Raw genomic sequence first — 57,671 nt, 5'->3', positions numbered from 1 at the left:
TCTTCTGCAATATGATGCAAACTTCTCTACTACATCAGGATTTTCCCATCCTCCTTGTGAAATCAACCATTTTGGAGATGTAAAATGATGCATAGTTACAATAGGTGTAATTCCATTTCTTTTGCAGCAAGCTATAACATCCTTATAATGATTTACTTCCTCTTCAATCCAACTATCAGCTTCTGGCTGTATTCTAGCCCATTCTATAGAAAAACGGTATGTATTCAACCCTGCTTCCGCCATATATTTTATATCTTCTTCATAACGATTATAATGATCTACAGCATCTAATGATGGTTCATTAAAATTTGAATGTTTAATATTTTCTTGCACCCAATAATCACTATATATATTATTTCCTTCTACTTGATGAGCTGCAGTTGCTGCCCCTATCATAAATTTACTTTTAAAATTTTTCATATAAATTCTCCTCCTATTAAACTCTTAATCTAAAACTTTACAATTTTTCTTATTTATTCAGTGTAACTGTTTTACGTAACTTTAATTCTTTTTCCATACTTGGAATTTGTTTTTCTAAGTTAGAAAATTTTGATGCAAAGAACACAATGCCTATCATGCATACCATTGGAATTAAAGAAAATATTCCTCGTACCATCAATAAAGCACTATCTGGCTGAACAACATTTTCTGCACTTATATAACCGGATATACCCAACAAAACACCCATTAATCCTGTTCCAATTCCATTAAAAATTGATGCAACAAAAGCAATACTAACATTTGTACTACCTTCCATACGTGGTAACTCTTGATACTCGTTATATGTCGCTAGATTCATAATAATAACATTTCCTAGATAAGATAACGGCAACATAGCTAAGCTTGATAGAATACTTCCGATAATTAGTATCGTAATATTGGCTTTTGCAAAAAAATTAATTAAATATCCTATAGCAGATATAGCTGCACTAAATGCAATTAATTGTGAAACTGTCATCCTTTTCATTAGTTTAGGAAAAATAAACATAACTGGTAGCATAACCATAGAAAGCATCCCTAAAATTCCTTGGAGAGATATATTACCAACAATATATTTAAAATATTGTACAGTGATATTCATACCTTGAATAATATTAAATAATCCAATAATAATAGCATATACCCAAATATATTTATTCTTTTTAAACATTGTAACAATTTCTTTTACACGAACTTTTTCACCTGATTTACCTGCATCAATGGAAGTATCCTCTTTAACAAAAATCATTCTAAAAATGCCGATAACACATAATGGAACTGCATAAATTAGAATTAAACTTTTCCAACCAGAACTTGACACTGCTAATTTTGCCATAGCAATTGGGAAACTAACTGAAACTATCATTGCCCCAAGCATTGTAACAATTCCACCATATGAAGATACTTTTATCACTTGAGATCGTGATGTAAATGCTCTAACCATATATGGAGTCTGAGCAGCTAACAATAATGCATTAAAAATAGAAAAAATGAAAAAGTACATTACAACAACCCACACTGCTTTAAACGTCATACTCCATTCAGGAGAAGCACTAAATAGTAGTACAGTACAAATCCAAACACCTATAATACAAATATCATATGGTCTAGCTTTTCCCCATTTAGTATTTGTGTTGTCCACAATATATCCTGCAAATAAATTTGTGATGGCGTTTACAATCTTACTTACCATCAATAATCCCCCAACAAAAGCTGGAGATAAGTTCAATGTATCTGTACAAAATAATAGCAAATATCCTGTAATAATAACCTGTACAGCCGAAACAGAAATATCTTTTCCTTTCCAAGCAAAAAATTTTCCCATTGAGAGTTTATCCTCACCAAGCTCCTTTAAATTATCAGTTTCATGTTTTTTTGAGAACTTTCTCATCTCAATCTCCTCCTAAATTCATTTGATCAACATTAGAATATCAATATTTGAAATCGAATACTTGCAAAATTCAAAAGAAAATTATAAAATTCAAAGTATAAATTTCAAGGAGGTATAAAATATGACTCTCGAACTTTTGATTCATTTTTGCAAACTTCTGTCACATACATCTCATATTTCTTACACGCTCTATAATAATGGTAAAAAAATTTATATTTCTGACTATTCATTTAACGTGGTTGATTTTTCTTCTAATATTTTATCTATTTTTCAAAATTCAAAAGATTTAATAAATTATTTTATTATAGAAAAGACATTAATTTTCGGTTATATAAAATCAATTGATGGTAAAAGTATTCTATTTATCGGACCAGGAAGAATTGGCATGTTTACAGATAAACATTTTGAAAAAGTGATTCAAATGTATGGTATTTTCATGCAACAAACTGAAAATGAGAACCTAAGTAATCATCTACAACAACTCAATGTGATGTCTATTGAAACTTTTTTAAACTATCTTTGTATCTGTCATTGCTCTCTTAATCAACAAATAATAACAGTACAAGAGCTAATAGCTAAAGAAACAGAACAAAATATATTATTAAATTCCAAACTGCAGTTGACAAAAATAAAACAAGAAAAACTGTATTCTACTTCATCACAACCTTCTTCTCAGATTCACTATGAAGAGCAAATTTCATTTTGTATTCAACATGGACTAATTGATAATTTAACAAACGTTCTGAATAGTACTAATCATGAAGAAATTGGTAACTTAGGCCCTAGTGCTTTACGCCATGCAAAAAATGCAACTATTATTTTAAACTCACTTTCTCTTAGATCTGCTATTGCTGGAGGAGTATCATATGATACGTGTTATAATTTAGGTGGTTACTATATTCAAAAAATTGAAGACTGCAATGATATAGAGCAACTAGAAATGCTATCCTCCATAATGCTTATTGATTATTGTGGTAGAGTGAAGAATGAAAATTCCTTAAAAACAACAGATAAAACCATAAATCGTTGCATTGATTACATTGAGCATAATTATCAACAAAAACTTACCGTTCCTCTACTTGCAAAAGAGTTAGGTATAACATCCGAATATCTTTCTTCAAAGTTTAAAAAAGTTACTGGTATAAATCTACCCATATATATAAATCAAGTAAAGGTTAGAGAAGCTCGAAACTTACTAGCAATGTCAAATATGTCTATCATAGATATTTCTGAATATTTAGGATTTACAAACCAAAGCTATTTCCAAACTATTTTTAAAAATATTTCTGGCATTACCCCTTTACGTTATAGAAAAGAAAATCACCTATAAAATCCTGCAATAGCAATATTTTTTTCTATCTAATACCTCATTTTGCTTTACAATTGGTTTTCTTAATCTCAAACTCTAAAAGTTTGAGATTAATAATTACCCTTCTAAAGTATTAAAAAATCACTAAACATTCATGTTTTAACTAAGATTTTACTAGCAGTAGACCTCTATACTATGTAAACGTTTTGATATCAGTAAATAGAATGTGTTAACTGTTCTTGTGCCCAATAAGCACTGTATTTATTATTTCCTTCTATCTGATGGGCAGCTGTTGCTGCCCATATCATAAAATTACTTTCAAACTATTTCATGTAAATTTTTCCTTCTTCCAATTACATTTTTAATTATCTATATCTAATTCTATCTATACATTAATTTCTGTATCTAATTCTCTAATTTCTTCCCATTTCGAAATCTTTCTCTCCAACGGCGCAAATGCCTTTGATGCAAATAAAATAATCAATAAAAATGCTGCTGGAAGTAACGCATAAAGTACACGAATCATCACTATTGCACTATCTGGCTGTGCTGATATATTATCTCCTGATACATAGCCAGCAAACCCTAAAAGAATGCCCGTTAATGCAGAACCAATGGCAGAACCAAATTTTGTGGCGAAATTAGATAAAATACCTGTAGAACCATCCATCCTTGGCATACCCTTCATTTCATTATAAGTACAACATTTCATTGTAAACAGCACACCATAATATGCCAGTGGAAGTGTTGCAAATGCCCCGATAGCCCCACCAATTAAAACTCCAGGCAAGTAGGAACCAGAGAAGAATACAATTATATATCCTACAATACCAATTACACAAAAAGATGCTATCATATCTCCCATAGTTCCAATTTTACGCATAATTACAGGAAATGCAAACATCAACGGTAGCAAAACAATTGAAAACATGGATGTTACGGAAATTAAAGAAGTATTTCCTATAATCCATTTGAAATAGTAAGTTGCCATACCAAGGGATGTTGTCACATTATAGCAAAGCATAATACATGCATATAGCCAGATATATTTGTTTATCTTTAACATTTCAATGACTTCTTTTATTGAAATCTTTTTATGTTGTTCTCCTGCATCTACAGCTGGATCTTCTTTTAAGAAAATAAAACGCATTACTCCTATGATCGTTAAGGGAATTATAAAAATAGCCACAGTTTTAGTCCATCCTTCTGCACTAGTTGCCAGTTTACTCATGAGAATCGGAAATGCTACACTAATTCCAACAGAAGCTGACATAGTAATAATTCCTCCGTAAGAAGCAACCTTTGCAATAACCTTCTGGTTATTACTGAAAGCACGAATTGTATATGGTATATTGGCAGCCGATCTTAATGTTGTAAATACAGAAAATACTAGTGTGTACATAAAGAAAATCCATGCACACTTTATAAATTCACTCCATTCAGGACTTGCTGAAAAAAGTCCAAGTGTGCAAATCGTAACTCCTATAATACAAAGTTCATATGGTCTTCCCTTGCCCAATTTTGTATGGGTATTATCTACCAGCCATCCAGCAAAAATATCTGTAAAAGCATCAAATACTTTACTTACCATAAGAAGTGAACCTAGTACTGCCGGCTTAATTCCTAATGTATCTGTACAATATAAAGTCAGATAACTAAGTACAATCGCAGATATTCCTGCTGCTGTAACATCTGAGCTTTTATATACTAGCAATTTTCCAAATCCCAATTTATCTTGATCTTCTGTTTTCTTCTTTTTGTTAAACATAATAAAACCTCCTAAAAATTTAGAACACTCTATATAAACTTTTCAAAGCCATGTCCTCTTTACATACCGAATATTTCCTTATTCCTCCATTGGATTACATTTTTAGCTCCTGCTGATAGTCCCCCATCTACCGGAATCACTGCTCCATTAATATATCGAGCCATATCAGATGCAAGGAATAGTGCTAGGTATGCACATTCCTCAGCCTTCCCCATCCTTCCGCTTGGACAATCATTTATAAAATACTGCTTTGCCTGTTCTGGTGCTCCGTCAAAAATAGATGTATCAGTATACCCCGGACAAATTGCATTTACTGTTACATTATATGGTGCATAATCAAGAGCTGCAGATTGGGTAAGTCCTACAACCCCAAACTTTGTAGCCGTATATAATGCTTGTCCACGTTGGGGCATAATTCCCGCAATGGATGCAACATTAATAATAAATCCATTTTCTACCTTACTTTTAAAGATTGCTTCTGCAGCATATTTTACACCTGCAAATACACCCTTTAAATTTAGGTCAATTATTTTGTCAGACTCTTCTAAAGAATACTCATGCAACGGACTTCCACCCATTCCTATTCCAGCATCATTTACAATACCATCTAAACGTCCATAATTCTCCACAGCAAAATATACTAATTTTTTGATATCTTCCGGTTTACTACAATCAGTACGGAAAAATATAGCTTCACCTCCTGAATTTCTTATAGAATCGGTTACTTCCTTTCCACGTATTGGATCTCTATTTGCACAAATTACCTTCATACCATGTTCGGCATAGCATCTTGCAATTGCTTCACCAATACCTTTACTTGCTCCTGTTACAATTGCTACTTTTCCATTCACACTACTAAAATCTAACATTTCACTACCTCCTCAATAATTTTTATCTAATATCAATTACTTCTTAAATTGCTACAATTTTTTAGACATCAAAATCCTCTATATTTTTTATTTTAATATTACTTTAAAATATCATATTTCCTATGTATTTAATAATATATTAAAACGTTTTCTAATTCTCGTAATATATTGTGTTCATTCGTAAAAAGTATATAATAAATATAGAACATATTAACTGATTTATTTTTGTAAAGGAGAAAACTACTAAAATGATAAATGGAATTGAACAACTTTGTAAATTCGCTTTTAACTTTTTAAATATGGATACAATTTTTATAGATGAAATGTCAAATATAAAAATTGACTACGGTTTTACTAGAGTTCCAGACCCATTAAAACCTTATTTCTCTGGTTTAACTGATAAGCTACAACTCAATAATTTTACTTCCGAATATATTGTGCTATTTCATTCTAATTCCTATCGATTAAACTTTATTTCTGCAAAGGTATATTCTGATAATGATTATTTAGGAAGTATTATTGTAGGTCCATACCTTCTTGAGGAGCCTACAACTTTAATGATTGAATCTGTAATCTCAAACAACAAAATGGCAAGCTCCCTCAAAAGTATAGTTAAGCAGTACTATTTGACTCTTCCAATCCTTGGCGCCTACAAAGCCAACACTACAGGAGAATTCCTCGCCTATATGGTATCAACCTTTAATCCTCAGAACTTTGAAAATTTTAAAATTGGAAATCTGACCTATGACTTTAAAACTGAGTATTCAATTTCTGCTGAAACAATAAAAGAAAACACAGAGAATGCCATAGAAGATTTAGAAAAAAGATATAGTGTTGAAAATTCGTGGATGCATGCAGTTGAACTAGGCAATATAGAATTATATGAAAATATTATGAGAAAAAATAATTCTTTAATGACTAGTATTGCTGACCGTATTCCTAATGATCCTTTACGGTCTACTAAAAATTATGTTATAGTACTGAATACATTATTTAGAAAAGCTGCTGAAAAGGGAGGACTTCACCCAATATACCTTGACAGTATTTCTTCTAAATATGCAGTTCAAATTGAACAGTGTACTTATTTACACCAAATAGCAAATTTAATAAATTCAATGCAAGTGGAATATTGTGACTCTGTAAAAAAATTTTCGTTAAAAAATTATAGTTCTACGATTAGGAAAGCCATAGAATTTATAAGAATAAACCTCAACCATTATCTCAGCTTAAATTCCATATCTGAAGCCTTATACGTTAGTTCTTATGAATTATCTAGGCAATTTAAGAAAGAAACTGGTGAAACTATTACAGAATATATAAATAAAAGAAGAATTAACGAGGCTGTATTCATTCTTGAAAATAAAAGTATATCCATTACTGACATTTCTTATATGGTAGGCTTTAACGATGTAAATTATTTTACTAAAGTGTTTAAGAAAATTAAGGGTATGACTCCTTCAGAATATAGAAAAAATAAAATCTAGATACATGTATCTATCTAAAATTATAGAAAAAAGCTGTATTGATTTTACAGCTTTTCTATAAATTTAACTCTTTTTTATTTTAGTCAATTCTTTATTAAACATATACATTAAATTATCTGTGTAAAACTCTTTTGCCATTGATGATACTGCATCTACTGTCATTCCTAAAGTCATTGCAAACATTGGATTTTCATCAATATTTCCAAAAAATTTATGAAATATAGCTTTTGTTTCTTCATTTTTCAAAATCTCCTCAAAGGTGCATCGTGTTGAATAAACATCATCAGTTATTTCTAGCTCTTCTACTACTACATCACTGAAATCAGGTACTTGGAACCAATTCTCTACTGCCTCTCCTTTGTCTTCTATAGGTGCTTCATAGCTTTGGTTAGGCACTATTACCTTATTAAATCTTGCAACATCTTTAAATATCTCTCCATCTTCGTGACTCAACGCCTTAACTGTATTTATTCCCTCCTGAAGTTTAACCTCTTCAAAAACAAAGATTCTATCCTTACTTACTTTTGTTTCTAATTCAATCTCATTTACATAAAGAGTCACCTCATTGCAATTGGAATAGACTTTTATGTTTATCTTATCTTCAGCTCTGTCTATGAATCTTTTGCTAGTTATATGAACAATTTTTTTATCGCTCCATTGAGCTTTATACATATAGAAGGCATCCTTTTTAATCTTTCTATCATAGGTTACTAACCCTTTGTTATTTCTTCCCTTTACTCCGCCTTCATCTCGTATATTTGCACCAAAATCAAACATATTCCACACATAAGTAGCCCACAAAAAAGGTCTCTCTTTAAAAATTTTCCAAACTTTTTCATGGTATAGTGCATGATACTCTTCAGTGTAATCCTTTATTTGAGGCGTATTACTATGATATTCTACAATGCCCTCTGCACCATATTCTGATATACATAAACCTACCCCTGAATTAGTTTTGTGGAAACTATCTATCCATTCAGAAAAATCTTCAGCTTTGCCAGTGTACCAACCGTAATATCTATTGCTCCCTACTACGTCAGTTATATAATTGTATTCATCCGTATCTCCAACAAACATAACATTTGCCATGGTAGAAAGTCTTGTTGTATCCTCCTTTTTAGTTAATTCGTTAAGTTCCTTAACAAGTTTTCTTACTTCAGGTCTCTCTCCTCCAATTTGTATTTCATTTTGAATTCCCCAAAAAATTATTGAAGGATGATTATAGTTCTGTCTAATCAATTCAATCATCTGCTGTTTTGCATTAATACCATCCAGGTCTGATTGTGACATAATAGAAATAAATGGTATTTCAGCCCATACTACCATTCCTTCTCTATCACATAAATCATAAAAATTTTGGTTATGCTGATAGTGAGCAAGCCTTATAGAAGTTGCCCCAATCTCCTTAATTAACTCCATATCCTCAAGCTCTTCTTTTGCAGTGATTCCCCATCCCATATCTTTTCTGTCCTGATGCCTTGAAACTCCCTTTAATGAGAAATGCTCATCATTCAAGAAGAAACCTCTTTGTGCATCAACTTTAAAATATCTAGCACCAAATGGTATTGAAACCTCATCTATAGTGTCATTATAGCTCTGCAATGAAACTTTTGCTTTATACATATATGGATTCTTAATTCCATTCCAAAGTATTGGTTTTTCTATTACAGCTGGCATTTCTAACTCTATGATTTCTCCAGCAGGTATTACAACTTCTTCTGCTGCATAGGTTACACAATTGTTCCCTGCATCAAATATATCTGCCCAAACTCTTACTTTCTTATCTTCAGTATTTTCATTAACTACTCGAGTTTTAACTTTTAAAGAAGCTCTCTCCTTGCTTATTTCTTCCTGAACAATATATATTCCTTTTGAACCATAATCCATTAGGTCAAAGTGAATATTATTAGCAATAATAATATTTACATCTCTATAAATTCCTCCATAGAAAGTAAAGTCGGCCTTTTGGGGATATACATCATCTACAACAGTATTATTAACTTTTACAGATAGTAAGTTTCTGCCGCCATACTCTATAACCTCAGTAATATCAAACCTAAAAATTGAATAACCACCTTTATGCTGCCCAATATACTTACTATTTACGTATACATCAGTAATACTGTTACTACCATTAAATTCAATAAATACTTTCCTCCCCTTATCAAAACTATCTACAACGAATTCCTTCCTATACCAGCAAACTCCCTTATAAAAATCTGCTCCATTTGCACCATCAATAGCATTCCAAGTATGAGGTATATTTATAATCTCCCAACTTTCATCATTAAAAGACTTATCCATTACACCTTCTTCATTTTGTTGAATAAATTTCCATTCACTATTAATATTTATAGTTTTTGCCACTGTACCTACCTCCTGACTTAAATAGATATAAGTATAGAATATTACTTTTTGAGTGTATAATCCCGCAATATCTTGTACTCACTCGTACTATTTTGTAATTAATAGTGTACTTCTATCAGACCCATCATAAATAGGTACATAGTTATGCATTATTTAATTAATATTATTATCTATCTATACCTTTCTTTTCCCCCATGAACTCCATAAGCTGATCATAATATGGATAGCCTTCTGTATCACCTTTTACAAGTGTTGCCATGGCACCAACTGCATTACCGAATATACCGCATTCTCTTATACTTAATTCTCTTAATACTCCTGATAGAAACCCTGCTGCAAAGCCATCTCCAGCACCAACAGTATCTTCTGGGTTTACTGAAAATCCTTGTACATATTCTTTATTGTCCTTAGTTGCTATATAGCATCCTTTTTCTCCAAGCTTAACTACTACTGTTTTACAACCCATTTCTAAAAACTTTTCTGCAATATCTTTTTCATTATCTATGTTTAACATCATCTCTCCCTCTTCTATACCAGGGAATATGATGTCTGCCATTTCTGCAATTTCTAGAAGTACTGGTCTTGCTTCTTCTAAAGTCCATAACTTTAATCTTATATTAGGATCAAATGAAATAGTTATTCCATTCTCTTTTGCAATCTCCAATATTTTAAATACAGTTTCTCTGCAGCTTTTAGATAATGCGGGTGTTATTCCTGTAATATGAATGATTTTAGTTCCTTTTATATATTCTATATCTAAATCCTCTATAGATAATCTACTTGCAGCAGAATTAGCTCTATAATAATAAACATTTGGATTGCTGCTATTAAATCTCTCTTTAAAAAGTATTCCTGTGTTAGCTTCTTTATCAAATTTTAATCTAGATACATCTACACCTTCTCCTCGAACTTTGTTTTGAATATATCTTCCGAATTCATCATTACCAACTTTTGAAAACCAGCCTGATTTATGTCCTAATCTTGCAAGAGCTATAGCAACATTAGAATCTGCTCCTCCTATAGATTTATTAAAGTTATCTACAAACCTTAGCGGTCCATTAGATTGAGGATTAAAAAGTACCATAGTTTCCCCAAAGGTTAATACGTCCTTCATCTTTATACACCTGCCTAAATATTATTCCTAGCTTCTCTTACTTTTTCAACAAATGCTACTGCTACCTTTGTAATCTCTTCATAATTTCCTGTTTTTGCTCCTTTAGTAAGATCGCTTCCTGTACCTACCGCTATAGCTCCAGCTTTTATCCATTTATCTACATTATCTAAATTTACTCCTCCTGTAGGCATAAAATCTGCTTGTGGTATAGGTGCCTTGAAGGAACTTATAATTGATGGACCATAAGCATTTCCCGGGAATACTTTTAATATTTCTACACCATACTCTAAAGCTTGTACAATTTCAGTTACTGTCATTACTCCCGGTATAACAGCTACCCCATATCTATTACACATTTTTATTGTGTCTATACTTAAACATGGACTAACAACAAACTCTGCTCCAGCTAATATGCATGCTCTTGCTGTTTCAGGATCAAGTACAGTTCCTGCTCCTATAAGTACATCTTCACCTCTATATGTTTCAGATAATTCATTAATTATGTCTATTGCACCTGGTACAGTCATAGTAATTTCAATTGACTTAATACCGCCCCTTTTAACTGCTTCAATTATTTTAATTGCTTCCTCTTTTGATTCAGCTCTTATAACTGCAACTACCCCTATATCAACTATGTTTTTTATAATTTCTGAACGTTTCATTAGATTTTTATCCTCCCTTATAAATTAGTAATGCTCTAATATAAATAATTTATAACTTTTAAACAATTCTTACTTTCACTTTTTTGCTCTATTGTATAAAATTATTGCATGAAATATAAAATTCTTATATTATGAAGAGTGTATTAAGTTAAGGAGGTTATCCTATGGATGTTAGAATTGATAATATAGATGAACGTACTTATAATATATGCTCTTTAATTCATAACCTAGTTAATATAGACGTGGAGTTTTTTGATAGCTCTCATAGTTCTTCCCTGCAATTATTTGAATTTCAGAAACCTCTTATAATAGAAGAACTAAGATTTGCAAGCATATTAGATATGGAAGGTATTCTTAAGAATAAAAATTATAATGATTTATTATATTACACTGACAATTTCAATTTAAATTACTTGTGTATGGGAATTTTTAATGAGCAAAAGTACTGTGGTACAGTAATCCTAGGTCCTTTTCTATCTGATATTCCAGATGATTTACTTATATCTAATGTTATCCAAATTAATAGCCTACCTCTTGTACATAGACAAAAGCTTAAAGAATATTATAAATCTCTTACCATACTAGATAGCAAAACCTATAAAAATATTGCATTTCTTATGGTAAACCTATCATCCAATCCTATTATTAATACAAATATATTCTTTGTACAAAATAATAATTCTATTGTTAATATAAAAGGCTCTAATGAATCAGACGATAGAAAGTTTTATTCTGATATAGAATTTAGATATAAGCTTGAAAAAGAAATTCAGAATTCAGTAGCAAAAGGAGATAGCAGTGAAGCTATTAATCTTATGAATAGCTTTGAGTTTAATCCAACTCATAGAGTTCCCAATAACCCTTTAAGGGCATGGAAAAACTATGGCTTTGTTATTAATACTCTACTTAGGATAGGTGCAGATAGAGGCGGAGTTTCTCCTATTTATATACATAATATTTCTGATAAGTTTGCAATATTAATTGAAAAAGTAACAAGCAAAGCAGAATTAGATAGCTTGCTAAAAAAAATGACTTTAGAGTATTGTGATTTAGTAAAAAATTTTTCAACTTCCTCCTATACTCCTATGATAGGAAAGTGTATTGATTATATAAAAATAAATTTTTATAATAAGATTTCCTTAAAGCTTATCTCTAAAGAAATGGGAGTAACTCCTTCCCACCTTTCAAGGCAGTTTAAGAAGGAAACTAAACTTACTATAACTGAGTTTATAAATAAAATAAAAGTAGAGGAAGCAAAATTTTTAATAAAGCAAAATGAGCTTTCTATTACAGATATTGCATTAAAAGTAGGTTTTGAAAATCATAATTATTTTTGTTCAGTGTTCAAAAAACTAACTTCCTATACTCCAAAAGAATACCTATCAAAAGCAAATATTTAAACTATTAAAGGCTTAAAACTGATTTTAAATACCAGTTTTAAACCTTTCTCTACTTATAAATATTTTCATAAAATTCCTTTGGTGTTACTCCATACTCATTTTTAAAAGCTCTAAAAAAGTTAGAGTAGTCTCCAAATCCACATTTTTTATATACTTCTTTTATAGATATATTACTAAGTATTAATTCCTTTGCTAATATAAGTTTCTTTTGAATTATATACTTATGAATAGTTGTACCTGTATATCTTTTAAATTCTCTTGAAAGGTGAAACTTACTAAGATAACAATATTCAGCAAGTTCATTAATTGTGATGTCTTCTTCAATATTATTATTTATGTACTCTATTATACTGTCTATTAAATTATTCTTTTTTATATCTACATCTAGTACACTATTTTTAGTAGACATAATAGTATTTATATATACCATAAGCTCAGTAATATAGGCTGAATAAAGCAATTCATATCCAAAGACTTTTGTATTTTGAATACTTAATATTTTATTTAGTATTAATCTTATATTTTTCTGGGTTTCAAAATCCATTCTTAAAACATTTTTCTTCTCCTCACTTTCAAAACAAAGGGTTAAATCTGTTTCATCATTTGATATGTTTCTTAAAAAAGACCTGTTTAACCATAATACAATTCTCTCATATATTACATCATTGTTATTTATAATAGCTTTATGAAGTTCTTTAGAATTAATAAGTACTATGTCTCCTGGTACTAAGTTATATATTCTCCCCTCTATATAGTAAGTTACATCACCAGAAATAAAAAGATAGCATTCATAAAAATCATGGTGATGAAGGCTTACCCCCGTCATTTCAGTATTTTTATAATGAAATATTTCGTAATCAGTAGAAAGCATATGTTGCCTGTTTGAATACTGTTGAATTTTATTTCTCATTTAAAGCTTCCTCCTTTATTTTAATAAATAATTTCTAATTTATTAAAGCAATTTTTGCAAGTTATACAGCAATAATAACATACTTTTTAATTTTTGTTATTGCTATAATTTATTTATATAAAATTTATTTTTAAACATAATTGAGGTGATATATTGTTAGATAATGATTTTATACTAAATGGAAAAACAGCTCAAACCCTTTATCATAGCATTGCAAAAAATGCTCCAATTTATGACTATCATTGTCATTTATCGGCTAAAGAAATATATGAAAATGAAATATTTAATAATATTTCTAAGATTTTTCTCGGATTTGACCACTATAAGTGGAGAGCAATGAGATATGCAGGAGTACCTGAAAAATATATAACAGGTGATGCAGATGATCTTAGTAAATTCAAAATGTGGGCTAAAATCTGTGAAAGATTAATAGGGAGTCCTCTATATCACTGGACTAACCTAGAGCTTAAAAGCTTTTTTGGGGTAACTGAAATCTTAAAGGAAAGTAATTCAGAAGAAATTTATAATTACTGCAATAAAAAAATCAAAGATAAAACTCTATCTCCTATAAAATTTATAGAAAACTCAAATGTAAAGTTAATATGTACCACTGATGATCCAATTGATGATTTAGAATATCATAGACTATTAGCTGAAAAAGGTGATTTAAACTTTAAAGTACTTCCAACTTTTAGACCAGATAAGTCACTAAATTTATTAAATAAAGATTTTACGGATTATATTGAAAAGCTTTCAAAAGCATCTTCTATAGATATTAAAAACTACTCCGATTTCTTGAAAGCTTTAAAATTAAGGATATCTTACTTCCATAAAATTGGTTGTAAGCTTTCAGACCACTCTCTTGAAAGTTTAGAACACTTCTCAACAAATGAAACTGAAGTAAGTTTAATCTTTAATAAAAGATTAAATGATAATACCCTCTCTCAAAGTGAGGCAGAGAAATACAAGTTCTTTACTTTAAAACAGCTTGCTAAAGAATATAATGATAAAAATTGGGTAATGCAGCTTCATATAGGTGCTCTTAGAAATAATAATGAAGTAATGCATTGTAAGATAGGTGCTGATTCTGGTTTTGATATTACTAATGATTTTGAAATCGCATCACATCTCTCAAAATTACTTAATGATATTAATAATGAGTCATCCCTGCCAAAAACTATACTTTATACTCTAAATCCAAAAGACAATATAGTTCTATCAACTCTTCCTCAATGTTTTAGTGAGGATAGTATTCAAGGCAAAGTGCAGTTTGGTACAGCTTGGTGGTTAAATGACCATAAAAGAGGTATTAGTGATTATTTAACCTCCTTAGGAGAACAAGGAATGTTAGCTTATTCCATCGGAATGCTTACTGATTCAAGAAGTTTTCTATCTTATGCTAGACATGAATACTTTAGAAGAATTTTATGTAACTTTATAGGAAATATTGTAGATGCTGGTGAATTCGAAAAGAATGATGAACTTCTTAAAGAAATAGTTGAAGGCATATGTTTTAAAAACATAAAAAAATATTTAGAAATATAGGAGGAACTAAATATGAAATTATCATTTAGATGGTACGGAAATGATGATCCTGTAAAAATTGAATATATTAGACAAATTCCAAGTATGTACAGTATTGTAACTGCAATATATGACGTACCTGTAGGTGAAAAATGGAGCATGGATAGCATACTAACTCTTAAAGAAAGAATTGAAAATGCCGGTTTAAAGTTTGATGTAATTGAAAGTGTCCCTGTACACGAAGATATTAAGCTAGGTTTACCAACAAGAGATAGATATATTGAAAATTATAAAGAAAATATCAGAAACTTAGGTAAGGCTGGGGTTAAAGTAATATGCTACAACTTTATGCCTGTATTTGACTGGACAAGAACTCAATTAGACAAGATATTGGATGATGGTTCAACAGCTTTAGTTTATTATGTTGATCAAATTAAAAATATGGATCCCCTTACTGGAGAACTTTCTTTACCAGGCTGGGATTCAAGTTATACAAAAGAAGAGCTTAAAGAAATATTTGATAAATATGCAAAAGTAGATAAAGAAACTTTATGGAGCAATCTCGAATATTTCCTTAAAGAAATAATACCTGTTGCTGAGGAAGCTGATGTTAAGATGGCAATACATCCAGATGATCCACCATACGATATTTTTGGGCTTCCAAGAATAATTACAAACGAAGAAAACTTAGATAGATTCTTAAAACTAGTTGATAGTAAATATAACGGCTTAACTTTCTGTACTGGTTCTCTTGGATCTGGAAGCTTCAATAATATAGTAAAAATGATTGATAAATATGCTTCCCAAGAACGTATACACTTTATGCATGTTAGAAATGTAAAGCTTCTAGAAGATGGCAGTTTTGAAGAAAGTGCACATTATTCACCTTGTGGCTCTTTAGACATTGTTGAAATAATGAAAATTCTTCATAAACACAATTATGATGGATACATTCGCCCTGATCATGGAAGAATGATTTGGGGAGAAACAGGAAGAGCTGGTTATGGATTATATGACCGAGCCTTAGGGGCAATATATTTAACTGGAATATGGGAAACACTATCAAAAACAAAAAAAGGAGAAAAATAAAATGAAACTTCCATTTAATATAGATTTAACTGATAAAGTAGTTGTTATAACTGGAGGCGCTGGAGTTATTGGAGGTTACTGGGTGGATGCTCTTGCAGAATGTGGTGCAAAAGTAGCAATCCTTGATTTAAAACTTGAAAATGCTGAAAGAAAAGCCGCAGAAGTTATAGCTAACGGGAAGATAGCTTTAGGAATTGAGGCAAATGTACTTAATAAAAAAAGCCTTAAAAAAGCTCATGAAATTATATTAGAAAAATTAGGCTCCTGCGACATACTTATAAATGGTGCTGGTGGAAACAATCCAAAAGGAACAACAACAAAGGAATATTTATTTCCTGAAGATTTAGCTGAAGATAACAAGGATTTAATTACTTTCTTTGATTTAGATGAGCAGGGAGTAAGATTTGTATTTGACCTTAACTTCCTTGGGACTTTATTGCCATCACAGGAATTCGCAAAAGATATGATAGGTAAAGAAGGCTGTAGTATAATAAACGTTTCTTCTATGAACGCATTTACTCCACTTACAAAGATACCTGCATATTCAGGTGCAAAGGCAGCTATATCAAACTTTACTCAATGGCTTGCAGTACATTTTGCAAAGGTAGGGATAAGAGTAAATGCTATAGCTCCTGGATTCCTTGTAACAGCTCAAAATGCTACTCTTTTAAAGAATCCCGATGGAAGTCTTACTGAGCGTTCACACAAAATATTAAATAGTACTCCAATGGGAAGATTCGGAGAACCTGAAGAGCTTATAGGAGCATTATTATTCCTAGTAAACGAATCTGCTTCTAGCTTTATAAATGGTGTAGTTCTTCCAATTGATGGTGGATTCTCAGCATATTCTGGAGTTTAGTAAAATTTATATTAATAAAAAGAAATAGAGTAGTAACCGTAAAATATCCTTGACATTGATTCTATTTTATTTCTCATTATACGTTAATTATAAATTATTTTAAATAATTTTTAAAATCTCTTATGTGTAATTTCCAATTTTCTGAACCTCTGGGATCCAAAAATTAGATGCCAGAGATTCAGAATTATCTACAAATAAAATAATATATAAAACCTAATCTTTAATTTTTATAAATATTTTTCTAAATCTTCAATACTTTCTAAATCAAAAATATCCATACCTATTACTTCTAATGTTTCTTCTGGTAATTTCTTTATTTTATCTTTATATTTTATTGGTAATTTATTAAATTTTTTCATTAATTGCTTTATTAAAAGTTCTGCTTTACCCTCTTCTCTTCCTTCTTCTCTTCCTTTTTTGATTCCCTCTTCTATTAGGCTTCTTCCTAACTCTGTCATTTTAATCTCCTCCCTAATCTCTATTTTTCTTAGCCTATTTTATTAATAGACTAAGAATATAAAAATAGATATTGCATAGATAGAGAATCAAGGATATATGTAATACCATATTTCCCATAAATACTAAGATAATCATTTGAAATACTATGTTTACTTATATAAAAGACATGTTCATAAGTATCTCTTATTTTTTCATCCTTATTTGCTGTTATTAAAAATTTATGTCCCTTTAAACTTTTAACAAACTCTAATGATAATTCTGCAAATTTTCCAGATGCTGATACATTAATTATTATATCTTCTTCCTTAAGAGATTTTAAAATATCACTTTTAGTAAAGGATGTTGAAACAACATGGACAATTTTAGATGCAAACATTAACTCTTGTTGAAATCTCATTATATCTCCACTAGTATTATTTGCACATAAAAATACTACATTAACATCTTTATGAATCAATTCACATAAATAGTTTATTTTTTCAGAATCTAATTGTTCATCTATATCTATAATCATATCCTTAATAAGATTTTTTATATGGTTTTTATAGCTCATATATCCTTTAATGTCTCTATATCTTAAGTTACTGGGAAATACTAATTTAGTTACAGAGTTTTTTAGCTCACTAAAATTATCATACCCTAGTCTAAGGCAAAATCTTCTAACTGCAGACCTAGATGTAAAGCATTCCTCTGTAATTTCTAAAATACTTATATTAGAAATTCTATATAAGTTTCTTAAAATATAATTTGCTAATACGTAATCAATGTTATCTAACTTTTCTGAATTTATTATTGATGATAAAGAATTTAACAGCCCTAAATTATTAATTTCCATATTATCCACCCCTATATGAATCTTTTAATAGTGTAAATATTTTATAATATGTTTTTATTAATTTTATCATAACTTAAAGCTGGAAACTAGATATTAACTAGCTTCCAGCTTTTAAAAGTTTTATTGGGTTGTGGAATTAATTAAAATCTTATCATCACTCTTAGACTTAATCTAATAGAGCGCTTTGTAGAAAAAATCCGTTAACTTTTTTTATTCAACTTTAAATTTTGCTGTTAATGCCCTATTCTTATTCAATAAGAATGGGCGGCAGTAAGCAGTTGCACTACTTGTTGGAATAATTTCTTCTGAAATATTAATTCCTAGTTCTTCCTTGATGTAAGCTCTGCGTTTCTGGATTCTATTCCATATTTCTGGATATTCCTTTTTTATTGCTTCTCGTAATATCTCATCAGCCAACATGACTCCACTTTCACAACTAATTCCTCCATATCCTGATACGGATGGAATGATATCAATTTGGAACAACATCCCACTCTTTAATACTTCTATAGAGTCTGGATACACTGGGGAAGCAAGCCATTCTTCATCGGCACATAGGTGCCCTGGATTTAATGACCATCCATACTGTGCTTTAGGAAGCACTTCTTCAATCTTATCATATAATTCTTTTCCACTCATGCCAATGTGAATTGTTTCTAACCAAGTCTTCACAGCATTGAAATAAGGAACTGCAACTTTTTCCAAGTAGTCTTTTTCATCTTCTGGTAATTCATCTTCGCAGGATACTGCATATCCTCCCCTGCTTTGTAATCCCCCCTTAAATCCTGTGGTAATAGAGATACGATCTCCTTTTTTTATTACTTTATTGCTTGGATATATGTTGGCTTTTTCAAAACGTTCTCCTGTTGCCATAATTGTTACAACATTATGGGGTTGTCCAAATGCAGCTAATTTTTCTGCAACTTGCATTTCTGTTTTTCCTTCATCAAATTCTTCCATGGTTTCTAATATGCAGTTTCCTGCAAGTGCAGCTCCAAATTCATAGTGTGCAAATTCATTGGCATTGTTTGTGGTACGTACACCATTTTCTCCAATGAATAAGTTTGTAGCATTAGAAATTTTTGATCCCTTGCAGATACTCTTTATTGCTTCTACTACAAAGTAAGGAATATCATATAATTCAGCATTATTATCAAATTTACTGGTAAAGTTCTTCCATCCTACTAAGCCAATATTTTTTGCTTTATCTAACTTACACTGTGCTAAAATTTCAGCTACGCTTTTATCTGTTTTCATTGGCTGGTTTGGCAATGAAAAATGAGGCATATGAACAGCTGTCACTTCAATTCTTGATTTTGATGCTTTATTCAAATTTTCATTTCCTAGTACCATATAAGCTTTGCCACAAGAATGAATTACTAATAACCCTTCTTCAAAGCGAGGCACAAAGCCACATAAGTATTCAAAATTGCCTCCATGCTCTAAATCAGCATAAATAACAATTGCTTCATAGCCATTATTCTTCATCTTTGCTAAAAGTTTTTCTTTCCTTTCCTTCATTGCTTCATCACTTAATACTACGGGTACAAGATTTTGTTCTAATTCTGGTATCTTTATTTCTTTTAATTGTATCATTTTATATTATCCTTTCTTATATATCTCGTGTATTTGCTTGTACACTGATTGATTTTAATTCTTTTATATATAGACTACATATTATCAATAGGGAACATTGGACGCATAATTCGTTTAAATGGCAGTTTTGCTGTATCCTGCAACGTTGCTCCTTGAGTTAATGACATAATGCTTAACTTTCCTTCTGCTTTTAATTCCGGGAAAATATATCCTTGTTTGACAATGATGATATCATAGTCTTTATAGTTAACCCCAGCAGCATTAAACTGATGTATTTCTACAAAAGGATGATTACTTCCTGAAATGATAATATCAATTGGTTTATCTTTAACACTAATAATAACACATTTTCCAAAGTTGCCCTCTGTTGTATAAGAGTAACCAGCTAAATATCCTTTAGCTTTCACTACAATGTCTAAATCTACCTTTTCAGATAGCTCATCCAAATTCATCCCTAAAGAAATTCTTGTTTCCTCTCCTTCTCCACATAGATCCAACCTAGCTAATGTTTCTGCATCATTTATACTTGCAAACAAAAACCTCTTGTTATTTGTATTATCAAGTGCTAATACCTGACGTAATATAAATGTATTACATCCTACAGCTCCAGATGTTACATTATCTCCAGAATCAGTAATGAATACAGGCTTGCCTTCAAATTCTATTGCCATTTTCATTGCTTCTTCTGGCTGTGCAGTTAACCCAGTATAATGAAATTCATGACGCCTATCCCATATATACTTAGCTAATTTATCTGCAATTTCATTTGCATATTCCTGGTCCTCTCCTGTTGCTGGGATGACAACAATTCCGCATCCTGCTACATCAGCATCATGACGAATATATCCTACATGCCAAGAGCAGCTTAATATTCTTGGATTTTCTTCTAATTCATCTAGATATTTATTAATAGATTTTACTGGTTCATCATCAGAAACGCTCTGCTCTCCACCTAAGATTATAGGTAATTTACGATACACTGGAATAATGTTTTCACGATTCTTCAACAGTGAAATCAATTTTTCACAAATAAACTCAATAGTTTCTTTAATATCTGTATGCGGAGAATTACGATAACTACGAATCAATGTTGTACTCTCTACATATTCTTTAGATAAGTTGCCATGAGGGTCACAAACCACTGCAATTGGTAAGTAAGGTCCAACTAATTTCCTAATCATCTTCATAATGTGATGATCGCCTGATCCTCCCTCCAGATCTTCTATTTCACTTGCTCCATGTAAGTGTAAGAGAATTCCATCAATTTCATGAATATGTTTTTTAACATCTTCCAAGATTCTATTTTCAATATACTCAAATGCAGTTTTTTCTAAAACACCGCCAGCTGACGCATCTGCATAAATTGAAGGGATGATTTCTATTCCTTCTTTCTCAAACACATCTTTACATTTCATCTCCCTAATGCAATCTTCTCCAAATAAAAGATTAAAATTTTCTAATTTACTTTTATAGGGAATATTTGCATTAGATTCAATAATAAATTTTGCAATCAATACTTTCATTACATCTCACCTCTTAAATACTGTTAGAATTATTTAGATAAACTTTTTATCATGTTTTATATTTCTGATGTATCTTTCACTAATTAATGGAGCTGTCACACAATTAAAAATTAAGAATACAAAATGAAAAGTTAATGAAAAAACTCCCTTAGGAGTTTTCAAAACTAAATTATTTTCAGTAATTTGGAACAAATTACATCAATAATTATCCATTTTTAATTATCAATTCTTAATTAGGCTGTCTATGCGACAGCCCCATTTTTATAATATTCTTCTATAATAAGGTAATCTTATTTACAAATTAATTTATTTTGCTTCTTTTGATTCTGTTTTTGAGACAATAATCTTATTTGATTCTGTTTTTGAAAGAATAAACTTACTTGCAATAAAAGATACGACGATTGCAATGATTGCTACAATTATAGCTAAAATTAAATTTCCCATACCACCATCATTATCAATAAAGAATAAGGCTGTTAATAAACCTGGGCATCCTCCCATAACAAAACTCTTTAATCCAAAGATACCAGCGGCTAAACCAGCACTTACAGCTCCAATTGCAGTACCAATTAATACTCTTGGTCTCATGATTAATGATCCATAAAATGCAGGCTCTGTAACTCCACAAAGTGCAGTCACTCCAAAGGAAGCAATCATACCTTTCTTACTTTTGTCATTTTTAATTGTTGTAGCTACCGCTAATGCACTTCCACCAATACATAAGTTAGATATGAATCCCATAACCATAACAACTGGATCATATCCAATTGTTGCAACGCTGTTAAATCCAATTGGCATAATAGCTTTATCTAGTCCTAACATAACCATATAAGGGTAAACTGCAGCGAATATTGGCATAGCAACTCCACCAATTGCGTTCATTAAAGCTGTAATTCCCATACCTACATATGTGCTTAATACTGTTCCTATAGGTCCTAAAACTATTAGTGTTATAGGAACCACAATTATCATTGTACATAATGGCTTTAAGAAATATTTTACTGTTTCAGGGATATATTTTTGTAAGAACTTATCCACAAAATACATTAATCCAATACCAAGCATAATTGGTAATACACTTCCTGTATATTCTACCATTGGAATATTAACTCCTAAGAAACTTAAGCCTTCTACACCACTAATATTTGAACTAACCAATAGCCCTCCTAAGAAAGCTCCCATAATTGGTTCCATCTTTAAACGTTTTGCCATTGTATATCCTATATACACTGGTAAGAAAGTAAATGCAGCACTAAAAATCGCACCCATAACCACTGCAGTACCAGAATCCATACCAACTCCAAAGTAATTAATTAATAAATTCCTAATTGAAAGAATCATTCCTCCTGTAATTAATGCTGGAACTATTGGCATAAATACTGCAGCCATGAAATTACCAAACTTATTCATATAATACATGAATTTCTTTTCCTCTGGTTCTTCTACTGAAACTGCCTCTTTATTACTTCCTTCTTTCCATCCTGATACATCCAAGAAGTCATTATATGCTTCATTAACATTTGGTCCAATAATAACCTGAATTTGTCCAGCTTTGCTTACAATACCTACAATATTTTCAATCCCTTTTAATGCTTCTTCATTTACAAGTTTCTTATTATTGTAGTGTAAACGTAGTCTCGTTGCGCAATGTTCAACATGATTTAAGTTTTCGATACCGCCAACATGTTCTAATACTTTTTTTGACATCTCAATATATTTCATTTTATTTTCCTCCATTATATATATTCTTTATTAAAATTTATCATTGCATTCTCATAGAAAAATTTTTTAATCATGTCAGTGTCATTGGCTAAATAGTTTTATTTTACTAAGCAATTTTATTTAATTCACAGTTCACAGTTTTTGGGATAAAGTAACTGGTATCAAGGAACAGGAAACAGATGTTAGATTTTTTAAAGCGAAATAATGAATAAATATATAAGCAAAAGCTTAATTTGTTTTTTAATACAATCTACCTTTTATCAATTAAATTCCGAGTTTTAAATGGCAAGCATTGAATGCTTAGTACTTGTTACCTGTTCCCTGTTACCTAAATTTTTATAAGTACCTTTTTATTAAATATTCTTTTTATTTTCTATAAGGTTCTTGTACCAATAGTAGCTTTCTTTTGGAATACGTTTATTGTCATTTTCAAAATCAACTCTAACAAGTCCATATCTTTTTCCGTAACCGTTAATCCAGCTATAAAGATCCATAGTAGACCACATATAATAGCCTTGTACGTTAACTCCTTCTTCTCTTGCTTTAAGCATATAATTAATAAATTCCTCACATAGTTCTATTCTTTCAGTATCTTTTACATAGCCATTATCGTCTGGTGTTTCATATTGTCCATGTCCATTTTCTGTGATATAAATTAATATATCTCCATACTTTTTCTTAATTTCCATAAGAGCATTATACATACATTTTGGATAAACTTCTCTTCCCCAAAGATTACGTCTAACATTAGGATCAAAAGAGCTTTCGAACATATCTTTTATACGAATTCCTTCTTTAGCTTTTGAGCCTGTCCCCTTATTATTGTGGAAAACTTCTGTTTCTCCTTCTGAATAATCTGTTACATATTGACGGTTATAAAGATTTAAACCAATATAATCTATTTTTCCTTTTTCAAAGTGCTCAACATCTTCCTTGTGAATAAAAGATTCATCAACTCTGTTATCTGCTAAAACCTTTTCCAACTCAGCAGGTAACTTACCTAATACTGCAGTATCTAAAACCATTCTGTTGTAGAAAATATCTGCTCTTAATCTTACTAATTCCTTTTCTTTTGTTTTAGGGTCTAGTTCTACGTTTCCATTATCATGAACCACACCTATTATTCCGTCCATTCCTAATTCCTTGTAGCTATTAACTGCCTTAGCACCTCCCAACATTAAGTTATAAAGAACTCTCCAAAAACGATTAAAATCTGCTCTGTAGTTTGGTGGATAGTTTCCTACTACATAACTACAGTAAGCATAATATCTTGGCTCGTTAATTGTGCACCAAATTTTAACTCTATCTCCAAAATTCTTAAAACACACCTTTGCATATTCATTAAATGCATCTGTAACGTCTCTATTTTCCCATCCACCAATCTTAGCCATTTCATTTGGAAGATCATAGTGGAATAATGTTATATTAGGGGTAACTCCCTTCTCTAAGCAATAATCGATAACATTATTGTAAAATTCAATTCCCTTTGGATTTACTTCTCCAACTCCTTGTGGAATTATCCTTGCCCATGAAATGGAGAATCTATAAGTATTTTGATTTCCTTCTGCCATTAAATCTATATCTTCTTTGTATTTATGATAAAAATCACTAGCAACATCACCATCTTCATTATGAATATTCAGTGGACTTTCATGATTGAAAATATCCCATTCATTTAAACCTTTCCCATCTTCATTCCAGCCTCCCTCACATTGATAAGCAGCTGTTGCTGATCCCCATAAAAACTCTTTATTATTTGTATATTTCACTTGTATCTCCTCCTTAAGCATTAATGTATGACCTCGTTTATATTTTCATTATAACAACTAAAAAAAATCCTTGTGGTTCAAAATGAGAACGATTTAATTTAATTCTTGTTCGTATACAGAAAAAGTATTTCGCATATAAAAAAGGTATTAAGACTAAAGCTTATAATTTCAAATCTTCTAGTCTTAATACCTTTTCTGTTTACAGTTTTCTGGACCTCAGAGGTTCATATACCAATGCTAAAAAAATAGCATCAATGGAAATTAGTAACCCATCAATAATATTAACAATAGAAGTCCTCCATATGTCATCATAATAAATACGAGTGATATGCCTATGAGAAAAGAACCTATCGTAACAGCGCCTTTTAATATGCTATTAAAGCAATAAATATCATCGTAAATAGAAAATGATTTTTATATATCCAATGAATATATTACATATAAGGTTTAATGAGTATAATCCAATATTTTAATTTGATCGCCCAAATCATTAGAAATTATATCCTTCATTCTCTTAGCAAAAGGACAAGGATATCCAATGGGATTCCCCCTTTGAATACAAGAAGCAAATGCTATTGTATCAGCTCCTCTTTTTACTAATTCCCTTGCTCTAAGTACAGATTTTTTACCAGGACATCCACCACAATTTATAAATCCAATTATTTCAATCTCCTCATCAATACCTTCAAAAACACCTTTTCTTTCACGTATAACTCTGAAATCATTAGTTCCTGGACAATAATCCTCTGTCTGCATACATCTAATAATACCTACTTTCATTTTTCCCTCCTTTTAGCTCATATTAACGCTACTCAGAGCTATAATCTAACAACATTGTTAAGCGATACCCCTTCATATATTGAGAAAATTCTAATTTTCTCTCGCCTTTACTGAAAATATTCTTTCAATAATTTAATTGTATTATCTATCTCTTGTTTCGTGGTATATCTACCTACACTAAAACGTATAGCTCCTAATGCAATTGCTCCTTCAATACCCATCGCCTTTAAAACTGGAGATATGATTTTCGATCCTGAATGACATGCAGAGCCAGTTGAAGCACATATTTCAGGGAGTGCTGCCAATATTTCACCGCCACTTTTTCCCACAAAACTAATGTTAAGAGTATTTGGCAATCGATTGACTTCATCACCATTGAGATGAATACTAACACCGAATACCTCCTTTAGTTTGTTGTAAAAATAATCTCTTATTTGAATCAAATCATTTTGATTCAAATGTTTCCTTGCCTGCACTGCAGCCTCTCCCAGAGCCACTATATAAGGTACATTTTCTGTACCAGCACGTCTGCTATTCTCTTGACTTGCACCATGAATAAATGATTCAATTTCAAGTCCATCACGAATAAACAAAGCTCCGATTCCTTTTGGAGCATATAGCTTATGACCAGCAATAGTCATAAAATCCACTTGCACTTTAGAAACATCAATATCAACTTTTCCAATTGACTGTGATGCATCTGTGTGAAACAAAATACCTCGCTCCCTACAAATTTCTCCTAATTCTCTAATTGGCTGTAATGTACCAACCTCATTATTAGAATGCATAATGCTAACCAAAATAGTATCCTCACGAATAGCACTTTTTAAATCTTCTGTACTAACAGCTCCTTGTTGGTTTACTGGAAGATAGGTAACTTCATAACCGTTTTTCTTTAAAAACGAAAGTGGTTCCATTATTGAAGGATGTTCAATACATGAAGTAATAATATGTTTGCCCTTATTCCTATAGGTGTAAGCAACTCCCTTGATTACAGCATTATTAGACTCACTGCCACAGCTTGTGAATAAAATCTCACTGTTTTTTGCACCAATCAGTTCTGATACCTGAGTTCTCGCTCTCTCAACTGCACGCTTTGCAGACTGTCCTAGCTCATAACTGTTGGATGGATTTCCAAATTCTACCTTAAAATGTGGAATCATAGCATGATATACATTTTTATCAATAGGCGTTGTTGCATTATAGTCCAGATAAATCATAAATTTTCCTCCTTACACAAATAATATTAATCAGTCAGTGATAAGTATATTTCCAACATAAATACAGTTTATAGATAATAGCTAGCTAAATTATTTATTTAGCCTCTCAGTACTTTTTAATTTAAGAAAAATCCTGATAGGGATAATGCTACTAATCCCATAAATACTTGTATGTCAATAACATATACGTCTAACAGATTTTTTGAAAGAACTTCCAAAGGAAATATACCACTCTCTTAAACCCTTTATATAACTACGACACATGTCATATTATTGACATGTGTCACACTCTTGGCTATTATTATATTATTAAATAAAATAGGTGTCAATCATACCGAAACAAGTATGACATATAGGAGGATCTTGTCATGTATAAAGGAAATAATCCCTCTGCAAAGCGTTCTCAGGAATGGATTGCACAATCTCTGATTTCTTTGATGCTAAAGAAATCATTCGAACAAATCACAATAAAAGAAATTATGGAAAACAGCGAATTAGCACGACAAACATTTTACCAGCTATTTGATTCAAAGGAAGATGTGTTGGAGTACTACATGGATATATTATTCTTAGACTATTTGGAACGCTGCAATTTTAAAATCATAGATAATTTATGTGAGGCAGCCAAATTATTTTTTCAATTTTTTAATGAAAATACACTTTTTGTTGAATCACTAAAACAAAACAATAAAACCTGTATCTTACAGAAAAAATGTCAGGAATACTTACAGAATGATCATTTTTTAAAATTTATTCAAACTGGAGTTCATAATTCAGAGGAGAAGACATTTGCTTCAGCTTTTGTAACTGCTGGACTTATTGGCATGCTAGTGTACTGGTTTGATACTGATAAATCTATGAGTACCGAAGAACTCGCACGTCTTGTTTGCAGAATCACCAATACAGAGGAATAATATATCTTTATAGATATACTACATAAATTAAATAAAATTGTTATACAACTTATTTTTTACATTTAAATATGTTGACCCCACTTAGCTCCAAACCATCTCAACCTTACATATGTCCACTTGAAAACTGAAGGAAGAATTATAAAAGTTATTTACAGGATAATCTTTTTATAATTTTCTCATAAAGAGGTGCAAACAACAATAGAGCTGCATCAAATTTTAATGCAGCCCTTATTATTATATAATTTATATTAACTTTCTAATCTTATTAACAACTAAAGTTCCTCTCCATTTGAAGCAATGACTTTCTTATACCAATAAAAACTCTTCTTTTTATATCTATTTAGAGTTCCATTACCTTCATTATCTTTATCTACATAAATAAAACCATAACGTTTTTTCATTTCCCCTGTTGATGCACTTACTAAATCTATACATCCCCAAGGAGTGTACCCCATTAAGTCAACACCGTCTTTAACAGCTTCTTTCATGGCTTTAATATGTTCTCTTAAATATTCAATACGATATTCATCGTGAACTTTACCATTTACTAATTCATCTGGGGTTCCTAAGCCATTCTCAACAACCATTAGTGGTATTTCATATCTTCCATAAAGTTCATTAAGAAAGTTTCTTAGGCCAAGTGGATCAATTGACCATCCATATTCACTTTTTTTCAAATACGGATTTGGTAATCCCATAAATAGATTCTCAGCTTTTAACTCTGCTTTCTTTTCAATAGTTGCAGTCATTGTTGAATAATAACTAAAACTTATGAAGTCTACGGTTCCTTGTGTAAGAATCTCCTCATCCTCTTTTCCAATATTAACACTTATTTGATTATCTGCAAAATAACGTTTTGCAAAATGTGGATAGTGTCCTCTTACTTGTACATCTCCGCAAAGATAATGCATTAATTGATTTTTTTGTAAAGCTTCAAAGGCATCTTCTGGGCTACAGGTATAAGGATAGCACATATGACTAGATATCATATTTCCAAATTTGAAATTCTCATTTATTTCTCTTCCTTTTTTTACTGCTATAGCACTGGCTACAAGTTGATTATGTAGAGCTTGAAATCTTTTTGATTTTTTTTCAGGGGTTTCGTTTCTTGACCCATAAATCACTTGTCCATCTTCAAGATTAAAGGCAAGACTTAAGAAGGCTCCATAAGACTGTGTACCTCCATTAATTTCATTAAATGTTAGCCAATACTTTACAAGATCTTTATATTCATTAAATACAGTTTCACTATATTTAACAAAGCAATCAATCATTTCTCTAGAAGACCATCCATCATACTTCTTTGTTAGGTAATATGGGCTCTCATAATGAGATAACGTAACAATTGGTTCAATACTATATTTCTTACATTCTTCGAAAACACTCCTGTAATAGTCAAGTCCAGCTTGATTAGGCTTATCCTCAATTCCATTTGGATATATACGAGTCCAGTTAATACTCATTCTGTATGCTTTAAATCCCATTTCAGCAAATAAAGCTATATCTTCTTTATAATGATGATAAAAATCTATTGCCTCATGAGAAGGATATTGTACGTTTGGTCTAATTTCTTCTGTCAATGTCCTAAATTGATTCTTTGAACCAGCTGTCACATGATCTGCAACACTTTCACCTTTTCCATCGATGTTCCACGCTCCTTCACATTGATTGGCTGCAGTAGCTCCACCCCATAAAAAGTTTTTTGGAAATCCTTTATTCATATTATTATCTCCTCTTTTCTCACATATTCTTCAGTAACTTCTTCTATATACTATTTATATAGTTACTTTCCTTAAAATATATAAGATAGGAAACTTTATTTTCCTACCTTATATACTTTAACTCTTTAAATAGCTTCAGCCGCTACTTTTCCTTCTTCTTCCAAAGCGTCCTTGTCAGCTTTCTTAAAGAATGGATAGTAAATTAAGAAGCTTATAACAACTAATACAATTTGGAACACAGCTACTTGCCATCCGCCTTCAAGAAATCCTCTTACACCAATTGGAGTGCCAACAGGAGTGCCAATTCCACGTAATTTAGGAATAATTCCAACATATGTTGCTATAATAGCTAATATAGAATTTAGTAAAGGGGCTGCTACTAGTGGAATTAAAAATCTTGTATTAAGAACCATTGGTAATCCAAACATTAGAGGTTCATTAATTCCTAAAAGTCCTGGAAGTATTGTTAATTTTCCTAAGGTTTTATAACGTTTGGATTGTGCAAATATTAGTGCAATTGCAAGCCCAATTGTAGCTCCTGATCCACCTAAATTTGTATATACTGAAAGAAATGATCCACCAGCAATTACATTAGGTAACTCTGCTCCATTTTGGAATGCAGTTAAATTTTCTACTCTCATTGTAGTCCATATTACAGTCATAACACTATTTACAACCATTCCCCCATGAACTCCAAGGAACCAAAACATACTTATTGCAAAAGTACAAATTAAATATGCTATCCATCCACCACCTAAATGTGTTAAAGGAACTTGAACTAAAGTATATATAAACTTATGAATGTTACCATATTGTGTAGCACCAAATGCTCCTCTTATACATAACATTAGAATTGTAATTATTATTCCTGGCACTATAGATGCAAATGCTTTTTCTATAGTTGGAGGAACTCCTTTAGGCATCTTAATGTAGAATTCTTTTTCTATTATAAAAACATAAATTCTACCAACAACTAATCCTATAAGCATTGCTACAAAAATACCTGCTGCACCTAACCAAGTTACTGGTAAACTTGTGATTGCAGCTCTACCTTCACCCGTAGTCATCATTGGTGTTACAACTAAGAAACTCATTAATGACAATAATCCTGCTGAGAAACCATCTTGCTTAAAAGATTTTACTAATGCATTAGTTACTGCAAATGCAACATAAAGAGAAATTAAATTCGTAGTAACAGATGCTGGAATACTAGTCACTGTTTTTAATCCTGTACTAGTTAAGAAGTTTTGATATGCAGGTATATTTATACTATCCACTAACGAGAATAAAGCACCTGCAATAAGTACTCCCATTGCTGAACCTAATCCATTTGATATACTATTTATATATTTATTACTTTGAACTTTACTTGCAACTTTTTGTATTTTCACACGAAAATTTTGTGTATTTCCCATTTTAGTATCCTCCTTAAACTCCCATTAATTTTAATGCTGTATTTAGTACTTTTTCTCCATCCATCATTCCATAATCCATCATATCTATTACTGTTACAGGTACACTTGATCCTACTTTCTTCTTAACGTCATCCTCTGCATGACCCATTTGTGGTCCAAGCATAACAATATCCACTGGAAGATAGTTTTCTAAAGAACCTTCTCCACAAGCATCTATAACTATGTCCAGTCCTTTACTTAAAGCTGCTTCTTTCATTTTTTCTACAAGCATACTTGTAGAAAATCCTCCTGCACAAGCTAGTAATATCTTCTTAGTCATTATTTATCATTCCCTTCAATTTTTCTTCTAGTTCCCTTCTCTTTTTACATTCTTCTATTAATTCAATTGATAACTCTTTTACAGTTATAGCATTCATTAAATGATCTTGTGCATGCACCATTAATAATGTTATTTCATTTTTTTCACCACGGATTTCAGCTTGAATAAGTGATGTTTGTACATTGTGAGCCTTCTCTAAAGCTTTTTCAGCTCTTTTAATTAATTCATCTGCTTCTTCTATCTGTCCATTTCTAGCACATCTTACAGCCTTTAGACATGAACTTCTAGCATCTCCTCCATTTACTATAATATCCATTATGTCTGCTTCTCTTTGCAATTTTTATGTCCTCCCCTTATCTTATTATTCTTTCTAACTCTATTTTAAATTGATCAAAATCCTTTGCATTTATCAATCTTTCAAGAAGACGATTATCCTCCATAATAAGCAGTAATAAACGGCTTATCTCTCTATGGAGAAATAGGTGTCCTTGCTGCAAGTTAATTAGAAAAACAATCTGTACCCCTCTTCCTTGCCACTCAAAAGATTTATCATATACTGCAACACTTACAATATCCTTTACTGCCTCTAGTTTTAAAGCATGAGGACCTGCAACTCCATTTTTATAAATAGTAGTAAATTTTCGTTCTCTTTCTAAAACTGATTTATCAAAGCCTTCTACTGCATATCCACTTTTAATAAGATCTTTAGATTGTATTTTTAATAATTCTTCATAATCTGTTGTACTATTTCTATAATAAAATTTCTCTGAAAACAACTCTATTATATTTGGTACACTGTTGGATATAGGCTGTTTATAAATAGGCAATGATACTATTTCCTTTATACGTTTTATTTCAGAATCATCTAATAATTGCTTTATATGAATTATTGGTATCTTATTAAGCTCTTTACTAATAGGTATTGTGGTGAGAAATAAATCTGGCGGTTCATTTTCAAATTTATCAAGTTCATTTACCGAAGAAGTTACTACAATTGCCTTAGGAAATATTGCTTCTAATTTTAATCTTAAAAGCTGTGCACTTCCGCCTCCAGTAGTACATATAACTACAATTCTCTTGTACTGTTCTAAAGATTTATTTTTTATCCTCTCAAAGTGAGTAGCAAAATGAAGTGCTAAATAACCAACTTCATCTATAGTAAGTTTAAAACCATACCTTTTTTCAATATGTTCACTAAATCTAAAAGCTATAACAAATATATTGGCATACTTACTATATACCTCATCAATTAGTGGATTTTCTAGCTGCAAATTATGATACATTCTGTTTAATAAAGGAAACATGTGCAAAAGTAATGCACCTTTTAGCTCCTCATCATTACAAAAGTTAGTTAAAAATTCATCATCTATTTGCTTAAGTATATATCCTATTTCATTCAATAACTTCTGCTTATCCTTTTCTTCGAGATTTCCAGCCGTAGCTTTTCCTGATATGTGTACAGCTAGTAATCTTATTTCTGATTCAGGTAAAGTTATACCATATGTTTTCTTAATCCACTCAGCTATTGCTAAAGCCACTTGGTCATAAACTTTATCTGGTTTCTTATCCATTACTTTATGATTTGACACATAATTATTAGTTCTAGCTCTGAATACTAAAATTTTAATGTGATTTAATACGTTTTCTAAAGCAACATCACTTATCTTTAAATCTTTTTCATATAAATCCTCAGTAAGAAGTTTTCTTAATTCCTTTAAATTAAAAGAATTACTAAATTCATAAAAGTCTTGAGTTGGCTCTAGATATAAATCAGAATTCAAAACAAACTCTGAAAAAGCTCTCCTATAATTTCTTTCATCTCCAATAACTTTTAATCCGTAATGTGCTTTCTTTTCTAACAATAATCCATTTTCATTTATTATTTCTTCAATCTTTTTTAAATCTCTTAGGATTGTTGCTCTACTTATTTCCATTCTTTCTGATAGCTGTTCAGTAGTAAAATATCCTTTGGTTTGAAAAATATAAAATAATAGCATTTTTAATCTTTGACTTGAATTATATATATCTGCTTCTGATTTAGTTTCCTTATCAAGATATATATTTAATTTCTTTTCATCTGTTATTGAAAGATAATATCCCTCCTTTTTTATTAATTCAATTCTAAATCCATTCTTCTGACCAATATCATTAGAATCTCTAATAAGCTTTCTTATAGAGCTCTCTGAAAGATTCATTTCTTTAGTTAAAAAGGATTTTGGTACTATTTTCTTATCTTTCATTAGAATTTCTAATAAAATTTTTGTCCTCATAAGTTTTCCACCTCGTAACTTTTTCTGAGCTCCTTACAACTCAATTTTAACTAACTAATATAGTAAAGAAAATATTCATTATTATCAACTTAAGTGTTAATAATGATATGATTCCCTTTTTCTCTTTACATAATAAAAATTAAAACTACGCCCATCCTAAAAGCTTTTTCTCTAAGATATCATAATCATAATCACGACCTTTAAAATTATTAAATCTTAATTTCTTAGGCTCTCTGTAATTTTCATAGCTTTTGTTCTTTTTATCTTGTTTTATAATATTTTGATTTAAATAAATTTCAAACTTATCTCCAAATAAAGTTTTTGGGTTTAAGTACTGCTCAAATTCAGTATCTTTCCAAGTCTTAACCTTTTTATCAACAACAATTTTAAAGTCATCAACACTATAGCCTTCTTCAAGCTTATTATTAATTAACATTATGGTAATCTTATTATTTTCTTTATACATAGTTCCAAGTTTTGAATTTAGGTATTCAAGTATTTCATTAACTTCTCTTTTATATTTATATATATTAGTGTCTATAGTAGATGAGTTATTTAATAGATTAGTCTTTGTTGAACATTTTAATGTACTACCCTTGGACATTTCTGTAGATACCCCATTATCATTTTCATGATGAACCTCATCACAATTACGTTTTTCCTCTACTAAATTACTGCTAGAGCCATCATTTTTAAGGACACCATGGACATTATTTTTATCACTATTTTTAATATTCTCATCATCAGCATCTTTAAAGTCTTCATAAAACTTTTCACCTAATTTAAAGTAAGAAAAAGTGCCTCCTTCTTTTTTGGTATAATGATTTAATATTCCTAAATCTCTTAATTTAAGCATTCTAGCCATAATTGATCTTTTTTCTAAAGCTAAATAAGGCATTTCATTAGCAAAACTTTGATAGCTAACCCAGTAATACTTTTCTCCTTCAATAATCTCACAATTCATTCTCCCACTATCTTTAAAGTCAATAAAGTACCTAAGAATAGCTACATCCTTTATATCTAAATTTAACTTTTTAATCATAGAAACTGAAAATCCTAAAAATGAATATTGCATAAACCTTTTCCCCCTAAAATAAATACTTTGTACTTCAATTAATAAATACCCCTGAGTTTTATTTTTTGAGAAAAATATTTTTAAAATTAAAAGTAGAGAAATTTAAAAGAGTGTCCAAACTGGACACCCTTTAGTAAGTTAAATATAAATATTTTTAATTTTTTAGTTATAAGTCTATATTTTATTATTGAACTTACTATTTTTCATCTGAAGATGCTTTCTTTTTATTAAATATAAAGAAGGCTCCTCCTCCTAATAATAGTAAAGCAATTAATATACCTATCATAGGATTATTTCCGCCTGTTTCTGGTAAATTGCTGCTTTGTTCTCCAGTTTGTGGCTTATTTGTATCTTTTGGTTCTTCCGGTTTTGGTGATGGTTGTTCTGTCTTAAGTTTTAGATTATCAATAGCTTTTTCTAAGACTACTACAGCATCATCCACCTCTTCTTGAGTAGCTTCTTCATTATTTAGAATAACTTTCACCTCATTTAAGTGTAGATTAAATACCTTAACACTTTCTGTAGTATATTTAGATGTATCTATTGCTTCAGCTTTATTTATTAATTCTTGAAGCTTAGCTTTATCAGGTATTAATCTTAAATCAAGATAGGCTTTAATTAAACTATTATAAGCTTCATTTACTTGTTCTTGAGTAGCTTCATTATTATTTAAAACATCCTTAGCATTAGCCAGTGCTGAATTAAACTTATTAATGCTTCCTGTAGTATATTTAGATAAATCTACAGTTTCAAAATCAGCAACTAATTCTCTAAGCTTAACTTTATCTGCTGTTAATTCTAAATCAACAAATGCCTTATTTAAGCTTTCATAAGTTTTAGCTACTTCTTCTTCCATTGCATTTTCATCTGCTATTACGGCATTAGCTTTTTCGAGTTCAATTTGTAATGCAGACCAAGTTGAAGTTGTATATTTACATTCATCTAAAGCATTTATTATTTCAACAAGTTTTATAAGTTCAGTCTTATCACCTTTTGTAAAGCCTAGCATATGAATTAAATTAATTAATTTATTTGAAGCAACATCTACTTGAGCTTGTGTAGCATTTTCATTTGCTAAAACAGTTTTAGCTTCACTTAATGCTTCTTCAAATTTTGCCCTTACTAATGGCACAACATTTTCAAATTCTTCTTTTTCTTTTTCAGCTTCAGCATATTCTATAGCCACTGTTAACATTGTTTTGTCAACTTCTACTGGAGTTTCAGCTTCTTCTAAAGCTTCAATAGCTGAATTTATATTATTCTTTGCATTTTCTATTTCTTCTACAGTTGCATTTAATTTTATTAAAACAGCTTTAGCTTCTAAAATTCTACTTTCTAAAGCGGTCCATGATTCTACAGTATATTCTTCTTTTACTAAATCACTTGTTTCAGCAATAGCATCAACTAAACTTAATGTTGATAATTGTACATTTCCCTTTATAACTCTTACATCATCAACATATCCATTAAATGCCTTAGTTTGGCTTCCAATTCTAGTTAATGGTAGATTAAAAGTAGCATGAATTTTTCCTGCTCCATTGGCAGTTTCTCCAATTGTTTGAACTAAATTACCATTCACATATAATGAGGTTTGATCTTTAACATTTTTAATTGCTAATTCAACCCATTCATTATCTGGTAATTTGTAATTAAAGGAATAATCTCTGCCATCTCTAGAAAATCCAACACTTCCAGTTCCTACTTGAACAGCCTTTACTGCACCTTCTTCTGATTCAAATAAAATTTGTTCAGAGTTATCACCAGCATTTTTCTTAACTTTGAATTGTAATACACTTCCCATTCCAATATCATTTAATTCTGTTTCTGCATAACTTTCATTTCCATTTAACTTCAATGCATTTCTTCCATCTACTTTTTCTATAGATGAATTTGCTTTAGCTACTATATCATATCCATTTCCTGATGCATCCTTATCATCATCTAAACCTAAATTTAATACATCATTAGTTTTAGTATCAACTTTATTAGTCATATTAGTATTTGGTGCTTCACCTATTTCATCTGCTTTAGCTTCAAGTTGATTAAAAGTTAAATCCTTTCCATCTCCCCATAGCTTAGAGCTATATGCTGGTAATGCATCAATGAAACGATCATATATATCATACTCAATCATACCATTGTCTTTTTTATCAATCATATCATTCCAAACAGCAAAAGCAGATCCCAACATTTGTTCATGTCCTGCTGGTATTGGAGTTCCCCCCATAGCATTAGGCTGCCAGTTATTATATAAATAACTCTTGTTTAAATAATCATAATAATAACCTGCTCCTGGAACAATATATAAAGTTCCATCTATCATGTTAATTAAATCATATCCAGACTTAAACATTTCATTAGGATTTGCCCATCCTGAATTCCAAATATTCATTTGAACATTTTCTGAGCGTACAGGTGTAGTTCCTGGTCTTGCTGTTAAACTTCCCCATAAACGTACTGTACGATCTTTTTCATCTTGAATATATCCTAATAAATCATCTGTAAATTTTCTAAACTGTTCTGTATATTTTGCATCATATTCATCTGTTCCTATATTTACAACTGTTTCACTATCAAATACTGGGTTTTCTCCATCTAGATATTCATCCCATAATCCTTTAACAAATTCTAATGTTCCTGATTTAGTAACATCTAAGTGGTCTGCTTGACGACCTACATTTCCCATTTTTAAATCAGGACGTACTTTAGTAAATGGTAGGGAATGAGCTGGCGTATCAAATTCAGGAACTATATTTACTCCTATTTCTCTTGAATCTTGAATAAAGTTTCTAAATTCTGCTTTAGTATAGAATGTATCTGTACTTGTTAAATCTGCCTTATTTAAGCCATTATTTCCGCCTGCTTTTATGTCCGATTCTAGACGGAATCCTGAATAAGCATTCATTGGATCTTGCCCACTATTTGAATAATCTTCTAAAAAGATATAATTGTCATTTAGATGAACTTGGAAATCATTCATTTTATACCAAGACATTGTTTTAGCAGTTTCATATAAATATTCTAGTGAAAATGGCTTTCTACCAACATCTAACATAAAACCACGAACTTCATATTTAGGGTAATCTCTTACTATACCTTGAGGAATAATTGTTTTATTTTGTTTTAATATTTGTAAGATACTTCTAGTAGCCCAAAATGCTCCAGTGCTATCTTTTGCTTCTATTCTTATAAAATCAGAGATAGTCATTAAATGTCCTTCTTTTCCTAATCCTTCATCTTCTGTATTTAGTGTGAAATAGAAATCTCCTGCTTTAGAATCAGTTGATTCTACAACACTTATTTCTTTATTAACTATATCTTTATAATCTTCAGCAAAAGTATTTGCCATCTTACTTAATTCATTTTTATATGCTGGGTCAATTACAATTCTACTAGAATCATTAACTTCAAAATTTCCACTTAAACCTAACCATTCTCTTATTTCTGGAATTACTACAGGCTTTACATTTGCATCTGGCTCTGATGTATATTTACCTGGAACATTTACTTCAATTGAATCTGTAAATGCTTTTTCATTTCCTTTTGAAACTTCAAATGTAACTGTAACCTTAGTATTAACTATAGGCTTATAAATTGTTAAGTCTCTACCAATTATTTGCTCATAATCAGCTCCAACAAATTTAATATCAAAACCATCTGGTACCGTAGGCATGGTTAACTTTTCATCATTTGCACCTATTGTAGGTACTGTAATAGTTTTTACAACATCTTGAATTGTATCTTCTATTATTCCAGGATATACTGAAAACTCCTCAACAGAAACGTTATTCCACTCTACCCCTCCTGATACTTGATCACTTAATGCATGTGACTTAATTAATAATCTAATGTATCTTCCTTCAACTGTATTATCTAATACAATTTTATCATTAACATATTTAGGATGTGAATTAATTGACTTAACAGTTGTCCAAGTTGAATCGTTATCAGAAATTTGAATTTCATAGTTTGTTGCATTTCTTCTTTCCCAATCGATTACTACTGTTTTTATTTGACTCTTCTTTCCTAAATCTACTCTTAACCATTCTTCATTGCTTCTTACAGCACTTGCCCAACGGCTACTTTTTCCTTTTGCTCCATCAACAGCTTTATTTGGTGTAAGAGTACTTGCTTCTATACTAGATGCAGTTGCTGGTTTATTTAATGCTATATTTGTTGTAGGATCAACTTCTTCATCTTCTTCAACTAAATCACCAATAATCTCAAATTCATATAGTGAAACTGATGGCCAATTTAATACACCTCCATCATATCCATATATAGATAGCTTTACATATCTTCCACTAACAGTATTATTTAATTTTATATTAGTTTTTAAATCTGTAATATTGGTATTATCTGATTTATTATACACCTCTGTAAAATCAGAATTGTTGTTTGATACTTTAATACTAAAATTTTTAATATTGGCTCTTTCCCATTCAATATTAAATTCATCAAAAGTTTTTTCTGCTTTTAAATCTACTGTCAAAACTCTTTCTACTGTCCCCATATCAGTAGCCCACCTTGATTGATTTGCTTTAGCTGCATCACGATTAACAATGCCATCAATTGTTTTATCAGGGCCCCATACATTCTCTTGTCCAGCTTCTGTGTTGCTAGCTGTAGCACTTCCACCTAAAGCAAAGTTTACACGTTGCTTTTCTGATGTTGTTTCAGCTTTTACTTTAACAGCTATAGGTATGTTTAAAAAAATGAAAGTAAATAAAGTAAATAGTGATAGTAATGATCTGAACTTTTTTTTCATATTATCCTCCTTAACTATATATTTTATTTATGTTAAAAATTTAAGTTCATTTAATTACTTATAAATTTATTAAAGCTACATTTCCTTTTCCATTATATACCATAAATTTTGTATTAAAAGTATTTTTACCCCCATAGAAAACATCTTCGCAACTTATTATAATTTTTCCCAAATATAACTAAAAAGAGTGCCCAAATTTGGACACTCTTCATATTAACTTTTTATATAATTAAGAGGTGTGCTTACTATATTTTTTATTGTATTTCTTCATTAAAAGTGTTCCAGCTATAATTAATAGGACTGATGCTACCATAATATATATAACTGATTCATCTCCAGTCTGCGGTAAATTATTTCCATTGTCTATAGTATTTGTATTTCCATTATTATTACTGTTACTGCCATTATTATTATTATTGTTGTTGTTTCCACTATTATCATTATTACCATTGTTATTATTTTCTTCAGTAGAATTTCCTATTTTCTTTACTACTATAATTCTTGATACTATTTCTGTATTTCCAGCATTATCAGATACTTTATAGGTAATTGTGTATTCTCCTTCTTTTGCTGTATCAATAGTTCCTAATACAATTATTTTAGAAGTTAAATCTCCATCTCTATCATCATTTGCACTTACTCCATCCATAGGATCAAAATCAGTACCTAATTTAACTAAATTATTTCCTGGTAATTTTATAATTGGTTTTGCAATATCTTTATCTACTGTAAAGTAGTTTACATCGGTTCTTGCTAATCCACCAAATTCATCTGTAACTTCTGCATACCAACCATATACACCATTTTCTGCATTCTTTAATGTATAAGCTATATTACTATCATTAGTAACATTATTTACTGTTCCAAGCACTTCATCACTATAGACATTTACATTTAAGTCAGTTGTTTCAATTGTCTTTTGGCTTGACTTTATACCTAAATCGGAAAAGGATATTTCAAAGTCTTCTTCTCCTAAAATAGTATCTGCACCTGTAACTGTATCTTTTGCATTGTAATCATCTAAGGAAGGAGAATAAGTTCTAAATAAAACTTTCTCACCCTTTAAATCAAAATGCATTAATCTCATATATCCCATACCACCTTCAGGTAGCCCTTGATAATCAAATAACATTTGATAAACTTTTCTATCATTCACTCCATCGCCATCATCATCAAATTCATTTATTATTGTTTGTGCATTATGATAATGTCCTGAGAAAACCATACATACATTTGAATTCTTAGAAACTACTCCATTAAAAATTCTTTGTGGCTCTTCTCCAAGTCCTCCACTTGCAAGTAAATATTCATGAAAGTTTAAAATAGCTTTTCTTTCTGGATATTTCTTAAGGATATTATTCATCCACTCTATTTCTTCATCACCAACTCCCCAACCTACATACATCATTATAAAGTCAATTCCACCTACAGTTATTAAATCATAATGAGCTCTATTATTCTTATAACTTTCTCCATACCATGGATTTTTTTCAAATCTACTTTGTCCAAAGTAAGTACTGTAATTTGTATAATCTTGTGTTAAATGATCCACATCATGATTACCTGCAAGGACTCCATAAGGTAAGCTAGCATCATCCAACTTTTTATAAGCTGCATCTGCATTTTCCCACTGAGAAATCATTTCTGCATCATCTATAATATCTCCATCATGAAATAAATATTGTATATTCATTCTTGGTCTATTTGCAAGTATCCAATCATGTATGTTTAATTGATGTTCATACTTTCCAACAATATTAGGATTATCTGCTGTATCTTCATTATAATATTGTGTATCACTTTCAATAGCAAAAGTAAAATCATAAGAATTTCTATCTATATCATTTTCATTACTTGTTTTAATATTAGGATTTGTAGAAGGAACAGCTGGAGTACCTTCTTCATATTGTGTTGGAGTATATCCTTCTCCATTTTGAACCATAACTTTTACTTTGTTATCCTTTAAATGTTCCTTTAAAGAAATTGATCCAGTTAATTTTATTTCATCTTTATTTTCTTCCATCTCTGCCTTAACAGCATCAAAAGCACCTGTTTTATAATTATATACATACATTTTTGTCTTTAAATTATTTGCTTTTCCCTTCCAATCCACTTGAATTATAGAATTTTCATTTACTTTATCACTTAACTCTATATCAAATTCTTCATAAGGAAATCCATTATTAGAGTTTTCGCCAAATGCTTGTCCACCACTTCCTGAAGTCTGGCTAACTCCGTTTGTTTTAGATATATTGTAATCCCCTAAAATATATCTTTCTCCTCTTTTAAAAGCTACACTCATAATATCATTTGTACTATCCTTTGCTTCTATTGAAAATATTGGGTCTGAATTTAATATTGCTCCAGCACCTGGCTTAATTTCTAAACCTAATTTTGCATTTTCTTCTGGAATAATAAATTTAACTTCTTTTGTATATTCATTGTTACAGTTATCAATTGCATTAATTGTAAAATTATGGACCCCAGGGGTTAACTCTAATGATCTAAAAGTATATGGCAATTCAATCTTTTTGCCATCTAATTTTACTGTTGTAGATTTAACTCCAGAGAGTTTATCAATGAAATCTACATTAATTTCATTTGTTCCTTTGTATATTTGATTGTCTTTAATATTTGTTATTATTTCAGGTGCAGTATTATCTACAATAAACTTAACATCTTTACTTTCATTAGATAAATTTAATTTACCAGTTAACATATGCTCCCCATCTGTAAGCTTTGTGGTATCTATTTTATATCTTATTGCATTAAATAAATCATCACTTGGTGTAAATATAGCATTTAATATTTCAATCTTTCCTGCTGAATCTCCCATTTTTATTACTTCTTCTGGATTCTCAAATCCTTGTGGACGTAATATACTTCCATCTGGTAATATCAATCTAATATTTTTAACAACAAAGTCATCATTATTTTCCCAGTTATGCTCTAATGGATTTGCCTTATTACCTGCATGAATATCAATTTGAATTTTTTCACCCTTATTAAAATAAATTGGATCTACATCATAAGCTACCGTATCCCAGTTATCATAAGTTCCTTCATTGAATATTCCAAGTACAGTATCGCCAATTGCAACTGCATTTTTAAAAAAGGTATCTGTGTCTTTAATATCAACTACTATTTTAGCCTTATTTTCTATAGATGGAATAGCTTCAAAAGTTTTATCTTCTCCATCTAGGAAAAGCTTATCCCCAGTTGTTATTAGATTATCTATCTTAGATAAATACTTATTTTCATCTATATTAAATTTAATATTTGAAGTATCAACTTCAATATTTGTAATCCTATTAACTTTAGTTTTTACTATTTTAAATCCATCACTAACTTCAAAATAATAATCAAAGTAAGCTTTTCCTATTAAATCATATTTATAAATTTCCTTTGAAAATATGTCTCCATCACCTTTTAATAAATTATATGTTTCATAATCATTCATCTTATTATTTTTATAACTTAATTTAACTGTTTTAATATTAGTTTCATTAGAACTTGCCTTTACTTTAAAGGTTAAACCATCTTCAATAGTAAAGTTTCCAGCTGTTATATCCTCTGTTACTGATTCGTTTTGTGGAATAGTGATATTAGCTTGTACAGGTTTATCGCTATCTTTAACAATACCTGGATCAGGATCTGATTTATTAGTAGTCATAATACTTTTACTACTACTTTCATCATATCGATACTTTATTGATTTGTCTGCTGATGTATCTTTTACCCCATTCATATTATAAGAGATAAAATCAACTTGCTCTTTTATACTGGTAGTAAGTCTAAGAGCCCTTGCCCCACTATTTGCCATTCCCCCATTGTATAGTTCAAATAAATTTACATTTAGTTCTAAATTAGTCTTAAAATTATTATTAAAATCCTCTACTGTTAGTTGATTATTATTACCATTTTTTATCCAAAAAACTATGGTTGCTTTAGGTTGAATTTTAATATCTTTATTAATATCTACCCATAATGTATCACTAGCATCTCCATTATCAGGATAGTTATAATATAACTTATAGTCATTTAAGTTTAATTCTACATTTGAATTATTATAAACTTCTATAAATTCATAAGCATCAGAGCCATTAACATTTTTAGAGTCTGGTAATATTTCTGAAATTAATAACTCTGGAATTTGAATTTCATTTATTTTAACATTTTCTTCAGCTATATATTCTGTTGCTAATAATGTCTTTGTGCTTGCTGCCATAACCTCCATTGGTTTTACAAGCATTAGAGTTGTTAACCCTAAAGAAAGTAACTTACTTTTATATAGTTTTTTTCTAATCATAATATCCTCCCTTAATATACTGTTATCACAGTTCTAAAACTCTACCTGTGGAAAAGTATATCATAGGAGAAATTTACCTAATATCACACCAATGTAAATTAGTGTAAATCTTTATTAACAATAACTATAAATTCTTAACTTTCTTTAAATATTTTTAACTTTACTATTTTTTATTCTTATTTTTAATATATTAAAATAGCTATAGTTCTAAAACTATAGCCATTTTTGTATTTTTTATATGTTAATGTTTTCTTTTTCTTAATATAAACCCTGCACTAACAAACAATGCTGCAAGACCTGACAATGCAAGTGTTGAAGTTCCACCAGTTAAAGGTAATTTATCATTCTCTTTAACCACAAGCTGATCTATTGCAGCTTGTAATTTAATTATGACTTCATCAATTTCTTTTTGTTTTGAATCTTTATTTTCATTTACTTTTCTAGCTTCATTTAATACTGCTTCAAAAATACTCCAACTTTCTTTCGTGTAATCTTTTGAAGATATTTTTGTTGCTTCTTTTATTATTTTCTCAAGTTCTACCCTAGAAACCTTTTCGAGTTTACTTATAGAATCTTTCAAATCTGAAAATGCTTTATCAATAATATCTTGAGTATCATTATTTGAAACACCTTCTGCCGCTGCCAATGATATTATCATGTTATTCCAACTTGTAGCTGTATAATCATTTTCATTTAATCCTTTTGCTTCTGATATAAGATTCTTTAAATCATCTATAGTAATAAGTTCAAAAATTGCTTCAAATGAAGAGCCATTTGCACCTTTTGTATTAACTATAAGTTCTATTGAATCTTCATTTATAGCTGCATCTATTTCTTCATTACTAGATACTAACTTTACATTAGGAATATTTAATACTAAATGTATATTTTCTAATTCAAATGTAGGATCTGAAACAGAAAGCTTAACTTTATTACCATCCTTTTTTATCATTAACGAAGCTTGATTAAATGATGTAACATTTCCTACTGTAGTTTCTTCATTGTTAAAGAAGTTATATCCAGTAATACCCAAATCAGTTTGTTCGACTGCATGAACTGAAGCATTATTTGCTAATATATTTATTTTAGGACTATTCGCATAATCACTAATTTTTTCTTTATCAAAATTAGGTAAGATAACATAAGCATAGCTATCATTTTGCGGATTAGCACCATGTTCATATGTTAATGTAGTAAATTGATTTGTTACTATTTGATTAGGATTTGACTGTCTAATTTCTCTTAAATTTGCAGACCTTAATTCTTTATTTATCATAATTTTTTTACTTGTAGGAAAATAATATCCAACATTTGAATTAGATGAGTCAGAAGAATAACTTATCCACTCTAAATTATCATATTGTCCATTTTCTAAGGTAAATATATCACTAGAAATCTTATTTTTACCTTGTAAAGTTATATTTTCAGATGGTAGAGACATAGGATTATCTAAAGTAGTAGTAACTTCTCTTCCAAGATCATCGCTTATACCTGAACCTAGTACAACAATTTCATTATCAAACATAAACCAAGATTTATTAGCATTACTATTTTTATAAACTACAAAATCCTCTGGTAATATTCCCTTTTGTTTAGCTGCATAAGCATTATCATCACCAAGCTGCATAGCAGAAGTTCCATATTGATCAAGAGTTGTTCCCCCGGAATAGTTATTTGTTCCTACAGGGAAATAAACATAATCATTTTGTGATACTGAGGATGAAGTAAAATTAAGTTCATGATCAGGATTTTCATACCAGTTTTTTCCGTACAGTTCTGGGATAGTCTTTCTTATTTCATTAGGTGTAGTAGTACCAGGTAAACGATAAGGGTTTATAGTTGCAAAATAATTTGCTCCATATGAATTAGTTTGGTTATTTCCTGATTGATATAAATAAAAAGCTCCATCTCCTTGGAACCAAGGTTTTAAATTTTCACCACTCATATATTCATATTTTGATATACGATTAGAACTTCTTGAAATAGCAAAAGAATATCCTTCTCTAGCATGAACTGTTTTCTCCATTGAGTTGAATCCATAATGTTTAGAAGCTTCAAGTGCATTTTTAGCAATTATACTTTCATCGTTAATAATAGAATTAAAATCTATTATTGATTTAAATGATACGAATCCATTTGTATCTATAGGCGCCTTATCATTAATATATTTAATGTGAGATTTTAGTATCTCACCAGCTTCTTTATTCATTGCTTCACTTAACTGAGTCATACATTCTATAATTGAAACTGCATCACTATATCCTGTAGATACTCTAGAAACACTTCTACCCTTAACGATTTCCATCATATATCCTTCATAGATTACAGGAGAAAAGGCATCATATATCCATAAATTCATTTTATCAATTAAGCTTGCATCACTTAATTTAGTTCCATTTAATATAGAAATAGCTTGCATACTTCTTTGAAGTAATCCTTTACCATAAGACCCTGTATACGCAACTCTATGATGTTGTATAAAAGATCCATCTTCATAAAATCCATCAGTTATTCCATTTTTGATATTATTAGGATCAATAGTTTCATAAACAGTCATCATATCACTTACTGCTTTTTCTATTCTTTTTTCATCCTTTAATAAAGCCCCTTGAATTATTCTATTAAAAGCTATATCAGCTAAATTTGCACCAGTATGAAAACGACTTGTTAAATCTACATCACCATTTGTATTACCATCCTTTAATCCTCCACGGATATAGTTGTCCATTATAGAAACATATGAGCTAATAAAATTTGGATTAAAAGAATTTATTTCATCTTCCAAAAGCATCAAAGTTTTTGTAATATTTTGAGACATACCAATTTCCCAATGGAACCAATTTCCGTAATAACCTTCAGAAACCTTAGAATAATAATTAGTATATAACCAATCTAACCCTTCTATAATTTTGTTTTTTAAATCTTCATTTTTATAATAAGGGTTTGTACTAGCTGGAGTGCTATATAATAAAGCCATTTCATATATCTTGGTATAACTATTATTTAGATTATTGGCTGTATCTTGATTGTCTAATGGGCTTCCATTAAATAATGTATCTCCTGATTTAACATAAATATCTACGGCCGCCTTACCTTTTTTAATTATATTACTTATTTTAGAGTTTAATAAATCATTAGAATTAGTTTCTTCAGTACCAAGTAGAAAATATTTATAGTTATTTTTTATAGTGGGAAATTCATTTTCAATTTGTGATGTATCAGATACATAGCTTACAATAGCTGAATTATTAGAATTAACATTAGATAAATCAATGTTGTTTAGAACTGTAGGAGCCATATATGTTGTCGATAAAAGAAGCGTAACTCCTGTTATAAATGTATTATTCATAATATACCACCTCATATAGTTTAATTTTAAAAATTTTGTAAAAGCCTTGTCCCTATTTTATTTTCCTATCCCCCTTCACAACATATTAACAGGTTAACACATTAAGTTGATAACCTTATACTACCATCTATTAAAAACGTAGTCAATAATTTTGAAAATTTTTCAAACTAAAAAGAGTGCCCAAATTTGGACACTCCACATATTAATCTAAAGAGCAAATATTGTTGTTTCTTTATTTATACTTTATCTTTCAGAACAAATTGTGCCAGGATATGTTTTGTATAGTATTCCTAATTTATTCTTTTTAAAGATCTCACACTTCATTATTATATTATTACTTGTTTCATCATTTATAATTTCTCCCAAGTTAATTAATAATTCATTCTTCTCTTTTCCTGTGTTTTTAATAAGTATATATTCATAATTGTAATTAATAACTTCAATATCTTCATTAGTATTTAAATCTTTTATAATCTTGTTAATTTCTAATCTTGGAAGCTTTCTCTTAGAAAGTTTATTATTTTTATTTCTTCTTATAATATTATTATATAGTTCTTTAATAGTTGTAGAAGTAAGATTTTTAGGTAAGCTATGTTCCCTATCATAAACTAAATGATAATATTTCATTCTAATATCATCATCTACAGCATCATAGCTATTCGAATCAAAAGAAATTTTAATTCCATATTTCCACTTGTTATTTACTTTATCTACGTGCAAAACATTACCTTTAACAATAATACTTTCACCTATATATTCAATCTTAATATATGTCTCTTTATCATAAGGTATATATTCAGGTTTATCTAATATTATTGCCATACCATTTTCAGATATATCTGATATTATACCTTCTATTTCATTTTCATCTAATAATATCTTTACATTAATATTAGAATAAAACCTCTCTTCATCTCTAAAGTTTATTCTACCTATCATAAAGAAAACAGCCATAATCAAGAAATATAAGTTTAAAACTAACCAGTATAATAAAACTATACTACCTACATTTTTATTTATAACAACATCATTAAAGCAAAATACTAATGCAATTAAACTTGTTATAATTAATATAAAATGAGGACTAGCATACTTAATTTCACTATTTCTTTTTATTAATGAGTTCTTAGGAGTAACAGCAAACTTATTTAATCTAATACCTATACTTTCTAAAAATATTGGTATTATCATATAAGGAAAAATTATAGTATCAACTATATTACTCCATTTTTGATTTCTTATATTACTTGATAATATTCTTAATGACATATTATATAAAATATAAGATGGTAACCAAATAAACAAAATTTCTTTTAAGGAACATTCAACAACTACAATTCCAAAGACAATAAACAAAATTGGAGATAAAATATAAATAAATCGCCTTAGGAATGTCCACCAATAAAGTAAACATGTCACATAGCTAAGCTTTCCTCTTAAAGATAAATCACTAAATAAGAAGTCTTTATTTCTTATAGTTTGGACGCATCCTCTTCCCCATCTTTGCCTTTGCTTGATTAAACTCTTAAAATCATTTGGAGCTAATCCATTTGCTAAAACCTTTGGTATAGAATAACACTTATATCCTTTAGCTTGAATTTTTATTCCCGTTGCAAAATCTTCTGTTATGGTTCCTGTAGTGATTCCATCTACATCCTCTAAAGCTTTTCTTGATATAACAGTATTAGAACCAGCATAAATTGGAGTATTAGTTCTATTGCGTCCTATATTTACTTCTTTAAAAAAATAATCTTGTTCGTTAGGGATGTTATTTTCTAAATACAAATTAAATTGAAATAAATCTGGGTTATAAAAGCTCTGTGGTGTTTGAATAAACCCAATTTTTTCATATTCCCCATTAGAATCCTTTAAAAAGAAATAAGGTACTGTTTCCATCAAAAAATCTCGTCTTGGAATCATATCTGCATCAAAGGTTACAATTAAAGGAGAATTAGTATTTTTTATTCCATTATTTATATTCCCAGCCTTTGCATCCTTATTATCTGATAAACCTAAATACCCAACTTTCAAACTTTCTGCTAACTTTCTCATTTCATCTCTGTTTGAATCATCACAAATATATATATGAACCTTACTTTTATCTGGATAATCCATATTAATACACCCATTTATAGTTTTATATAAAAGCTCTACTGACTCACTATGAGTAGCTACAAAAACATCTACTTCTGGATATAAATCTTCTTCGATCTTAGGTAATTTGGGATATTTTATTGAACTTAAATTTTTATAATGAGAAAATGCTTCTATAGCACCAATAGTTTCAGCTAGGACAAGTGCTATCCCTGCTATTAAAGATACTATTCCTCTCTCAAAGGGTATAGTAAAAAATATACGCCATAAAATATAAATCACTGTAGTTATTGTGGTTAAAATTAGTAGTAACTTCTTGTTAGTTAAACTTTTATTATTCATAAAAAACCTCCTATTATTCTCTAGAAATATATACAATAGAAGCAATAAAAATAAATATATATATTATAGCTAATATATTTTTAACAAAAGTTTCCTTATTATTTCCCAATATAGTTTTTTCAAAATAACCAAGTTCATTCCATATACTATAATCTTTAGTAAAGGTAGCAAACTGATATAAGGAATCTATATCTTCATCTAACCACTTACCATGATTTATAATATTATCTTTTATCTTATTAATTTCTTCATCGTAAGATTTAGTATTCCTGTCTTTTATTTCTCCATCTATTACATATTCACTTAAATATTCAGAAGTATAAAAATCTCCCCAAACCTTCCAATCTCTATCTATAGCTGGTCCTAAATATTCTGTTATTTCATCAATATAATTTATAATATTGTCATTACTCAAAATATCCTTTCTTAAAAGGTTATACCTTTCTATAAGTTTTCTTGTAAATTCAGGGTCTTTAAGAAGCTCTTTAAACCAAGGAGCATCATGCATTGCTGTAGAATCTATTTTTTGCTGTTGTTTTTTATAATTATCAAAAGCAGAATCAAAATCCCAAACTGGTCCCATTTTCAATTTTCCATAAGCTTCTTTGTATATATAAGTAGAGTGATATCCCGAATCATAATTAGAAAAAAGCTCATTAATTATAAAATAATCTATAAAGGATTCTACATCTATATAATCACTATATTTATAAAATTCCTTTTCATCACTACTAAATAAGGCTTTTTCAAAATTATCTATATCGTTAGTTATATACTCTAAAGTTTCTTCAGTTAAATCCTTCTTATATGGATATTTAACTTCTAAATACTCTGGAGTTAATTTATTTATAGTTCCATAATTATTTAATGTTACTCCAGTTTCATCTAGTCTATCTCTTCGTAAAATATAAGAAGATGCAGTAAACTTATTATCATATTTTGATATAGAAAGTCTATTATCTCCTCTTTTTATACTTTCCATAAGTAAATAAAGTCCTTTATACTCTAAATTATCCTTATTTTTTATAATAACTTCACAGTATCTAGCCTCAGGAACATTTTCCATAATCTTTGAAGATAAACTTAATGCTAAATAATTTCTTATAAGAGATTTATCTATATAAGAAATATTTAAAATCCATTCATATTCTTCTCCCATTCCAAATATATCTTGTTTATTCTTACTTCCATCATCATTTATAAGCTTTATAAAATATTGCTTTTTAGCATAATTTATAGAAGTGTTTCCTCTTAGCCTTATCTTTATTTTAGATTCTAATTTAGGTATATCTTTAACACTATTTATGTTATTTTCATTATCTATTAATGTTATATTACCTTCTATATATGGATCATCATTAATTGGAACAAAATACTTTTTTTCATCATCCCATAACATATCAGCCTTTATATTTTCTCCATAAGTGTCAATAACAACTATAGGTAAATGAGACTTAAAACTATTATTTATGCTATTATCAGTATTTATATTTGAATTAGGTTTTTGTATAAACTTATTTTCAATCTTCATGTCACTTTTATTGTTATTATCTTCTTCTAATAATACCGCTAAAAATATACTGAATATAAATAAACTAATTATAATAAAAAGACTCATTATCCTTTTTGAGATGTACTTGTTAGTTATCATCTATTTATGTCCTCATTTTGACAAACTATATTCACAGCTGTAACACCATCTATTAAGTAAAGCTCTTTAGTAATGGAACTCTCATTTTTATTGTATTTATCCATTATATATTTAGAAATTTCATATATATATTCAATTTTTTCAGCTGTGGTATTTTTAACCCTCATTAAAGCTTTGCCATTATAATATAATAAAATTTTCTTTTCTATATTACTTTCACCTTCAATTTTTGAATGTATAACTAAAAGATATTTATCATTTGATTTAACATATCCAAATATAAGAAGAAATAAAAATATAAATGCACTTCCTATAGAAACTATTAAATACTCTGATGCTCCACAACATATCCCTACTACTATGCACCAGAAAATATAAACTGCATCACGAGGATCTTTTATAGCCGTTCTAAAACGTACTATAGATAAAGCCCCAACCATACCAAGAGACAAAGCAACATTATTTCCAATTACAGCCATCACCATTGTTGTTATAATTGTTAACATAACTAATGAAACATTAAACCTTGCGCTATAGACAACTCTTGAATGAGAAAATCTATAAGATAAATAAATAATTAAGCTAAAAACTATTGCCACTAAAAAATTAACTATTATTTGTTCTACTGAAATAGTATTAGAACTTTCTGCTAAATACTTTAATAAAGTTTCTTTCATATAATCATCCCCCAATAAAATATCCAATATTTCTTGCCATACAGTATTTACTTGCCGATACTTCTGAACTATTTGCTAAATTAACAATATCCTTTATATAACTTAAAAGAAAATTGTTATACTTTACCTCAAGGATAGTTTTATAGCTAATACTACATAATTGTAAGTTCTTTGAAAATATATCCATATCAGCTTCTGTTGCTTTTATATTAGAATCAATAGTAATTCTTGTATTATTTTCTTCTACTATAAAAGCTTGCCTGCTATACTCTACAATACATTTAGGTTTATATAATTTTGTAGTCATTAAATAATATATTTCTCTAGAAAAATCTGAATTTATTTCAAGCAAAGCACTATAATCAGAATTAATAAGTCTTTCTCCAATTTCCCTGCTTATAATTAAGCTCCTCTTTAACTGCATCTCCCCCTTTTTTTCCTTAAGTTCAAGTTTTAAAATATTAGAGTCTAAATCATAAGTCCTAAGCCTTAACTTTTTTCTATATTCTATACCATCTTCTTTATCCATATAATCATTATCAAAGATAGTATCAAAATATAAACTTCTTACCATATACCCATTTTCTTTATTATTTATATCTGGTTTTAAAGCAACCTCTAAAGTACTTTTTAATTTCCTTGATACTATATATGACATTTCATATTTTTTTTCCACTCTAAAAATATTTATTATATTCAAATTCTTTTACTCCCCCCATTTTCTCCCCTTTTTTGCATTTATTTTTATTTTATATATTTTATAATGCTTAAACTTAATATATTCCTAAAGAGTAAAAAACCCTTAGTAGAATATTTTATTTATTCCACTAAGGGTATTTATATGATATTTCTTTTTCCTACTTTTGGAGTGCTTTATAGCCCACTTACTTGACTAAAGAGCAACAGTTGTTGTTTCTTTATTTATAACCTTTGCTTCTACCATTTCTACAAGATCACCTGCTTCTGTTTTTATTAACTTATTAGTTAATACAGAGTCCATAAGAGCAGAAATGTCAGCATCTAAAACATTTTCCTTAACATCTTTAACTATTAAGTTAACCTTTTTTCCTGAAACATCTTTAAAAGTCATTTTTGCACTTCTTTCTATCATGATATATCCCCCTTTCATAAATTACATTACTAAATTTTAATGCTGTTTAATAACTAATAAGGTAAATTAACCTCTAGTTATTATAAAGTTTTGTTGCTTTTGGATTGTACTTACTGTGTAATCCATAAGACTTTCAACTGCATCAGATAATTCTACTAAATTATCATCTGTAGCATCTGCAGAAATATTTTTGAAAGTTTGTTTCTTAAATACTTCCTTCCCCTTAGAATCAACACCAATTTGGTATTTAACCTCTACTGAATTTTGTACTAATACTGAGTTTGCCATGTTTATCACCTCCTCATTAATGTATATATGCATTTATGAGGAATTTTTAAAAATATATAAAAATTCCTCTAAAGTAGAATGCTTTGTGTATTAACACTGTCTACTTTAGAGGAATCATATCAATTTTTATCTATTCTATTTTTATCTTATTTATCATTAAATATATAATCTTTAATTGAATTTTTCACAGTTTCTAAATCAAAAGTTAAATAATAAATTCCATCTATAGTTTGTCCTTGACCTTGTTCATCTCTTGGGAATCTATCTTGCTTTAGCTCTTTTGAAGCTAATGTACTAAACTCAGTTCCTAATTTCAATAAATTATTTGAAGATATATTAGTTTGAACATATGGTAAAAACTCATTAACTAAATCTGGGTATTGAGTTAATGGAGTATTTTTTAATTTATTAAAAATGGCATTTATAACAGTTCTTTGTCTTTCTGTTCTCTTATAGTCTCCCCCTGTCGCATATCTAATTCTAGAATAAGCTAAAGCTTGACTGCCATTTAAAAGCTGATCACCTGAAGAGTTTACTCCAGAAATATGTGGAATTTCCTCTTCTGATATATTAATATTTACTCCACCTATTTTATCAATAATATTTACAAGAGAACTAAAGTTAACTATCATAACTTCACTTATGTTTAAATCAAAGTTTGTATTTAAAGTTTTTAGCGCTAATTCTGCTCCACCAAAGGCATAAGCATGATTTATCTTATCCATGCCATGTCCATCAATATTAACATAGGAATCTCTCATTATAGATGTAAGCTTTATCTTATTATGTACATTATCTAATGTTAAAATCATAATAGAGTCAGATCTTCCAACTAAATCATCATCTCTAGAATCTACACCTAGTAGAGCTATATTTCTTATTTCCTTAACTTCTTCTTTATCCTCAGTATTAAGACCTATATTATCAGTATTAACTTCTACATTTTCCACCTTATTCAGAGTTTTATTTATATAAATATACCCTCCTAAAGCTACTATTAATACAATTGCTAAAATAGCACTTATAGAATATATTAATATTTTTTTACCTTTTGATTTATTTCTTTTATTATTTTTCATAAAACTTTCTCCATTTAACATTTATTAAGATTTATTATAGTAATAATTTTATTATTATAATAACAATCATTTTATTAATTGTCTATAAAATTTCTTCTATTCATTATCACAAACTGTTATACACTTATAAATATCTTACTATCTATTAGTTGTCTTAATAATATTGCTAATTATACAATATTTATATATAATTTTTTTATACAACATATAGGGGGGATGGATTTGAATAAAACATTAAAGCTATTAAAATTATTTCTAAGCTCTTTATTATTATTTGCTTTAATATTTCCTTTTGAAAATATCTTTGCATCAACATTAGATTCTAACTCAAAAGACTTTAATAATACTAATAACTTAACTACTATTTCTTATTCAGAAGAAGATTACATTTCATCTAAGAAAACTTATAAAGAGATTTCTAACCAAACCTTTAAACAAAATATGAATTTGTTTAACTCGCTTACTTATAACTTAAATAATGAATACGAATTAAAGCAGTATATATATTCAGAATTAAAAAAATGCCAAACTAAAATAGATATATCAAGATTCTGTACAAGCTTAACTCCTAATGACGCTGATTATATTTTTAATACTTATTTTGATACTTTATATGAATATCCAGATATTTTTTATACTACAGATTCTGTTTCATTCACTTATTCTACAGATTCTAATAACTTTATCTCTTTTTGTGAATTACAAATTACCTATCCTTATGATAAAGACACACTTAATAAAGTTATTAATGATTTTTCATTAAAAGTTGCAGAAATAAATGATTTGTATTTGCAAGACATTTCTAATCCATTAGAATTAGAGTATGAAATTTATGATTACATAATAAACAATACTAAATATGATTATGAGAATCTACAAAGCAATACAGTGCCTTATATTTCTCATACTGCTTATGGTTCCTTAATAAATGGAATAGCCGTTTGTGATGGATATTCCAAAGCTGCAAAAGTATTATTTAATCTGGTTGGAATTGATTCTGGTATAATAGTTAGTTATGAAATGAATCATGCGTGGAATTACGTTAAGTTTGATAATCAATACTATCATCTAGATATTACTTGGGCTGACCCTTCCTTTGATACTGGTAAACATAATTATAGCTATTTTAACTTATCAGATGAAGAAATGAGTAAAGATCATATTTGGCCCAATATTTATCCAAACTGTACAAGTGATAAATTCTCCTTTTTGCGAAAAGATATTGGTTATAAATCCTTTAGGTTAAAAGATAAAATTTATTATGATAATTATGAAAATAAAATTAAATCTATAAGTATAAGTGGAGATGCATCAGAAGTAGTTCTTGAAAACACTCCATCTAATCATCTTATTGGATACAACAACACATTATATATAGCTCTTGGTAATGAAATTAAAAGTATTAATTTATCATCAAAAAAACTAGCTAGTTTTAGAAATACTAATTCTTTTATTAATAATTTAGACATACTTAACGGAATTTTATATATTGAAACCTACGATTCTGGAAATTTTCAATTTGATTTGAAAACTCCTGAGGATGTAAATTGTGATGGAATTGTTGATATTTTAGATTTATCGACATTAGGATTAAAATATAATGTTAAATCAACGGATTCTATTTGGAGAAGGCGATTTGATATAAATAAAGATAGCATAATTGACTTGTTCGACATTATATTTTTAACAAAAAAACTATAATTTATTAATAAAAAGTACTGATAATTATTAAACTTTACCCTTTGTCAAAAGCAGTTTAAAAATAGTAAAAAAGTTTAAAGGATGATTTCTGTATTAAACAGGAATCATCTTTTAAACTTTTTGATATATTATAAGATAAAACTTCACTTATATATTCATACAAAATGGTCGACAAATAAGGATTTTGATTATTTTTTAAAAATAGCTTTGAAAATAATTTATTAATATATTTGCTTTACTTACTATAGTTCATTGCTGCCTTTGCTAAGTCTGCTATATCAATTTTATTATTACTATTATCCAGATTTACTCTTGGATCAAAAGAGATATCTACGCCCTTTTCCTTATCTATATCTTTTGAGATATATACTAAATCAAATAAATCTACATATCCATCTAGATTTATATCTCCAACTAATATATTCTCATTATTGTTTATAACTATAGGAATATTATTAGAAACAATCTCTCCTAACGAATCATTTACTCCTCGTATTCTAATTATGCATTCTCCATTTAATGATTTAGGGATCACATTTTCAAAAGAGGTCACAACTGAATCTCCATGCATTAAATCTATCTTAATATTACTAAGATTATTATCTGCAAAATATGATTTTATTGCATCATTATCCTTAAAGTTATTTATTATACCTCTAATCCCTTCATTAACATTATACTCACTTTTATCTAATTTAATTTCATAAGATAAATTCCTCCATACAGGAATTACAACATTACTAGAACCTACCACAATATTCTTTTTATACTTTGAAAGTCCTAAACTGTAATTAACTATATCCATGGTAATATCATAAGAACCACTTGGTAAATATAATCCTTTTGATATATCTGAAACCTCGTTAAATTCAAATTTCTTTCCATTTCCATATGATAAGGTTAAATTATGTGTAGCTAATTTCCCTTTTGCACTACTTTCAACTGCTACCTTATTTAATGATGATTTATCAAAATCAATAAGCCTATACTCATAACCTGTCTTCTCAGCAATAAAGTTTTTACTTACTAAATATATCCCTGAATTATCTTCTATTAATGCCTCTATTGTGTAAACTTGTCCTTTAAGTAGCCTTAATTGAACTTCTGAATCCTCTGCAAGAATATTTTCTACTTTCAGTCCATCCTTTCCATAAACAGATACTCTTTTAGCATTAGCTATCTTATACCAAGATACCTCGTCATTATAAATACTATTAACATGTAGTTTTCCCTCTTTAACATATGCAGTCTCACTATTATCTTCTATAGAAACTATTTTCTTCCCATATTGTGAATAATATGAGACTTCAAAATAGTTATATCTATAGTCTTCTCCATTAATAATATTAGGATTTTGCAATATAACTGGACCAATACTATTATTAAAGCTAGCATCGACTTCTTTACTTCCTTTATATAACTTATATGAAGCCACATTTACACCAGTTTCATATATAAC

The 57,671-nt window shown here is 29.3% G+C and carries 41 protein-coding genes (2 of these 41 running past the window's edge); 8 read left to right on the top strand and 33 right to left on the bottom strand.

The genetic code is table 11. The annotated features are described in order from the left end of the window. Both ABDZ60_RS05575 and ABDZ60_RS05570 read right to left on the bottom strand, forming a co-directional pair. Positions 1–420 carry the beginning of a glycoside hydrolase family 1 protein gene (locus ABDZ60_RS05575; protein ID WP_343776763.1) on the bottom strand. Its footprint begins 903 nt before the window's first position, so only the first 420 of its 1,323 coding nucleotides appear in the window; the start codon lies at positions 418–420; the stop codon falls past the left edge of the window. A 49-nt stretch (positions 421–469) separates the two neighbouring features. Beyond that, positions 470–1,870, bottom strand: a complete 1,401-nt coding sequence (locus ABDZ60_RS05570; protein WP_343776761.1) for an MFS transporter — start codon at positions 1,868–1,870, stop codon at positions 470–472. Positions 1,871–1,991: 121 nt separating this feature from the next. Between ABDZ60_RS05570 and ABDZ60_RS05565 the strand changes: the two genes are divergently transcribed. After that, positions 1,992–3,200: a helix-turn-helix transcriptional regulator gene (locus ABDZ60_RS05565; protein ID WP_343776759.1), complete on the top strand. Its 1,209-nt coding sequence runs from the start codon at positions 1,992–1,994 to the stop codon at positions 3,198–3,200. A gap of 364 nt (positions 3,201–3,564) precedes the next feature. Here ABDZ60_RS05565 and ABDZ60_RS05560 read toward each other — a convergent pair whose 3' ends face one another. Both ABDZ60_RS05560 and ABDZ60_RS05555 read right to left on the bottom strand, forming a co-directional pair. Further along, positions 3,565–4,947: an MFS transporter gene (locus tag ABDZ60_RS05560; protein ID WP_343776757.1), complete on the bottom strand. Its 1,383-nt coding sequence runs from the start codon at positions 4,945–4,947 to the stop codon at positions 3,565–3,567. Positions 4,948–5,006: 59 nt separating this feature from the next. Further along, the gene (locus ABDZ60_RS05555; protein ID WP_343776755.1) at positions 5,007–5,816 is read right to left on the bottom strand and encodes an SDR family NAD(P)-dependent oxidoreductase; all 810 of its coding nucleotides are present in this window, start codon (positions 5,814–5,816) and stop codon (positions 5,007–5,009) included. Between the two features lie 248 nt (positions 5,817–6,064). Between ABDZ60_RS05555 and ABDZ60_RS05550 the strand changes: the two genes are divergently transcribed. Continuing rightward, positions 6,065–7,300, top strand: a complete 1,236-nt coding sequence (locus tag ABDZ60_RS05550) for an AraC family transcriptional regulator (protein ID WP_343776752.1) — start codon at positions 6,065–6,067, stop codon at positions 7,298–7,300. Positions 7,301–7,363: 63 nt separating this feature from the next. Here the strand turns inward: ABDZ60_RS05550 and ABDZ60_RS05545 are convergent, their stop codons facing one another. The 3 genes from ABDZ60_RS05545 to ABDZ60_RS05535 all read right to left on the bottom strand — a co-directional run bounded on the left by ABDZ60_RS05545 (position 7,364) and on the right by ABDZ60_RS05535 (position 11,443). After that, complete coding sequence (locus ABDZ60_RS05545; RefSeq protein WP_343776750.1) at positions 7,364–9,667, bottom strand: glycoside hydrolase family 2 protein; 2,304 nt, start codon at positions 9,665–9,667, stop codon at positions 7,364–7,366. A 166-nt stretch (positions 9,668–9,833) separates the two neighbouring features. Further along, a complete protein-coding gene (locus ABDZ60_RS05540) occupies positions 9,834–10,781 on the bottom strand; it encodes a sugar kinase (protein ID WP_343776748.1) in 948 nt (315 codons plus the stop codon). A gap of 14 nt (positions 10,782–10,795) precedes the next feature. Beyond that, positions 10,796–11,443 (bottom strand): bifunctional 4-hydroxy-2-oxoglutarate aldolase/2-dehydro-3-deoxy-phosphogluconate aldolase, encoded by a 648-nt coding sequence (locus tag ABDZ60_RS05535; RefSeq protein WP_343776746.1) that lies wholly within the window; start codon positions 11,441–11,443, stop codon positions 10,796–10,798. Between the two features lie 164 nt (positions 11,444–11,607). On the opposite strand from ABDZ60_RS05535, the gene ABDZ60_RS05530 reads away from it, so the two are divergent. Further along, complete coding sequence (locus ABDZ60_RS05530) at positions 11,608–12,843, top strand: helix-turn-helix domain-containing protein (protein WP_343776744.1); 1,236 nt, start codon at positions 11,608–11,610, stop codon at positions 12,841–12,843. Positions 12,844–12,892: 49 nt separating this feature from the next. Here the strand turns inward: ABDZ60_RS05530 and ABDZ60_RS05525 are convergent, their stop codons facing one another. Next, entirely contained in the window at positions 12,893–13,753 is an 861-nt protein-coding gene (locus ABDZ60_RS05525; protein ID WP_343776742.1) for an AraC family transcriptional regulator, read from the bottom strand. A 153-nt stretch (positions 13,754–13,906) separates the two neighbouring features. Here ABDZ60_RS05525 and uxaC point away from each other — a divergent pair, with 153 nt between their 5' ends. The 3 genes from uxaC to ABDZ60_RS05510 are packed head-to-tail and all read left to right on the top strand — an operon-like array spanning position 13,907 to position 17,225. Next, positions 13,907–15,298 carry a glucuronate isomerase gene (uxaC, locus tag ABDZ60_RS05520; protein ID WP_343776740.1) on the top strand — a complete coding sequence of 464 codons (1,392 nt, stop codon included), beginning with the start codon at positions 13,907–13,909 and terminating at the stop codon, positions 15,296–15,298. 12 nt (positions 15,299–15,310) lie between these two features. Continuing rightward, positions 15,311–16,366 carry a mannonate dehydratase gene (uxuA, locus tag ABDZ60_RS05515; RefSeq protein ID WP_343776738.1) on the top strand — a complete coding sequence of 352 codons (1,056 nt, stop codon included), beginning with the start codon at positions 15,311–15,313 and terminating at the stop codon, positions 16,364–16,366. Between the two features lies 1 nt (position 16,367). Next, complete coding sequence (locus tag ABDZ60_RS05510) at positions 16,368–17,225, top strand: SDR family oxidoreductase (protein ID WP_343776736.1); 858 nt, start codon at positions 16,368–16,370, stop codon at positions 17,223–17,225. A gap of 227 nt (positions 17,226–17,452) precedes the next feature. On the opposite strand, the gene ABDZ60_RS05505 is transcribed toward ABDZ60_RS05510, so the two are convergent. The 8 genes from ABDZ60_RS05505 to ABDZ60_RS05470 form a co-directional block, all read right to left on the bottom strand. Further along, positions 17,453–17,683 carry a DUF4351 domain-containing protein gene (locus ABDZ60_RS05505; protein ID WP_343776734.1) on the bottom strand — a complete coding sequence of 77 codons (231 nt, stop codon included), beginning with the start codon at positions 17,681–17,683 and terminating at the stop codon, positions 17,453–17,455. A gap of 50 nt (positions 17,684–17,733) precedes the next feature. Further along, positions 17,734–18,519 carry a MurR/RpiR family transcriptional regulator gene (locus ABDZ60_RS05500; protein ID WP_343776730.1) on the bottom strand — a complete coding sequence of 262 codons (786 nt, stop codon included), beginning with the start codon at positions 18,517–18,519 and terminating at the stop codon, positions 17,734–17,736. A 210-nt stretch (positions 18,520–18,729) separates the two neighbouring features. Then, complete coding sequence (locus tag ABDZ60_RS05495) at positions 18,730–20,115, bottom strand: M24 family metallopeptidase (RefSeq protein WP_343776727.1); 1,386 nt, start codon at positions 20,113–20,115, stop codon at positions 18,730–18,732. A gap of 74 nt (positions 20,116–20,189) precedes the next feature. Further along, a complete protein-coding gene (locus ABDZ60_RS05490; RefSeq protein WP_343776725.1) occupies positions 20,190–21,638 on the bottom strand; it encodes a M81 family metallopeptidase in 1,449 nt (482 codons plus the stop codon). Between the two features lie 306 nt (positions 21,639–21,944). Further along, positions 21,945–23,360, bottom strand: coding sequence for a PTS transporter subunit EIIC (locus tag ABDZ60_RS05485; protein ID WP_343776723.1), 1,416 nt, complete (start codon positions 23,358–23,360; stop codon positions 21,945–21,947). Between the two features lie 353 nt (positions 23,361–23,713). Then, complete coding sequence (locus tag ABDZ60_RS05480) at positions 23,714–25,129, bottom strand: glycoside hydrolase family 1 protein (RefSeq protein ID WP_343776721.1); 1,416 nt, start codon at positions 25,127–25,129, stop codon at positions 23,714–23,716. A gap of 447 nt (positions 25,130–25,576) precedes the next feature. Continuing rightward, the gene (locus ABDZ60_RS05475) at positions 25,577–25,909 is read right to left on the bottom strand and encodes a CGGC domain-containing protein (protein WP_343776719.1); all 333 of its coding nucleotides are present in this window, start codon (positions 25,907–25,909) and stop codon (positions 25,577–25,579) included. 107 nt (positions 25,910–26,016) lie between these two features. After that, positions 26,017–27,129, bottom strand: coding sequence for a cysteine desulfurase family protein (locus tag ABDZ60_RS05470; protein WP_343776717.1), 1,113 nt, complete (start codon positions 27,127–27,129; stop codon positions 26,017–26,019). A 368-nt stretch (positions 27,130–27,497) separates the two neighbouring features. On the opposite strand from ABDZ60_RS05470, the gene ABDZ60_RS05465 reads away from it, so the two are divergent. Continuing rightward, on the top strand, positions 27,498–28,043 hold the full coding sequence (locus tag ABDZ60_RS05465; protein ID WP_343776715.1) for a TetR/AcrR family transcriptional regulator: 546 nt from the start codon (positions 27,498–27,500) through the stop codon (positions 28,041–28,043). Between the two features lie 272 nt (positions 28,044–28,315). Here the strand turns inward: ABDZ60_RS05465 and ABDZ60_RS05460 are convergent, their stop codons facing one another. The 16 genes from ABDZ60_RS05460 to ABDZ60_RS05385 all read right to left on the bottom strand — a co-directional run bounded on the left by ABDZ60_RS05460 (position 28,316) and on the right by ABDZ60_RS05385 (position 54,511). Continuing rightward, a complete protein-coding gene (locus ABDZ60_RS05460) occupies positions 28,316–29,764 on the bottom strand; it encodes a glycoside hydrolase family 1 protein (RefSeq protein ID WP_343776713.1) in 1,449 nt (482 codons plus the stop codon). A gap of 125 nt (positions 29,765–29,889) precedes the next feature. Beyond that, positions 29,890–31,179 (bottom strand): PTS sugar transporter subunit IIC, encoded by a 1,290-nt coding sequence (locus ABDZ60_RS05455; protein WP_343776711.1) that lies wholly within the window; start codon positions 31,177–31,179, stop codon positions 29,890–29,892. A gap of 13 nt (positions 31,180–31,192) precedes the next feature. Then, the gene (locus ABDZ60_RS05450; protein WP_343776709.1) at positions 31,193–31,498 is read right to left on the bottom strand and encodes a PTS sugar transporter subunit IIB; all 306 of its coding nucleotides are present in this window, start codon (positions 31,496–31,498) and stop codon (positions 31,193–31,195) included. Beyond that, a complete protein-coding gene (locus tag ABDZ60_RS05445; RefSeq protein ID WP_343776707.1) occupies positions 31,491–31,835 on the bottom strand; it encodes a PTS sugar transporter subunit IIA in 345 nt (114 codons plus the stop codon). The genes ABDZ60_RS05450 and ABDZ60_RS05445 overlap by 8 nt, the downstream gene beginning before the upstream one ends. A 16-nt stretch (positions 31,836–31,851) precedes the next feature. Then, the gene (locus tag ABDZ60_RS05440) at positions 31,852–33,768 is read right to left on the bottom strand and encodes a BglG family transcription antiterminator (protein WP_343776705.1); all 1,917 of its coding nucleotides are present in this window, start codon (positions 33,766–33,768) and stop codon (positions 31,852–31,854) included. Between the two features lie 145 nt (positions 33,769–33,913). Continuing rightward, positions 33,914–34,843, bottom strand: a complete 930-nt coding sequence (locus ABDZ60_RS05435) for a conserved phage C-terminal domain-containing protein (RefSeq protein WP_343776703.1) — start codon at positions 34,841–34,843, stop codon at positions 33,914–33,916. A 196-nt stretch (positions 34,844–35,039) separates the two neighbouring features. Then, positions 35,040–39,611, bottom strand: a complete 4,572-nt coding sequence (locus ABDZ60_RS05430) for a galactose-binding domain-containing protein (protein ID WP_343776701.1) — start codon at positions 39,609–39,611, stop codon at positions 35,040–35,042. A gap of 229 nt (positions 39,612–39,840) precedes the next feature. Continuing rightward, entirely contained in the window at positions 39,841–43,920 is a 4,080-nt protein-coding gene (locus ABDZ60_RS05425) for an immunoglobulin-like domain-containing protein (protein ID WP_343776699.1), read from the bottom strand. Between the two features lie 241 nt (positions 43,921–44,161). Then, positions 44,162–47,269 carry a polysaccharide lyase family 8 super-sandwich domain-containing protein gene (locus ABDZ60_RS05420; RefSeq protein ID WP_343776697.1) on the bottom strand — a complete coding sequence of 1,036 codons (3,108 nt, stop codon included), beginning with the start codon at positions 47,267–47,269 and terminating at the stop codon, positions 44,162–44,164. Positions 47,270–47,512: 243 nt separating this feature from the next. Beyond that, entirely contained in the window at positions 47,513–49,705 is a 2,193-nt protein-coding gene (locus ABDZ60_RS05415; protein WP_343776695.1) for a glycosyltransferase family 2 protein, read from the bottom strand. 13 nt (positions 49,706–49,718) lie between these two features. Then, positions 49,719–51,356, bottom strand: a complete 1,638-nt coding sequence (locus ABDZ60_RS05410) for a CotH kinase family protein (protein ID WP_343776693.1) — start codon at positions 51,354–51,356, stop codon at positions 49,719–49,721. Then, positions 51,353–52,033, bottom strand: coding sequence for a DUF4956 domain-containing protein (locus ABDZ60_RS05405; protein ID WP_343776691.1), 681 nt, complete (start codon positions 52,031–52,033; stop codon positions 51,353–51,355). The genes ABDZ60_RS05410 and ABDZ60_RS05405 overlap by 4 nt, the downstream gene beginning before the upstream one ends. Before the next feature lie 4 nt (positions 52,034–52,037). Beyond that, positions 52,038–52,733, bottom strand: coding sequence for a polyphosphate polymerase domain-containing protein (locus tag ABDZ60_RS05400; protein ID WP_343776689.1), 696 nt, complete (start codon positions 52,731–52,733; stop codon positions 52,038–52,040). A 192-nt stretch (positions 52,734–52,925) separates the two neighbouring features. Continuing rightward, positions 52,926–53,144: a DUF2922 domain-containing protein gene (locus tag ABDZ60_RS05395; protein ID WP_047001114.1), complete on the bottom strand. Its 219-nt coding sequence runs from the start codon at positions 53,142–53,144 to the stop codon at positions 52,926–52,928. 66 nt (positions 53,145–53,210) lie between these two features. Beyond that, complete coding sequence (locus ABDZ60_RS05390) at positions 53,211–53,432, bottom strand: DUF1659 domain-containing protein (RefSeq protein ID WP_047001113.1); 222 nt, start codon at positions 53,430–53,432, stop codon at positions 53,211–53,213. A 146-nt stretch (positions 53,433–53,578) separates the two neighbouring features. Further along, positions 53,579–54,511 (bottom strand): LCP family protein, encoded by a 933-nt coding sequence (locus ABDZ60_RS05385; protein ID WP_343776685.1) that lies wholly within the window; start codon positions 54,509–54,511, stop codon positions 53,579–53,581. A gap of 222 nt (positions 54,512–54,733) precedes the next feature. On the opposite strand from ABDZ60_RS05385, the gene ABDZ60_RS05380 reads away from it, so the two are divergent. Further along, positions 54,734–56,212, top strand: a complete 1,479-nt coding sequence (locus tag ABDZ60_RS05380) for a transglutaminase domain-containing protein (RefSeq protein WP_343776683.1) — start codon at positions 54,734–54,736, stop codon at positions 56,210–56,212. 235 nt (positions 56,213–56,447) lie between these two features. Here the strand turns inward: ABDZ60_RS05380 and ABDZ60_RS05375 are convergent, their stop codons facing one another. Then, a protein-coding gene (locus ABDZ60_RS05375) for a hypothetical protein (protein WP_343776681.1) crosses the window boundary here: on the bottom strand, positions 56,448–57,671 show its final stretch. It continues 2,397 nt past the right edge of the window; 1,224 of the gene's 3,621 nt are visible here — the last part of the coding sequence; its start codon lies beyond the right edge, outside the window — the gene reads right to left on this strand; its stop codon occupies positions 56,448–56,450.

Source organism: Clostridium sartagoforme, assembly GCF_039521405.1.
GTDB classification, from domain to species: Bacteria; Bacillota; Clostridia; order Clostridiales; family Clostridiaceae; genus Clostridium; species Clostridium sartagoforme.
The sequence above is the reverse complement of the archived record's forward strand: the minus strand, read 5'-3'. Positions and strand labels throughout refer to the sequence as shown.

Bases quoted from the DNA above. Each gene is read 5' to 3' on its own strand.
- ABDZ60_RS05570 (WP_343776761.1), bottom strand. From the start codon at position 1,870: ATGAGAAAGTTCTCAAAAAAACATGAAACTGATAATTTAAAGGAGCTT.
- ABDZ60_RS05565 (WP_343776759.1), top strand. From the start codon at position 1,992: ATGACTCTCGAACTTTTGATTCATTTTTGCAAACTTCTGTCACATACA.
- ABDZ60_RS05560 (WP_343776757.1), bottom strand. From the start codon at position 4,947: ATGTTTAACAAAAAGAAGAAAACAGAAGATCAAGATAAATTGGGATTT.
- ABDZ60_RS05555 (WP_343776755.1), bottom strand. From the start codon at position 5,816: ATGTTAGATTTTAGTAGTGTGAATGGAAAAGTAGCAATTGTAACAGGA.
- ABDZ60_RS05550 (WP_343776752.1), top strand. From the start codon at position 6,065: ATGATAAATGGAATTGAACAACTTTGTAAATTCGCTTTTAACTTTTTA.
- ABDZ60_RS05540 (WP_343776748.1), bottom strand. From the start codon at position 10,781: ATGAAGGACGTATTAACCTTTGGGGAAACTATGGTACTTTTTAATCCT.
- ABDZ60_RS05535 (WP_343776746.1), bottom strand. From the start codon at position 11,443: ATGAAACGTTCAGAAATTATAAAAAACATAGTTGATATAGGGGTAGTT.
- ABDZ60_RS05530 (WP_343776744.1), top strand. From the start codon at position 11,608: ATGGATGTTAGAATTGATAATATAGATGAACGTACTTATAATATATGC.
- ABDZ60_RS05525 (WP_343776742.1), bottom strand. From the start codon at position 13,753: ATGAGAAATAAAATTCAACAGTATTCAAACAGGCAACATATGCTTTCT.
- uxuA (WP_343776738.1), top strand. From the start codon at position 15,311: ATGAAATTATCATTTAGATGGTACGGAAATGATGATCCTGTAAAAATT.
- ABDZ60_RS05510 (WP_343776736.1), top strand. From the start codon at position 16,368: ATGAAACTTCCATTTAATATAGATTTAACTGATAAAGTAGTTGTTATA.
- ABDZ60_RS05505 (WP_343776734.1), bottom strand. From the start codon at position 17,683: ATGACAGAGTTAGGAAGAAGCCTAATAGAAGAGGGAATCAAAAAAGGA.
- ABDZ60_RS05500 (WP_343776730.1), bottom strand. From the start codon at position 18,519: ATGGAAATTAATAATTTAGGGCTGTTAAATTCTTTATCATCAATAATA.
- ABDZ60_RS05495 (WP_343776727.1), bottom strand. From the start codon at position 20,115: ATGATACAATTAAAAGAAATAAAGATACCAGAATTAGAACAAAATCTT.
- ABDZ60_RS05490 (WP_343776725.1), bottom strand. From the start codon at position 21,638: ATGAAAGTATTGATTGCAAAATTTATTATTGAATCTAATGCAAATATT.
- ABDZ60_RS05485 (WP_343776723.1), bottom strand. From the start codon at position 23,360: ATGAAATATATTGAGATGTCAAAAAAAGTATTAGAACATGTTGGCGGT.
- ABDZ60_RS05475 (WP_343776719.1), bottom strand. From the start codon at position 25,909: ATGAAAGTAGGTATTATTAGATGTATGCAGACAGAGGATTATTGTCCA.
- ABDZ60_RS05470 (WP_343776717.1), bottom strand. From the start codon at position 27,129: ATGATTTATCTGGACTATAATGCAACAACGCCTATTGATAAAAATGTA.
- ABDZ60_RS05465 (WP_343776715.1), top strand. From the start codon at position 27,498: ATGTATAAAGGAAATAATCCCTCTGCAAAGCGTTCTCAGGAATGGATT.
- ABDZ60_RS05460 (WP_343776713.1), bottom strand. From the start codon at position 29,764: ATGAATAAAGGATTTCCAAAAAACTTTTTATGGGGTGGAGCTACTGCA.
- ABDZ60_RS05455 (WP_343776711.1), bottom strand. From the start codon at position 31,179: ATGGGAAATACACAAAATTTTCGTGTGAAAATACAAAAAGTTGCAAGT.
- ABDZ60_RS05450 (WP_343776709.1), bottom strand. From the start codon at position 31,498: ATGACTAAGAAGATATTACTAGCTTGTGCAGGAGGATTTTCTACAAGT.
- ABDZ60_RS05440 (WP_343776705.1), bottom strand. From the start codon at position 33,768: ATGAGGACAAAAATTTTATTAGAAATTCTAATGAAAGATAAGAAAATA.
- ABDZ60_RS05435 (WP_343776703.1), bottom strand. From the start codon at position 34,843: ATGCAATATTCATTTTTAGGATTTTCAGTTTCTATGATTAAAAAGTTA.
- ABDZ60_RS05430 (WP_343776701.1), bottom strand. From the start codon at position 39,611: ATGAAAAAAAAGTTCAGATCATTACTATCACTATTTACTTTATTTACT.
- ABDZ60_RS05425 (WP_343776699.1), bottom strand. From the start codon at position 43,920: ATGATTAGAAAAAAACTATATAAAAGTAAGTTACTTTCTTTAGGGTTA.
- ABDZ60_RS05420 (WP_343776697.1), bottom strand. From the start codon at position 47,269: ATGAATAATACATTTATAACAGGAGTTACGCTTCTTTTATCGACAACA.
- ABDZ60_RS05415 (WP_343776695.1), bottom strand. From the start codon at position 49,705: ATGAATAATAAAAGTTTAACTAACAAGAAGTTACTACTAATTTTAACC.
- ABDZ60_RS05410 (WP_343776693.1), bottom strand. From the start codon at position 51,356: ATGATAACTAACAAGTACATCTCAAAAAGGATAATGAGTCTTTTTATT.
- ABDZ60_RS05405 (WP_343776691.1), bottom strand. From the start codon at position 52,033: ATGAAAGAAACTTTATTAAAGTATTTAGCAGAAAGTTCTAATACTATT.
- ABDZ60_RS05395 (WP_047001114.1), bottom strand. From the start codon at position 53,144: ATGATAGAAAGAAGTGCAAAAATGACTTTTAAAGATGTTTCAGGAAAA.
- ABDZ60_RS05390 (WP_047001113.1), bottom strand. From the start codon at position 53,432: ATGGCAAACTCAGTATTAGTACAAAATTCAGTAGAGGTTAAATACCAA.
- ABDZ60_RS05385 (WP_343776685.1), bottom strand. From the start codon at position 54,511: ATGAAAAATAATAAAAGAAATAAATCAAAAGGTAAAAAAATATTAATA.